The organism is Kitasatospora sp. NPDC101176 (assembly GCF_044768035.1).
GTDB lineage: Bacteria > Actinomycetota > Actinomycetes > Streptomycetales > Streptomycetaceae > Kitasatospora.
Map to the genome: position 1 here is coordinate 1 of NZ_JBIWPA010000019.1, position 54,274 is coordinate 54,274.

Consider the following 54,274-nt stretch of genomic DNA (forward strand, 5'->3'; position numbering starts at 1 on the left):
GACCTGCGCAATCTGGCACAACGACCACACTGGTCAGCCCGTCATGCGCTCGCTGACCGCCTACGACCACTAACCCTTCGCATCATTCATCTAGGCTGGGCCCCGAGATGAGACGCAAGAGCCGCCGCCCGGCCTCCCCCCTCCCGCAGCGCCGCGGCGTCGACCCGGTGCACCTGCGGCTGCCGCTCGAAGGCCCCTGGCCGACCGTCCGCGACTACCTGCTCGAACGGCTCGCCGCGGTCGGCGCCGAGCGGATCGACACGGCGCTGCGGGGCCGGGAGATCGTCGGCGCGGACGGACCGGTCGCCCCCGACGAGCCGTTCCGGCCCGGCACCCACCTGTGGTTCTACCGCGACCTCCCGGACGAGGCCCCGGTCCCGTTCGAGCTGGCCGTGCTGCACCGGGACGAGCACCTGGTCGTCGTCGACAAGCCGCACTTCCTGGCCACCACGCCGCGCGGCCGGCACGTCGTCGAGACCGCGCTGTCCCGGCTGCGGCACGACCTCGACCTGCCCGAGCTCAGCCCCGCGCACCGGCTCGACCGGCTCACCGCCGGCCTGACCGTGTTCGTGGTGCGGCCCGCCGACCGCGGCGCCTACCAGACGCTGTTCCGCGACCGGCAGGTCCGCAAGGAGTACCGGGCCGTCGCCCCGTACGACCCCGAGCTGGACCTGCCGCGCACCGTGCGCAGCCACATCCTCAAGGAGCGCGGCGTGATCGCGGCCCGCGAGCTCGACGCGCCCCCGAACAGCGAGAGCCGGATCGACCTGCCGGAGCACCGCGACGGCCTCGGCCACTACCGCCTGCGGCCGCTGAGCGGACGCACCCACCAGCTGCGACTGCACATGAGCGGGCTCGGGGTGCCGATCCTCGGGGACCCGGTCTACCCGGTGGTGCTGCCCGAACCGGCCCCGGACGACTTCCGCCGCCCGCTCCAACTGCTCGCCTCGGCCGTCGAGTTCACCGACCCGCTGACCGGCCGGGAGCACCGCTTCGAGACCCGCCGCACGCTCGCGGCCTGGACCGACCCGCAGCACTGGCAGGACGGCCCCCCGAGCGGGGCCTGAGACCCGGCCCCGGGCCGCGTCCGTCCGGCGGCCAGGGTCTAGGGCCAACGGAGGAGCGGGTCCCGGTTCCGGCGGCCGATCCGGCCGGGGCCCCGGCGGGGCGAGGGTGGGGGCATGAACGCAGCACAGCACACCGCTCCCGACCCCGCCCCCGCGTCCGCCCCCGTCGCCGTGGTCACCGGGGCCTCCCGCGGTCTCGGCCTCGCCCTCGCCCGGGCCCTCGCCGCGGACGGCTGGCAGCTGGTGGTCACCGCCCGCGGCGAGGCCGAACTCGCTGCCGCCGCGGCGGACCTGGCCGCCGTCACCGAGGTCGTCGCCCTCCCCGGCTCGGTCGTCGACGACGACCACCGCGCCCGCCTGGCCGAGGCCGCCGCGGGGCTCGGCGGCGCCGACCTCCTGATCAACAACGCCGGTACGCTCAACGGCGCGAGCACCCCCGGCGCCGACCCGCTGCCCCGGCTGGCCGACTTCCCGCTGCCCGACCTGCTGGAGGCCTTCGAGGTCAACGCGCTCGCCCCGATCGCCCTCACCCAGCTGCTCCTGCCGCAGCTGCGCGCCCGCGCCGGCGCCGTGCTCAACATCAGCTCGGACGCCGCCGTGGTGGCCTACCCCGGCTGGGGCGGTTACGGCGCCGGCAAGGCGGCACTCGACCTCGCCACCGCCGTACTCGCCCGGGAGGAGCCGCAGTTGCGGGTCTGGGCGGTGGATCCGGGCAGCATGCGCACCCGGATGCTCCAGGAGGCCAGCCCCGGCGAGGACATCTCCGGCGAGCCGCTGCCCGAGGACGTGGCGCCCGTGCTGCTCGGCCTGCTGCGCGACGGCGCCGCCTCCGGTCGCTACCGCGCCGCGGACCTGGCGGCCGCCCGGGGCGGGCGATGACCACCCTCGCGGAGGTGCGGCTCGACGTCGCCGTTCCGCCCGAACTCTCCGCCCGCGCACCGGCGGAGGCGCGCGGCGGGGCGCGGGACGAGGTGCGGATGCTGGTCGGCCGGCGCGACCGGGGGAGCGTCGAGCACCACCGCTTCACCGACCTGCCCGGGGTGCTGCGCCCCGGCGACCTGCTGGTGGTCAACAACTCGGCCACCGTCCCGGCGGCGCTGCCCGGCCGGCTGCCGGACGGCACGGCGGTCGCCCTGCACCTGTCCTCCGCGCAGCCCGACGAACGGGGCGGCCACCTGGTCGAGTTGCGCCGGGTGGTGCCGGGCCGGGCGGCCGCCTACTACCCGCCGGCGGAGACCCCGGCCCGCCCCGGACTGCGGATCACCCTGCCCGCGGGCGGCGTGGCCGAGCTGACCGGGCCCTTCACGGCCCGGCTCTGGTACGCCCGACTCGCGCTCCCCGCCCCGCTGCCGGACTTCCTCGACCGGCACGGCCGGGCGATCCGCTACGGCTACGTGGACCGCGACTGGCCGATCGAGGCCTACCAGACGGTCTTCGCCACCGTCCCCGGCAGCAGCGAGATGCCCAGTGCGGCACGGCCGTTCAGCGCCGAGGTGGTGGCCCGGCTGGCCGGGCGCGGGGTGCTGATCGCGCCCGTCACCCTGCACACCGGGGTGGCCTCGCCGGAGGCCCACGAGGCGCCGTACGCCGAGCGGTTCCACGTCCCGGCGGCCACCGCCGGCCTGGTGGGGCACGTCCGGTCGGGCGGCGGGCGGGTGATCGCGGTCGGGACCACGGTGGTGCGGGCCCTGGAGTCGGCCGCCGGGCCGGACGGCACCGTCCGGGAGGCCGACGGCTGGACGGAGCTGGTGATCACCCCGGAGCGCGGCGTCCGGGCCGTCGACGGCCTGCTCACCGGCTGGCACGAGCCCCGCGCGTCGCACCTGCTGATGCTGGCCGCCGTCGCCGGCCGCCCGCTGCTGGCCGCCTGCTACCGGGCGGCCGTCCGGGAGCGGTACCTGTGGCACGAGTTCGGCGACGTGAACCTGCTGCTGCCCGACTGACCGCTCAGGCGAGCAGGGTCTGCGTGACGTGGTGGGTGTCCAGGTACTCGCGGACCTCGGTGATCAGGCCGTCCTCCACGGTGAACACGCCCAGGCAGCGGTTCCGGTAGGCGGAGCCGTTGGCGGCGGTGCCTTCGGTGGTCCACTCGGCGACCGCCTGCGGGCCGTCGGCCAGCACGTTGGTCAGGGTGATCCGGGGCAGGCCGTCGGGGGCGAACAGGGTGCCGACCTGGCCGAGGAAGTCGCCGAAGATCTCCTTCTTGCCGCGCCAGACGCGGGACAGGGCGAGGCCGCCCGGGTAGGCCCAGGTGGCGTCCTCGGCGAACAGGGCGATGGCGGCCTCGCGCTCACCCGCGGCGATCAGGGTGACGTAGGCGGTGACGACGGTGCGGGCGTGGGTCTGCTGCACGGTGGCTCCTCGGGTCGGTCAGGTGGGTGCGGCGGGTCCGGTCGGTCCGGCGGGTGCGGCGGGTCCGGTCGGTCCGGCGGGTCCGGTCGGTTCGGCGGGTGCGGCGGGTCCGGCGGGTCCGGTCGGTTCGGTCGGGGGCTGTCCCGCCGTGGCACCAGGTAAGCCCTCCGGCGCCCGCACCGGCCAACAACCGCCCCGCCGGGGCGACAACCGGTGGTTGTCATCGCAGTCTGTCGGCCTGCCCGCCCGGACCGGCCCGAAAGACGCGCCCTAGCCCGACGCGCCGCCCGGGGGCAGCTCCAGCTCGAACCAGACCACCTTGCCGTCCCCGGTCCGGCGACTGCCCCAGCGGTGCGCGAGCTCGTTGACCAGGTGGATGCCCCGCCCGCCCTCGTCCTCAGCGCGGGCGCGGCGGATCCGGGGCCCCTCGCCCTCCTGGTCGGCGACCTCCACGGTGAGCGACCGGTTGCAGAACAGCCGCAGCTGGGTGGGTGATCCGGCGTGCACCAGGGCGTTGGTGATCAGCTCGCTGGTGAGCAGCTCCGCCCAGTCGGCCAGCGGGCCGAGGCCCCACTCGGTGAGCGTCTCGCGGGTGAAGCGACGCGAGTGCGCGACCATGGCGAGGTCCCCGGTGAGCTGGAGGGTGGCGATCCGGTCGGCACCGGTCGGCCGGACCTGCGCCATGAGGACGGCGATGTCGTCCTCGCTGGGGTGGCCGGTGAGTTCGGCCAGCACGGCGTCACAGGTCTGCTCCAGCGAACGGCGCCGGTTGGCGACGGTCCGACAGAGCAGCTGCACCCCCTCGTCGAGGTCGCGGCCCCGGCGTTCCACCAGCCCGTCGGTGTAGAGCGCCAGGATGGCCTCCTCGGGGAGGATGAACTCCACGCTCTCGAACGGGACTCCGCCCACGCCCAGCGGTACGCCCGGTGGCAGCTCGACCAGGTGCGCCCGCCCGTGCGCGTCGGCCACCACCGGTGGCAGGTGCCCGGCGCAGGCGGCCGTGCAGCGGCGGTCCACCGGGTCGTAGACCACGCAGACGCAGGTCGCGAACTGGCCCTCGCCGATCGCCGTGGTGGCCTCGTCCAACCGGTGCAGGACCCGTGACGGGTCCAGTTCGAGGGTGATCAGCGTCCGTGCCACCGTGCGGAGTTGGCCCATCGTGGCAGCGGCCCTGATGCCGTGGCCCATCACGTCGCCGACCACCAGCGCGACCCGCCCGGAGGACAGCGGGACGACGTCGAACCAGTCGCCGCCGACCTCGCTGACCACACTGCTTGGCAGGTAGCGGTAGGCGATCTCCAGGCCGAGGGTGCGGTGGATCTCCTGCGGCAGCAGGCTGCGCTGAAGGGTCAGCGCGGTGTCCCGCTCCCGGCGGTAGAGCCGCCCGTTGTCGATCGCCAGCGCGGTGCGGGCGACCAGCTCCTCGGCCAGCGAGCGGTCCGCCGGGCCGAACGGCAGCGGGTTGTGGGTCCGGACGAACTCCGCACCGCCCAGCACGAGTCCGCGCGCCACCAGCGGCACCATCAGGTACGAGTGCACCCCGGCGTCCAGCCCGGGCTGCACCCGGTCCGGGGCGGCCACGATCCGGCGCAGCTCCTCCTCGGTCACCTGGGAGACCAGGATCGAACGCCGGGAGCGCAGGCTCTGCGCGTACACCTGGGCGGACTGCGAGGTCCCGCCGACCTCGTCGGCCGCCGCCGTCATGGTGCCGTCCGGGGCCGACTCGCCGACCGCCACCGCCCGCATCAGCACCGAACCGTCCTCCGGGACGGGCCCCGGCTCGTCCCCGCCGAGCACCGCGTCGCGCAGGTCGACGGTGACGAAGTCGGCGAAGCGCGGGATCACCACCTCCACCAACTCCTGGGCGGTGCGGTGCAGATCGAGCGTGGTGCCGATCCGGTTGCTGGCCTCGTTGAGCAGCGACAGCCGCTGCTGCGCGGCCCACGCCTCGTCCAACGCCCGCTGCCGGGCGTCCGCTGCGTCGCGCTCCCGGGTGAACAGCAGCGCGTTGTCGATCGACACCGCGGCCCGCACCGCCAACTCCCCGGCCAGGGCCAGGTCGTCGTCCTCGTACGGGCGCTCCACCAGCGTCCGGTAGAACCCCGCCACGCCGACCGGAGTACCGCGCGCGATCAGCGGGACCACCATGAAGGAACGCACGTTCTGCTCCCGCACCGCGGCCGTGCGCACCGGGTCGTCGGCGAACCAGGCCAGCCCGTCCGCGTCCATCCGCGGCACCAGCACCGGCTTGCGGTGCGCCAGGCTCCACGCGTACGGCGAACTGGGCAGGAAGCGGTGCACCCCGCCGGTCCGGGCGATCGGCTGCAGCGTCGAACCGTGCACCGAGTGGAAGGCCATCCGGCGCAGCATCGCCGACCCGTCCGCCGGGGCGCGGGCCTCGCGCTCGCCGCGGACGAGGTCCTCCAGCACCTCCACCACCACCGTGTCGGCCAGCCGCGGCGTCGCCACCTCGGCCAGCTCCATCGCCGTCTGGGCGAGATCGAGCGTGGTCCCGATCCGGGTGGACGCCACGTTGACCAGCGCCAGGCGCTCCTGGGCGGCCTTCGCCTCGCGCAACGCCTGCTGCCGGGCCAGCACGGTCTGGTGCTGGCGCAGGTACAACCGGGCGTTGTCGATCGCCACCGCCGCCCGCGACGCCAACTCGTCGCCGAGGGTGATGTCCGCCTCCGCGAAGGACTCCCGTTCGCCGCGCCGCGAGTACACCACCATGCCGAGCGTGGTGCCGCGGGCCACCAGCGGGGTGATCCGCACCGAGCGCGGCCGGTCCCCCAGATAGGCCTGGCGGCGGCTCTCCGAGATGGCCTCGCTCAGCAGGGGCAGCTCCCAGGACGGCACCACCACGGTCCGGCCGGTGTCCATCGCCCGGGCGTACGGGGAGTCGGCCGGAAGCTCGTACAGGGCGTCCACCGGCAGCGCCTCCGCCGGGTACAGCGGGTCGGTGGTCGCCAGCGCCAGCCGGCGCACCAGCTTCGGCGCGTCCGGCTCGGGCGGCTCGACGTTGCGCCCCGCGACCAGCGCCTCCAGCGCGAACACCCCGCTGATGTCGGCGACCCTCGGCACCATCGCGTCGGCCAGCTCCCGGGCGGTCTGCCGCAGGTCCAGCGTGGTGCCGATGGAGGCCGTCGCGTCGACCAGCAGGGCCAGCCGCTCCTGGGCCCGCGCCGCCCGGGCGTCGGCGCGGAAGCGCTCGGTGATGTCGATGACGGTCGAGCTGACGCCCAGCACCCGCCCGCCCGGCTCCTCCAGCCGGAAGTACGAGGCCGACCACGCGTGGTCGTGCTGCGGGTCACCGGGCGTGCGACCGTGCGAGCGGGTGTCCACCACCGGCCGACCGGTCTCCAGGACCTTCCGCATCACCGCCTCGGCCTCCGCACCGTTGATCCCCGGCAGGATCTCGGTGAGCCGGTGGCCCAGGTGCTCGCCGGCGGGCAGACCGTTGGCCCTCGCCAGCGCCTCGTTCAGCCGGACGAACCGCAGTTCGGTGTCGTACACGCCCATGCCCACCGGGGACTGCGTGAAGAACCCGTCGAGCACGGCCAGGTCCGCCTGGATCCGGCGCAGCGTCGTCACGTCCGAGGCGACGGCCAGCACCAGCGGGCGGCCGTCCGGCCCGGTGATCGGATGGGTGCGGAACTCCAGGTTCACCGCGTGCCCGTCCCGGTGCCGGACCGGGAACACACCGGACCAGGCCCGGCCGTCCAGGATCTGCTGGAACAGCGCCAGGACCTCGGGCCGCTGGTCGTCGGAGGCCAGCAACTGCGCGGCCTTCTCGCCGATCGCCTGCGTGGGGGAGTAGCCGAGGAGTGCCTCGGCGTCGCCGCTCCAGTGCAGGATCCGCCCGTCGGCCTCGATCAGGGCCGTCGCGATCGGCACCATCAGCAGGGCGTCCTGCCGCGGATCCCCTCGGTGCTGCTCGTTCTCGTTCACCATGGCCAGAGAACCGTCCGGAGATCGTTTCAGCCAGCTCTGCCATCTTCGCACGCAGCCCCCGCGCCCCGCTCACCGTGCACCCGCCCGCCCGATGCGCTACCGCCCCCACGCCGTGACACGGAAAGTCGACCCAGCCGACGTCCCCCGCACCAGCCCACCACAGCCAGGCCCCCCGCCCCACCCCGCCGGGCGCGGCCGGCCGCGCCCGGCGCAGGAAGTCGAAGCAGCCGACTTCCTGTGCGCTGGCCCCGCGCGGTAGCCCACCGCAGCCAGGCCACCCCGCCCCCGCCGGGCGATCAGCCACACTGCGCCGGGCGCGGCCGGACGCGACGGCGCAGGAAGTCGACGTGGCCGACTTCCCGCGCGCTGCCCCCACCCGTAGCTGGCCCGCGCACCAGCGGCTAGGCCGGCTCCGTCCCCCTGCCGGGCGCCCAGCCACATCGCGCTGGGCGTGGTCGGGCGTGATGGCACGGGAAGTCGACATGGCCGACTTCCCCTGCGCTGCCCACCGCAGCCAGACCACCCCACCCCCGCCGGGTAGGGCCTGTCGATTCCACAGCCCCGAAGGCCCACGCCCGCCGGGCGCGGCGAGAAGCGGCGGCGCAGGAAGTCGACGTGGCCGACTTCCTGCGCGCTGGCCCCGCCGTTGCTGCTCCGTGGATCGGTGACTTGGCTCTCGCCCGGCTGCGCCGCCAACATGGCACCACCGATCAGGCGCCCCTTGCGCCCTGCGCGTCGCCACCTCGTCCCCCGCCGGGCGGCCACGCCGGGAGAGGCCAGGCGTGCGCACTGGAAGTCGACGTGGCCGACTTCCAGCGTGTTGGCCCGCCGCAGCCGACCCGCACCAGCGGCTCGGTCGGCCCCGCTCCGCGCCGGGCAGGGCCCGTCGATTCCGCGGCTTCGCCACGGTGTACCCCGTCAGTGATCAGCCGCAGCGTGCCGGGCGTGGCCGAGTGCGAGGCACTGGAAGTCGAGGTGGCCGACTTCTCGTGCGGCCGCGGGGGATCCCGGGGTTCATCCGGCAGGCGGCGGAAGTCGAGGTGGCCGACTTCCGGGCCACGTCCTTCTCTGTTCTGCGGTTGGTCCACTGGTACGAGCATTTCGGCATTCGCCAGCGGATTCGGTTCGGCCCGGTGCGGAGTGTCCGCCGGACGCTCCGCGCTGGCTTGTACCTGCCGCCCTGGCCGGGCACGGCCACCCGGGTCGGCGCGAGTTGGCTGCTGGGTGCGCGCAGGAAGTCGGTGCGGCCGACTTCCTGCGCGGTACTGAACTTGGTCGGGTGATGTCGGTGCCGTTCGCCTGACCGTTGGCTGCCGGCACCGGTAGCCGTGGGGGGGGTGAGGTGCGCGCAGTGGGGCGGACTCACCGATGCCGAGAGGACCACGCGGAGCGGTTGCGGCTGCAGGCCGTGGAGCGTTTCGAGGGCGGGCAGAAGAACACGGTGATTGTCGCTGCCCTGCGGATCGGCGTGCGGTCGGTCGAGGGGGGCCGGGCCGGTCGAGGGCACCTGGCGTTCACTGAAGCACCACGGCTGGAGCTGGCAGCAGGCCCACCAGACGCGCGATCGAGCGCGATGACGACGCGGTCGAGTCTGGAAGAAGGGGACCTGGCCGCGGGTAAGGCCACCGCGGCGGAGCGCAACACCTGGATCGTCTTCGAGGACGAGGCCGGGCAGTCGATTGCTCCGGACCGCAACCCGACCGAGGGGTGTCTGGTCGCTGGTCAAGCGTGACATCGGCAACCTCGCCGCGGCCGACCTCGGCCGGATCGTCCGCGCCGTGAAGCGCCAGCTGAAGATGCTGCAGTGCCGACCGGAGGTCATCGACGGCTGCCTCGCAGGCACCGGTCGAAGCCCGAAGGTGCTGGTCAGCTACGTTGGCGGCATGAGTGCCAGCCTGCCCGAGGACGTAGCTGACGTGCTGGACCTCGTCCTGAACCCGGACGAGCCCGTTCACGTCGCCCTCCGACGGCAGGTGCCCCACCTCAGGGTGCAATCCGGCTGTACGTGTGGGTGCGGCACTGCCTACTTCGAGCTCGACGCCGACGCGGTGGAGCCCGCGCCAACGGACCCTGGCACCGTCGTGGCTGCCGGCGCACAGCTGGTCACCGAAACCGGAGAGTGCCCCGGCGAGGTTCTGGTCTTCGCGCAAGGCGGCTACCTCTCATGGCTGGAGGTCTGCTCTTGGAGCGATGACGTCGAGGTGAATCTCGCCGCGGCGCGGCGCTGGCTACAGCCACCGTCCTGAACCCGGGCCGACAACAGTCGGCCGTCTCGGATCTGACCTGGGCGCTCAGCTGCATCCTGCCGGGGCAGGCCGGGTGTGGGTGCGCAGGAAGTCGACGTGGCCGACTTCCTGCGCGGTGGGTGTCATCGTCGGTGACCCAGGTGGGGAGCTTGCCGCCGACGAGGGCGGGTCAGGGGTGGAAGGTGACCTCGGGGGCGGAGGTGGTGGGGCCGTCGAGGAGGGGTTGCGGCTTGTCCTTCAGCTGCAGGTCGAAGAAGGCCGCCACGTAGGAGCGGGTGAGCTCGACGCCGCGTTGCGCGGACATCGTCGTGCCGGGCGGGACGGGCAGGTGGTAGGGCTCGGCGAACAGCGGGTTGTCGGTGAAGGTGCCGTGGTTGGAGCCCTCGAAGGTGAGCCAGCGCTTCCAGCCGTCGAGCCGGGCCCAGCTGGTCGTCCAGGTCGGGTCCTCGGTGCCGGGCAGCGGGTGGCCGATCATCAGGAAGGGCTTCCCGTTCAGCCCGGACTCGGGGACCGTGAGGTCCATGGTGCCGTCGAGGTTCACACCGGCCCGGATCCGGTCGTCGGTCAGCAGGGCCGGGACGGCTGCGGCGCCGCCGAGCGAGTGCCCGGCCATGCCGATGCGGTCCTCGTCGATCATGCGGGCGTAGCGCCAGGCCGGGTGGGGGTGGGAGGTCAGCTGGTCGACGACGAAGGAGACGTCCTTGGCGCGGCTCGCGGACACCGCCTCCGCGCCGCCGAAGTCGTCGAGGTGGCCGCAGACGACGCAGGTGGGCGTGCTGCCGTCGGGGAAGGTGGTCCCGGTGTTCTCGTAGGTGTGGTCGACGGAGGCGACGACGTACCCGCGGCTGGCCAGATCCTCGGCCAGGCTGGTCAGTTCGCTGCGCGGCATGGTGAAGCCGGGGGAGAGCACGACCAGCGGGAACCGGCCGTGCTGCGGGCGGGCGCCGGACTCCGCCCAGGTGCGGGCCCCGGTCACGGCCTCGACCGGGATGACGTTGCCCGGGACCTTCTCGGCCAGCAGCAGACGGGCGGCCTCCGGCGTCATGTACGGTGCGGCGCCGCCCGTCCCCGCCTTGGCGGGGTAGTACATCGACACCATCAGCTGGCGAAGCCCGGCGGACGGGACCCACGGGTCGGGCCGGTCCTGGTCCACCAGGTGCAGGACCTCCCGCCCGACGGCGTTGGGTCCGGTGGGCCGCGGCAGGTCGACCCGGATCGCGGGCGTGGTGGCGGAGGGGGAGGCGGTGGTGGGCGAGGGCGCGGCCAGGGCGGGCGCGGCGGCGGCGACGGAGAGCGGCAGGGCGAGCAGGAGGGCTGTCGCGGCGGCGGTTCGACGGAGTCGGCTCATGCCTTCGACCGTAGGCTTCCGGTACGGCATCTGACGTCGCCTCAGGGGCGTAGGGGTGGCTCCGGAGACGGTGGCGGTGGTCGCTCCGGGGCACCTCCGTGGGGACCCCTAGGGGGTACGGGCCTCGCACCGCACGACCTCCCACGATGGCACGGCCCCACGGCCCCACGGCCCCACGGCCCCACGACCGCAAGCCCGCAGGCCCCCATGCCCCCACGGCCTCACGCCGCCGCGAACTCGTTCTGCAGCGTGCGCAGCAGGGCCGTCCCGGCCGCGTCGACCGAGCGGCGGGTGTTGGCGAGGACCACCACGCCGACCTGCTTCTCCGGATCGAAGGCGACGAAGGAGCGGAAGCCGCCCGTCTCCCCGTTGTGCCAGATCTGCAGGTGTCCGCCCTGCTGGGTGTGCAGGCGGTGGCCGAGCCACCCCAGGTGCATCCAGGCGAACGGGTTGACGCGGTGTCGGGTCTCCCGGGTGAGGGTGATCGCGGGCGACAGCGGCGCGTCCGGCTCGTGTTCGGCGGCCAGCTGGGCCCGCAGGAGTATCGCGAGGTCGGCGGCGGTGGAGCGGAGTCCGCCCATGCCGGGGATGTCCGCGAGGTCCCAGTGGGGCACCGGACGGGCGCCGGCGGTGTGCCCGTGCGCCATCCGCTCCGCCTGGGCTGCGTCCGGGTGCAGGCAGGTGTCCACCAGGCCCAGCGGCGTGCAGACCTCACGCGTCACCAGCTCCTCGTAGCCGGTGCCGGCCCGGTGGGCGAGGGCGAGCCCGAGCAGTCCGGCGCCGAGGTTGGAGTAGCGGAAGGCGCGCCCCGGGTCGGCCCGCAGTCTCGTCCGGGCGAGGCCGTCGAGGACGTGCGCCGCGGTGCAGTGGGCGTACGGATCGGGCTTGTTGGGCCTGAGCAGAGCCGTCGCCGTCATGCCCCGGGGCAGGCGGGGGAGCCCCGAGGTGTGGGTCGCGAGGTGTCGGAGGGTGATGGGTGTGTCGCCCCTGCTCGGCACGGTGGCGCCGCCGGGCCGGGCGTCGGCGAGGACCTCCGCGAGCGGTGCGTCGAGTTCGACGGAGCCGTCGAGCACCAGCCGTGCGAGGACGATCGAGGTGAACACCTTGGTGACGGAACCGATTTCGAAGAGGGTGTGCGGCCCGGGCACGCCGCCGCCCGGGCTCGTCCGCCCGGCGCCGTGGATCTGCACGGCGCCGCCGGCCAGCCCGGCGACCACCGTGCCGACCTGCTGGCCGGCGAGCCGGTCGGCGGTCTGCTGGACGAGGCGGTCGAGGCGGGCGAGTTCGTTCATGGTGGTGAGCCTAGAGCGTCGCGACCAGCGAAATCGTCCGCCGGAACGACGATTTCCACCGGTCCCGACTGCTCCTCCAGGCGTACGCCCCACTACGCTCCGCACGGTACGCACCACGCAGGTCGGTACGCACCTCGAAGCACCGTCCAGTGCGACGAAGCGCAACGAAGCGCAACGCGGCATCCGGAAGCGCAACGCACCGCGACGCGGCACCCGGAAGCGCCGCGCCGCGCCACGGCACCCCGCCCGGGCGGAGCGGGACGCCCGCCCGGGCGACGGCCCGTCAGCAGCTCAGGTTGCCCCCGGGAACGGTGCCGAGGATCTGCGTGAAGCTCTGGTAGAGGCTGATCCGGTGCTGCATCTGCGCGGTGTTGTTGCCGTTGCACTCCAGCGAGCCGTTGATGCTGCGGATCGTCTCACCGAAGCCGGCGCCGTTGACCATGGCGTTGTGCGCGGTCATGGTGCCGGGCCCGTTCTGGGTGTTCCAGTACCAGAGGCCGGTCTTCCAGGCCACGGCCGGGTCGGTCTGCACCAGGTTCGGGTTGTGCAGCAGGTCGATCCCGAGCGCGTCGCCGGCGGCCTTGTAGTTGAAGTTCCAGCTCAGCTGGATCGGCCCGCGGCCGTAGTACGCGGCCTGCCCGGCCGGGCACCCGTAGGGCTGCGAGGTGTCGCAGTAGTGCGGGTAGTTGGCGGTGTTCTGCTCGACCACGTAGACCAGTCCGCCGGTCTCGTGACTGACGTTGGCGAGGAACGCGGCGGCTTCCTGCCGCCGGACGGTGTCGCTGCCGGTGGCCGCGAAGCCGGGGTAGGCGCCGAGCGCGTCGACCAGCCCCTGGTAGGTGTAGAAGGCGTTCCGGCTCGGGAACATCTGGTTGAACTGGGCCTGGCTGACGGGGAATCCGCCGGGGTTGGGGGTCGGGGTCGGGTCGGGCGTCGTGCCGCAGGCGTACGGCTCCCAGTACCAGGTGCTGATGACCGGGTCGTAGCCCGGGTTGTCGTGGGTCGCGCGGTAGTAACCGCCGTTGGTGTAGCGGACGATCGCGCCGGTGGTGTAGGTGCGGCCGGCGACCCAGTCGGGGTAGCTGCAGGTGCCGGGGGTGGGCGTCGGCGTGGGCGTCGGGTCGGTGGACCCGCCGCAGCCGCCCTGGTCGGCCCAGACGCCGGAGCCGCCGGCGCTCGGGGGCTCGTTCTGGGTCCACCACTTGGCGGTCCAGTTGTGCCCGTTGTACGAGACGGACGCGCCGCCGGTGTACACGGCGGTCGCGTTCCACGGCGTGCCGCAGGCGGCTGCGCTGGCGGAGGCGGGGAGGAGCACCGCGACCGCCAGCGCCGTGACCACGGCGGAGAGCAGTGCGAGCAGGCGTTTCGTTGACACGTCATCACCCCTTGTGCGGTGGGGGCCGCACGTCGTCGGGACAGGGACCTGAGCGGGGCTGGGAGCCTGGCCCCGGGTGGGGGCGCGTCGTGGGGGACGGCCGACCGGGGTGTGGGCCGGTACGGGGCCGACACCGACTCAAGCGGAGTGGTCTATACCTGTCAAGAGGGTCGGTGAAAGCGGCTCGGTACGGCGGGGAGCGGCACCGTCCGCGCCGCCCACGAACCACCCCGGCCCCGACCGCTCCGAACCCCCACCAGCTCCCCACCGGCTCCCCACTGGCGACCCACCGGCGACCCACCGGCGACCCACCGGTCTCCAACCCCCCCACCAACCCCCCCCACCACCCCTCCCCGACGCCCTACCGGCCCCCGCCCCTCACTCCTCGAGCGCCGCCCGCAGCCGGGCCGCGACCTCCGCCGCCGCCGCCTCGTCCGGGTACGTCCCGCGCGGCCAGAAGAACCCGCGCAGCCCGTCCTTCGGATTGCGCGGCACCACGTGGACGTGCAGGTGCGGCACGGACTGGCTGATCCGGTTGTTCGCCGCCACGAAGCTGCCCGCCGCGCCGAGCCCCCGCTCCACCGCGGCCGCGATCCGCTGGACCCGGAGGAAGAACGGCCCCACCTCGGCGGCCGGCAGGTCCGCGAGGGTGCCGTGGTGGGCGCGCGGCACCACCAGCACGTGGCCCGGGAAGAGCGGCCGCCGGTCCAGGAAGGCGACCGCCGCCTCGTCGTCCAGCACCAGGTGGGCGGGCGCCCCGCCCGCCACCACCGCGCAGAAGACGCAGTCCGTCCGTCCATCCGTCCATTCAAGCCAGCGGCGGCGGGACGGGCACCCCCGGGAACGGGCCCGTGCCCCGCGTCACCCGTCCGGCCCCGGACGGGGTGCGGCGGCCGGGCGGCGGGGCGCACCGTGCTGGAGGGGGCCGACCAACGTGCGCACTGCGCGCCCCAGGAGGAGGTGGCCCGGATGGCGGGCAAGTTCGAGGTCTACGAGGACGCCGGCGGCAAGTACCGGTTCCGGCTCAAGGCGGGCAACGGCGAGATCGTCGCCACCGGCCAGGGCTACTCCAGCAAGGAGGCCGCCCACAAGGGCGTGGAGGCCGTCCAGCGGGCGGCGGACGGGGCGCCGGTGGTGGACCTCCCCAGGGCAGCCTGAGCGGCCGCCCGAGCGGGGCCGGACCCACGGTCGTGCACGGCGCGGGTGAGCGCCGACCGCGCGCCCACCGTGCCGAACACGGCCGGGGGCCGGTCCTCCCGGACCGGCCCCCACCGTGCTGACTGCTCCCGGGCGCCACTCGTAACACCCGGCGCGGGTGGTCGGGCACTCACGTCCAGCGGGCCCACCGGCAGGGGGCGCCGAGCGGGAGCCCACCGACAGCGGGCGCTCACTCGTAGCGGTAGAGCAGCGCCTCCCGCTCGTTCTGCTCGATCATCTCGATGGTCAGCGAGTCGTCCCGCAGGTGCGAGAGCGTGACCTCGGCCGAGGTCGGCTGGGCGTCCTTGGCCAACCAGTTCTCCGGCTTCCAGGCCGAGCCGCGCAGGAGGGCCTTCGGGCAGTGCGCGTACACCTCCTCGACGGCGACCACGATCGCGCTGCGCGGGGGCTTGCCGACGGCGACCAGTCGGCTCAGCAGCTCCGGGTCGGTGGAGACGCAGGCCCGCCCGTTGACGCGCAGCGTGGTCTCCCGGCCGGGCACGACGAAGAGCAGCCCGACCCGGCCGTTCTCGAGGATGTTGTGCAGGGTGTCCAAGCGCTTGTTGCCGGTGGCGTCCGGAATGGCCAGGGTGTACTCGTCGAGGACGGAGACCAGGCCGGCCGGCCCGCCGCGCGGTGAGACGTCGCAGCGCCCGGCGGCGTCGGAGCTGGCCACGAACACCAGCGAGGAGCAGGCGATCAGCTGCCGAGCGACGTCGTGCAGCCGGTCCACCTGCTTGCGCCGGGCGTGGTCGCCGGGCTGCTCGTAGACCTCCCGCAACTGGTCCGGGTCGGTCAGGGCCGTGGCGCTCAGCGCGGCGAACAGGCTGCCCGGCGTGCCCGGGGCGGCGGTTGACGGACTGGCAGCTTCCGGTGTGGTGGTCATACCGCGAATCTAGTCCAGGCCCGAACGGTCACCTCGGGCCGGTCCTGGTGCCGGCTTTCGCAAATGCCGGCCGTCCACCCCTCCCGACCAGCGGTTCCACCCGGATAATGGGGGTCAGGGGCGCCCGCTCCCGGGGCGCCGGGGCTGCCGCTCGGAGGTGGTGGTCGTGATCGTCAGGATCTGGGCCGGGCAGGTCATGGCCGGCCACGCCGAGGAGTTCTGCGCGCTGCTGACCTCGCAGGTGATCCCGCAGCTCGGGCGGACCGACGGCTGCCTGGGCGGCGAGCTGTTGCGCTCGGTCACCGAGGACGGGCACCGGGTGCTCGTGGTGAGCCGCTGGCGCGACGAAGAGGCCCTGCGGGGCTACGCCGGGCCGATGTGGCGGATCCGGCCGGTGTGGGCGGAGGGCGAGCTGCGCTACCTCGCGCACCCGCCGGTGGTCAGCCACTTCACGCCGATCGCCGCACCCGCCGCGCCCTGAACCGCCGCACCCGCCATGCCCCGGATCACCGCAAGCGCAAAGCGCACCCGCCAGGCCAGGCCCTGCGCGATCACCGCGCCCGCCAGGCCAGGCCCTGCGCGGACCCCGGGGAGTCCCCCGAGCCCCCGGGAGCCACCAGGGCTCACGCCCCGGAGGCCACCCCGGGCGGCGCAGCCGTCACACCTCGAGCGGCACCGGGTGGATCTCGTCCGCCGGGTGCCCCGTGCGGGTGTGGATCCGCTGCACGGCTTCCCGGGACGGGGCCTCGGAGAGGCAGTACACCGTGCCCGATTCGGGATCGGCCCACGCCTGCTCGAACTGCACGCCCTCCTCGCCCTGGATCGCCAGGTCGGCCGCGTGCGCCTGCCTGAGCATGTCCGCGGTGATCCCGGACATCCCGTGGTGGACGTCCATGAACTTCGCCATCGCCCTCGCCTCCGTACCTTCGCTTCACGGGCGCGTGCCCGTCCGCGGCGTTCGCGTGCAGGACGTTCCCGTCGGCGGGCGGCCGGGCCCTACCACCAGCCTGGCCCCGGCCGCCCGGCTCCGCCACCAGACGGCCCCCACCCGCTGCAGCCCGTCGCCCCGCCCGAAGCAGCCGGCCGCCGGCAGCCCCGCCGGCCCGCCGCCGCCCGCCGCCGCCCGGCACCCCACCCCGCGCCGCCCCACCGCCGCCGCCACCGCGTAGCACCCCGGCGCACATTCCCCGCACCCGCGTGAAACAGACCACAGCGGACGGCTCTCCCTGGCCTTGCGCACGGCGTGGCACAATGACGGCATCAAGCAGTGACGTTCAGCGCACTCCGGGGTCGGTGAAAATCCGAACCGGCGGTTACAGTCCGCGACCCGTCCGCAGCCAGCGGCCGGTTGACCAGGTGAAATTCCTGGACCGACGGTTAAAGTCCGGATGGGAGGCGTGCGCGGGCGGACGTAGAGCGGTACCCGTGGTCCCCCGGTGGACCACGGTCAGGTGGACGGCGGGAGCGGTGTCTCCCGTGCCGGGCGAGCGATCTCCCGGCGGTCCCGGCACCCCCGGCGACGGGTCGTGCCGTCGGCCCGTGCGCCGCTGCCCGTCCGTGTCATCTCCCTCTGCCGCCCCGGAGTCCGCGCCCCAAGCGCGAGGAGAACCCGGGTGTTCACCGGCATCATCGAAGAGCTCGGCGAGGTCGTGTCGATCGAGGAGATCGGCGACTCCTCGCGGATCCGCCTGCGCGGCCCGGTGGTCTGTTCGGACGCGCACCACGGCGACTCCATCGCGGTCAACGGCGTCTGCCTGACCGTCGTCGACAGCCCCGAGGAACTGGCGGCCGCCGGCGGCGAGTTCAGCGCCGACGTGATGGCCGAGACGCTGCACCGCTCCAGCCTCGGCGAGCTGAAGCCCGGGTCCCGGGTGAACCTGGAGCGCGCCATGGCGCTCGGCGCCCGGCTCGGCGGACACCTCGTCCAGGGTCACGTCGACGCGACCGGGCGGCTGCTGTCCCGCGAGCCCGGTGAGCGCGACGCCGCGGGCGAGCTGCGCTGGGAGGTGCTGCGCTTCTCGCTCCCCGACAGCATCTCCCGCTACCTGGTCGAGAAGGGCTCGATCACGGTCGACGGCGTCAGCCTCACCGTGGTCGAGGCGGCCCGGGACAGCTTCACCGTCAGCCTGATCCCCGCCACCCTCGCGCTGACCACGCTGGGCGCCAAGGCCGTCGGCGAGAGCGTCAACCTCGAGGTGGACGTCCTCGCCAAGTACGTGGAGCGGTTGCTCGACTCCCGCACCCTCCCTCCGACCATCGCCGGGGAGTCCGAGTGAGCTGGCTCAGCGGAGAAGCGTTCACCGTCCTCGGCGAGCACGTGAAGTGGGCCGACATGTTCGGCAACCTGCTCGGGCTGTCCGCGCTCGCGCTCGGCTGGCGCCGTTCGGTGTGGAGCTGGCCGGTCCAGCTCCTGTCCGGCGCCGTGCTGATCACCGCCTACCTCGGGGGCCACGTCCCCGGTCTGATCGGCAAGCAGCTGATCGTGGTCGTCACCGCCGCCTGGGGCTGGACCCAGTGGCGGCGGGGGCGCCGGGACACCGGCACGATCGCCGTCCGGTTCGCCACCTGGCCCGAGCGGGCCGCCCTGGTGGCCGGCACGGCGGCCGGCACCGTCGGTCTGGCCCTGCTGTTCCAGTCCTACCCCAGCCTGTCCTGGAGCCCGTGGTCGGACGCCTACATCTTCGTCGGCACGCTGGCCGCGATGGTGGCCCAGGCCCGCGGCTGGCTGGAGTTCTGGTTCGCCTGGATCGCCGTCGACGTGGTCGGCGTCCCGCTCGCCTTCAACAGCGGCTACTCCTTCTCCGGACTCACCTACTCGATCTACTTCGTCCTGGTGCTGCTCGGCCTGCGCTCCTGGTGGCTGAGCACCCGTGAGCCGCGCGTCCAGTCCGCCACCGTCCCGCAGGGAGTCACGGCATGACCGAGAACCAGACCGACGGCCTCGAACTCGTCCTCGACCCGGTCGAGCGGGCGATCGCCGACATCGCGCTCGGCCGCGCCGTGATCGTGGTCGACGACGAGGACCGCGAGAACGAGGGCGACATCGTCTTCGCCGCCTCCGCGGCCACCCCCGAGCTGATGGCCTTCACCATCCGCTACAGCTCCGGCGTGATCTGCACCCCGATGACGGGGGAGGAGCTGGACCGCCTCAAGCTCCCGCCGATGACGCAGGTCAACGAGGACCGCAAGGGCACCGCGTACGCCGTCTCGGTGGACGCCCGGGACGGGGTGGACACCGGCATCTCCGCGGCCGACCGCGCCCGCACCGTCCGGCTGCTGGCCTCCTCCGGTACCGAGCCGGGCGACCTGACCCGCCCCGGGCACGTCTTCCCGCTGCGCGCGGTCGAGGGCGGCGTGCTGGTGCGGCCGGGCCACACCGAGGCCGCCGTCGACCTGGCCCGGATCGCCGGGCTGGCGCCGGCCGGCGCGATCGCCGAGGTGGTCAACGACGACGGCACGATGGCCCGGCTGCCCGAACTGGTGGCCTTCGCCCGCGAGCACGGCCTCGCGATCATCTCCATCGAGGACCTGATCGCCTACCGGCGCCGCACCGAGCTGCACGTCGACCGGGCCGCCACCACCGCCCTGCCCACCGTCCACGGCGAGTTCACCGCGGTCGGGTACCGGGGCACCATCGACGGCGTCGAGCACATCGCGCTGGTGGCCGGCGGCCTGGGCGCCGACGGCCGGCTGCCCGAGGACGAGGACGTCCTGGTCCGGGTCCACTCCGAGTGCCTGACGGGTGACGTCTTCGGCTCGCTGCGCTGCGACTGCGGCCCCCAGCTGGAGGCCTCCCTGGAGCGGGTCGCCGAGGCCGGCCGCGGCGTGGTGCTCTATCTGCGCGGCCACGAGGGCCGCGGCATCGGCCTGGCGCACAAGCTGCGCGCCTACGAGCTCCAGGAGCAGGGGCGCGACACCGTCGACGCCAACCTCGACCTCGGACTGCCGGCCGACGCCCGGGACTACAGCATCGCGGCGCAGATGCTGGTGGACCTCGGGGTCCGCTCGCTCACCCTGCTCACCAACAACCCGGACAAGCTGACTGCGCTCACCGAGCACGGCCTGAAGGTCAAGGGGCGCGAGGCGGTCGAGATCGCGCCGGGTGAGCACAACCTGCGCTACCTGCGCACCAAGCGCGACCGGATGGGCCACGACCTGCCCGGCCTCGGCTCCTGAACTCCCCCCGCCCCACAGCGACACCACGACACCACGAACCACGACGGACAGGAAGTACCCCCATGAGCGGCCACGGAGCCCCCGAGCTGACCATCGACGGCGTCGCCGACCTCAAGGTCGCGGTCATCGCCGCGCAGTGGCACGACCAGGTGATGAACGGCCTGCTGGACGGCGCCCACCGGGCGCTCAAGGAGCTGGGCATCGCCGAGCCGACCGTCCTGCGCGTCCCCGGCACCTTCGAACTGCCGGTCGCCGCCAAGCGCCTCGCCGACCGCGGCTACGACGCCGTGATCGCGCTCGGCGTCGTGATCCGCGGCGGCACCCCGCACTTCGACTACGTCTGCCAGGCGGCCACCGCCGGCCTCACCCAGGTCAGCGTCGACACCGGTGTCCCGGTCGGGTTCGGCGTGCTGACCTGCGACAACGAGGAGCAGGCGCTCGACCGCGCGGGCCTGCCGGGCTCCGCCGAGGACAAGGGGCACGAGGCCGTCACCGCGGCCGTCGCCACCGCCGCGGTGCTGCGCGCCGCGCTCTGACCGCCGCGCTCCGGCGGCCGCGCCGGAGCGACCGCGCCACCACCGGCGCCCCCGCACGACCCGCGCGCCGACCCCCCGGACCGTGGACGTCCACCGGACTGTCCACGGTCCGGGACCGTTTACCGCCCGTCAGCCCGCACGCCGTATGGTGAGTCCATCATGGCTTCGAAGACATTCGAGGAGCTCTTCGCCGAGCTCCAGCAGAAGGCCGCCACCGGCGACCCCTCGTCCTCCCGCACCGCGCAGCTCGTCCACCAGGGCGTCCATGCGATCGGCAAGAAGGTCGTCGAGGAGGCCGCCGAGGTCTGGATGGCCGCCGAGTTCCAGTCGGACGAGCAGACGGCCGAGGAGGTCTCCCAGCTGCTCTACCACCTTCAGGTGATGATGATCGCCCGTGGGCTGACGCTCGACGACGTCTACAAGTACCTCTGAGACCGGCCCGGAACCGCACACCCCTCCCAACAGGTAAGGAACCAACCTCCCATGCTGCGCATCGCCGTCCCCAACAAGGGTTCTCTCTCGGGTCCCGCGGCGGAGATGCTCCATGAGGCTGGCTACCGCCAGCGGAAGGACCCCAAGGAGCTCGTCCTCGTCGACCCGAACAACGAGGTGGAGTTCTTCTTCCTGCGCCCGCGCGACATCGCCGTCTACGTCGGCTCCGGCCGGCTGGACGTCGGCATCACCGGCCGCGACCTGCTGCTCGACTCGCACTCCAACGCCGAGGAGGTGCTCGCCCTCGGCTTCGCCGGGTCGACCTTCCGCTTCGCCCGCCCCGAGGGCGTCGACGTCGAGGACGTGAAGGGCCTGGAGGGCCTGCGGATCGCCACCTCCTACACCGGCCTGGTCGAGCAGCACCTGGCCGACCACGGCGTGAAGGCGACCGTCACCAAGCTGGACGGCGCGGTGGAGACCGCGGTGCAGCTCGGCGTCGCCGACGTGATCGCCGACGTCGTGGAGACCGGCACCAGCCTGCGCAACGCCGGCCTGGAGGTCTTCGGCGAGCCGATCCTGATCTCGGACGCCGTGGTGATCCGGCCCAAGGGCGCGGGCGACGACCCGGCCGTGGAGCAGTTCCTGCGCCGCCTCCAGGGCGTGCTGGTGGCCCGCCGCTACGTGCTGATGGACTACGACATCCGTGCCGAGAAGGTCGGCGCCGCCGTGGCGCTCACCCCGGGCCTGGAGTCGCCGACCGTCTCCCCGCTGCACACCGAGGGCTGGGTCGCGGTGCGGTCGATGGTGCTCCGCAAGGAGGCGCAGCAGATCATGGACGACCTCTGGGGCATCGGCGCCCGCGCCATCCTGGTCACCAACATCCACGCCTGCCGCCTCTGACCTGCCGGTCGTCACCGGGGTAAGACACGGTTGAATGGGGCGGGGGCGCCGAGCGGCGCCCCCGCCCCATCGCTGCGAGCACCCCGGAACGGCCGGACGGCCCGCCGCAGTCGAACCGCCCGAAGCACCCACCGGAGATCCCCCGTGTCCACGCCGCCCGTCGAGTTCCCCGTCACCTGGGCGCCGCGCCGCACCCGCGCCGTGCTGCTGCCGGTCTGCGTCCTGCTGGTGGTGCTGTTCGCCGCGATGGCCGTGCTGCTGCCCGCGAACTGGCAGCTCAACGACCGGATCATGATGGTGTCCAGCGGCGTGCTGTTCGCGGCCGTCGGCCTGATGCTGGCCCGCCCGCGGGTCCGCGCCGACGCGCAGGGCGTGACGGTGGTCAACTTCGTCCGCAGTCGCCGGCTCGCCTGGGCGGAGATCGTCCGGGTCAACTTCCGCCAGGGCGACCCGTGGGCCACCCTCGACCTCGCCGACGGCACCTCGCTGGCCGTGGTCGGCATCCAGTCCGGGGTCGGAAAGGCCCAGGCCATCGCGGACGCCCGCGCCCTGCGCGACCTGGTCGAGCAGCACGCCGCCTGAGCGACGTGAGGGGACGGGGGTCCGTCCGGCCCTCCACCCCGCCGTCCCTCCACCCCGATCGGCTCCCCTCCCAGCCGGCTCCCGGCCGGCTCCCGTCCGGCCCTCGACCGGAGCCCCACCCGGCCTGGGATTCCGGGGCAGGTGCGTCCGAACACCCTTCCTACCGTCGCCCGGGTATGGTCTACGCTGGTAAAAGCGGGGCAAAGTCCCCGCCCTTTCCGACCCGACCTGAGGAGTGACACCCCCCCTCGATGGACGATCCGTCCGGTAGTACCCGCGCCGTCGACCTTCCCCCGAGCGGAAGGCAGGCGGCACTGTGATCACCGCCTGGCTGCTGTTGCTCGCAGCCCTCCTGCTGATCCTCGCCAACGGCCTCTTCGTGGCGGCCGAGTTCGCCTTCGTGACCGTCGAACGCGGTGCGGTGGAACGTTCCGCCGGGAGCGGCGACGCCAAGTCCGCCCGCGTCTCCCGGGCCCTGCGGCACCTCTCCTTCGAGCTCTCCGGCGCCCAGCTCGGCATCACCGTCACCTCGCTGGTGGTCGGCATGCTCGCCGAGCCGGCGCTGTCGACCCTGCTCGGCCCGGTGATGACCGGCATCGGCGTGCCCGAGTCGGCCGCCCGCGGCACCGCCGTGATCGTCGGCATGGTGCTGGCCACCGTCGTGCAGATGGTGATCGGCGAGCTGGTCCCGAAGAACTGGGCGATCTCCCGCCCGCTCCAGGTGGCCCGCGCGGTCGCCGCCCCGCACATGGCCTTCTCCTTCGTCTGCCGCCCGCTGATCAGCTTCCTCAACGGGGCGGCCGACCGGACGGTGCGCGCCTTCGGCGTCGAGCCGCAGGAGGAGCTGGACCACGCCCGCACCCCGGCCGAACTGGTCTCGCTGGCCCGCCACTCGGCCAAGGCCGGCGCGATAGACGAGGAGTCGGCGACCCTGTTCGTCCGCACCCTCGGCCTGGGCGAGCTCACCGCGGAGTCCGTGATGACCCCGCGGGTCGACGTCGCCGCCCTGCAGCGCGACGCCACCGCCTCCGACGTGGTCAACCTGACCCGCGCCACCGGCCTGTCCCGCTTCCCGGTCTACGCCGACAGCCTGGACGAGGTCACCGGCATCGTGACGCTCAAGGACGCGCTGGCCGTCCCGGCCGCCCGGCGCGGCCTGGTCCGGGTGGCCGAGCTGGCCTCGGCGCCGCTGCTGGTGCCCGAGACGCTGCCCGCCGAGCGGCTGCTCGACCAGCTGCGCCGCCTCCAGCCGATGGCCATCGTGGTCGACGAGTACGGCGGCACCGCCGGTGTCGTCACCGTCGAGGACATCGTCGAGGAGATCGTCGGCGAGGTGCAGGACGAGCACGACCCCGCGGACCGCCCCGAGCTGTTCCCGTTGCCCCCGGTGGACGGCCTGCCGGTCTGGGAGGCCGACGGCCGCGCCCGGATCGACCAGCTGGAGGCCATCGGCCTGAACGCCCCCGACGGCCCGTACGAGACCCTGGCCGGCCTGGTCGCCGACCTGCTCGGCAAGCTGCCCGCGGTGGGTGAGCAGGCGGTGCTGCCGGGCTGGCGCTTCACCGTGACGGGTGTCGACCGGCACCGCACCAGCCAGGTCCGGGTGGAGCGCACCAGCGCTCCGTCCGTGTTCGACGACAACGACGGGGACGACCGATGACCGCGCTCCAACTGGCCGTCGCCCTCCTGCTGCTGCTGGGCAACGCCTTCTTCGTCGGCGCCGAGTTCGCCGTGGTGTCGGTGCGCCGCAGCCAGATCGAACCGCTCGCCGAGGCGGGCCACAAGCGCGCCCGCACAGTGCTGCACGCCCTGTCCAACGTGTCCGCGATGCTGGCCGCGGCCCAGCTCGGCATCACCGTCTGCTCGCTGGGCCTCGGTGCGCTCGCCGAGCCGACCATCGCGAGCCTGCTGGAGGGTCCGTTCCACGCGATCGGCGTCCCCTCCGGTCTGATGCACCCGCTCTCCTACGGGATCTCGCTCGCCGTCGTGGTCTTCCTCCACATGGTGATGGGCGAGATGGTGCCGAAGAACATGGCGATGGCCGGCCCGGAGAAGGCCGCGCTCTGGCTCGGTCCGCCGCTGGACCGGCTGGCGCGCTGGCTCGCCCCGGTCATCCGGATGCTGAACTCGCTGGCCAACGGCGTGCTGAAGCTGTTCCGGGTCGAGGCCAGGGACGAGGTCGAGTCGGTGTTCACCACCGAGCAGCTGATGTACCTGCTGGTCGACTCCCGGGACGCGGGCCTGCTCGACGAGGGCCGCCAGGAGCGCCTGGAGGACGCCCTGGAGCTCGGCCACCGCCCGGTCACCGAGGTGCTGCTCAAGCCCGAGCAGCTGGTCACGGTGGACACCAAGGTGACCGCCGCCGAGGTCGAGGAGCTGGCGCTGCGCACCGGCTTCTCGCGCTTCCCGGTCACCGACGGCGACCCGGCCGGCCACGGCTACCTGGGCTACCTGCACCTCAAGGACATCCTCGACGTGGACGACCCGTCCGCGCCGGTCCCGGCCCGCCTGTGGCGCCCGATCACGGTGCTGCGCGGCAGCCTCCCGCTGGACGACGCGCTGGGCGCGATGCGCAGGGCGACCTGCCACCTGGCCGCCGTGCTGGACCAGGACGGGCGCACGCTCGGCGTGGTCACGCTGGAGGACGTGCTGGAGGAGCTGGTGGGCGAGATGCACGACCCCGACCACCGCTCCGCCGCCTGAGGTTCCCGGTTCCGCCGACGGCGTGTCCGCCGTCGGCGATTCTGCCCAGAGCAGGGAGCCGTTCCCATGCCGGCCACCCCGGGGCAGGGTGGTCGGCATGAGGCTTCTGCTGCTGGGTGGAACGAAGTTCGTCGGACGGGCCGTCGCCGAGGAGGCGCTGGCCAGGGGCTGGGAGGTGACGGCCCTCAACCGCGGCACGCAGCCCGCGCCCGAGGGCGTGCGGGTGGTGCGGGGCGACCGCACCACCGAGGGCGGGCTCGCGGCGCTGGCCGCGGGGGAGTGGGACGCGGTGGTGGACACCTGGTCCTGGGCCCCGTCGGCGGTGCGCGACAGCGCCCGCCTGCTGAACGGCCGGGTGGGGCACTACGCCTACGTCTCCAGCCGCTCCGTGTACGCCTACCCGTCGGGGGTCGGGGCGGACGAGTCGGCGGGGGTCGTCGAGGCCTCCCCGGACGCCGGGGAGGGGACGCCGTACGCCGAGGCCAAGCGCGGCGCCGAGCTGGCCCTGGAGGCGGAGTTCGGCGGGAGCGCCCTGCTCGCCCGGGCCGGGCTGATCCTCGGCCCGTACGAGGACATCGGCCGGCTGCCCTGGTGGCTGAACCGGATCGCCCGCGGCGGCCCGGTGCTCGCCCCCGGTCCGCGTGACCTCGCCCTGCAGTACGTCGACGCCCGCGACCTGGCGAGCTGGACCCTGGACGCCGCGGCGGCCCGGCTCGGCGGGGCCTACAACGTGGTCAGCCCGGCCGGGCACACCACGATGGGCGGGCTGCTGGAGGCCTGCGTGCGGGCCACCGGCTCGGACGCGCGGCTGCGCTGGACCGACCCCGAGCGCATCCTGGCGGCCGGGGTGGAGCCGTGGAGGGAGCTGCCGGTCTGGCTGGCGCCCGGGGAGCTGTACGACTTCCTGCACGGCGCGTCGGTGGAGCGGGCGGTGGCGGCCGGGCTGCGCTGCCGCCCGGTGGCCGAGACGGTCGAGGACACCTGGGCCTGGCTGCGGTCGCTCGGCGGCGGTGCCCCGCAGCGCGCCGACCGCCCGAAGGTCGGGCTGGACCCGGAGCGTGAGGCGGCGCTGCTGCAGGGCTGAGCCCCGGCTCCGGGAGCCGGGCCCGGCCGCGGGGAACCCCTCTCGGCCCCGGGGCCGGTAGCACCCCCGGGATCCGGGGCCCGGCCGCGCGGAGCCGGTCTCAGCCGCGGCCGTCGATCAGCTCCCCGTAGGCCTGGACGAGGTCGGGCAGCCGCAGGGTCGCCAGGTCCTCGCGGCCCGGCGGCTCGCGCAGCAGCGAGAGCCGCAGGTCGCGGTAGGCGCAGGACTTCTCGTACAGGGTGCGGATGAACCGGCCGTTGCCCAGTTCGTCGATCCAGCCCTCGCGGACCACGTGGGTGCAGATGCTGGCGAGCTCCTCGGCCGCGTCCTCGTCCCAGCCGTCGCCGTCCCGGCCGGCCAGGGCCGCGCCGATCGCGGTCAGTTCGGTCGGGCGGTAGCTGGGGAAGTCCACCCGGGTGGTGAACCGGGAGTTGAGGCCGGGGTTGGTGGCCAGCAGCCGGTTCATGCCCTCGGGGTAGCCGGCCAGGATCACCACCAGCCGGTCGCGGTTGTCCTCGGCGCGCTTCAGCAGCACCTGGAGCGCCTCGTCGCCGTAGGCGTCGCCCTTGGTGTAGCCGGAGTTGGAGAGGCTGTAGGCCTCGTCGATGAACAGCACGCCGTCCAGGGCGGAGTCGATCAGCTCGTTCGCCTTGACCGCGGTCTGTCCGAGGAACTCGCCCACCAGGTCGGCCCGTTGGGCCTCGACCAGGTGGTCGCCGGAGAGCAGCCCGAGGGCGTGGAAGACCCGGCCGAGGATCCGGGCCACGGTGGTCTTGCCGGTGCCGGAGGGCCCGGAGAAGACGAAGTGGCGCTTGGGCGGCTGGACGGGCAGGCCCTGCGCGGCCCGGAGCCGGGACATCCGCAGCTGCGCGGACAGCGCCCGGACCTGGCGCTTGACCGGCTCCAGGCCCACCATCAGCGCGAGTTCGGCCAGTGCGGCGTCCAACTCGTTTTCTTCGTCGACGGGTTGGGCGGCCGTCGGAGAGGCCGCCCGGGGCTGGGCCTCGGCGTGGACCGGGAGCGGCGCCTGGGCGGCGGAGCCGGCCGGCGCCCCGGACCGCTCGCCGGCCGCCTGCGGTGCGGCGCCCGTCGGCGGGCCGTCGCTCCGGGGCGGGCCGTCCCCGAAGCCCGTCCCGCCGGTGAAGGCCGGCCCCTCGGTGTACGCGGTGGCCCCCTCGGGGTACCCGGCCGGGTCGGGGTACCCGGACTCCCCGGACTCCCCGGACTCCCCGGACTCCCCGGCGAGGTCGGCCGGGTCGGCGAAGCCCGTGAACCCGGTGGCGCCGTCGTCGAAGCCGCCGGCCCCGGCGTACCCCGTGCCGTCCTGGAACTCCGCCCCCTCCGGACCGAGTTCCTCGATCCCGGCGGATCTGCCGCCGGCCGGCGGGCCGCCGGTCAGCAGGCCGTCCGCGAGGCCGTCGGTGAGTCCGTCCGCGAGGCCGTCCTCCGCCGCGATCGCGGCCAGCCGGGCCGCGGTGTCCATGAACACCGGGTCGGCCCGGTGCACCGCCCGGTAGAGCGGTAGTGCGGCGGCACTGCGTCCGGCCCCCTCGTAGGCCCGGGCCAGCCAGTACCGCAGCTCCTTGCGCTGCGGCTGCTCCGAGCGGCAGCGGGCCAGCGAGGCGGCCAGCGGGGCCTGGGCCTGGGCGCACATGTCCAGCCGGACGCGGGCCATGCCGGCGAACAGGCCGGCCTCGATGCCGAGCAGCGGGTCGTCCAACAGCCGGTCGGTGTCCCGGATCAGCTGTTCCCAGTCCTTCAGCAGGTAGGAGCGGCACGCGTAGAGGAACTGGGCGGACGGGTCCTCGCTGGGGGCCGGGCACTGCTCCAGCGCGCGGTCCAGCTCGGCCAGGTGCCGGCCGTCCAGCCAGTGCGAGGCGTGGGCCAGGGCCAGGTCGCGGGCGTCCTCCAGGACGGGCTGCACCCACCAGCCGAGCCAGTACCAGGAGCTCAGTGAGCGTCGGTGCCGGCGGCGCTGTTCGCCGAACCGTTTCTGGTTGCGGTACATGGCCAGCAGTGCGGCCGAGGTGTCGCTGCGCAGGGCGTGCAGGCCGAGCCAGGCGTCGGCCATCCCCGGATCCAGCCGGACGGCCGCACGGAACTCCTCCTCGGCGCGCGCGTACGCGCCGGCCGTGTAGGCGTCCATGGCACGCAGCCAGGCGCGGTCGGCGAGCAGGTCCGGGCCGCCCGCGTTGCTGTCGGAACTGTCCACCGTCGTCACTCACGCCCCCCGCGGTGTGGCCCGGGGCTCGGTGGCGGTCGCCTTCGCGCTGCCGGGCCGGTGGTCGGATGCCCCCGGGCGCATATGCGCCTGCCAGGAATCGTACCGGGGCGGAGCTGATCCGGAAGGGTGCCGCACGGGGTCAAATGCGATCGCGCGCGCGGCCGTTGAGCGGGTGCGGGCTCGTTCCGGCGGTGGGGGAGCGGGATTCGGAAGGGGACCGGACGGCGCCCCCGACTCACGGGGGAACAAGCCGGGGGCGCCGGGTCCGAGGCGGCCGGAACATCCCGTTCCGGCAGCTGAGGAGAACCTAAGTCCTGGCGATACCGCAGGTCAAGGGCTTGTTGAAGGTTCACCGACGGTGCCCGGCGTGATTCGTCCGGTCACCCCGTCGACCCTCGTCGCCGCGTGCGGGCGGCTCGGGTCCGCGGCGAAATGCGCCGATTCGGCCCGGGCCCAGTCCGCCCAGAAATCGGCCAGTTCCGGACCGTCCCGCCGCTCGCCCCGGAGGCGGGCCGCACCGGCGTCCAGCTCCATCCAGATCACCCGGGCCAGCCACGGCCGCACCGCCCGCCGTCCGGCCCCGACGCCCTCCACCAGCACCACCGGGGCGGCCGGCACCGGGGCCGTCCCGTCGAAGCGGCGCAGCGTCCAGTCGTACACCCGGTACGCGGCGCCCCGGCCCGCCGCCAGCGGTTCCAGCACCTGCTCGCGCAGCCGCTCCGTCCAGCCGAACGGCTCGGCGTGGGTGGCCAGGTCGTCGAGGTGGACCACCGGCGCCCCGTCGAGCGCCGCGGACAGCCGTCCGGCGAAGGTGGTCTTGCCGGAGCCCGCGTGCCCGTCCACCGCGACCAGCCGCACCGGGCCGCAGGACGGCGGCAGTGCGCGCAGCTCCGCCGCGAGGGCGCGCAGGGCGGGGCCGTACTCGGGCGGGACGGCGGAGGCGGGGGTTCCGGAAGCAGCCACAACGGCAACCCTACGGTGCCGTAGCCAACCACTCCGGCCAGTTCCACCAGACCGATCGTGACGGAGCCGCCGGTTTCCGGCATACTTCGCAGCGCCCCGCCTGTGAACGGCCGTTCACCGCAATCCGGTGCCGGTCGGGCCGACCTGCCACACCCGCGCCGGACCCGCCACACCACGGTCCCGGCGCCCGATCGAGGAGGCGACCGCCGCCATGACCCCGTCCCCCGCGAAAGCCGTGGAGCGCCAGCTGCCCAGCGAGGAGGCCCGCGAGCTGCTGAGCCTCACCCGGGACCTGGTCCAGCGGGAGCTGCAGCCCCGCGCTGCCGAGGACGAGGCCGCCGGGCGCTTCCCGCGGGAGGTCTTCCGCACCCTCGGCGAGGCCGGCCTGCTCTCCCTCCCGTACGACGAGAAGTACGGCGGCGGCGAGCAGCCCTACGAGGTGTACCTGCAGGTGCTGGAGGAGCTCGCGGCCGGCTGGCTCGCCGTCGGCCTCGGCGTGAGCGTGCACACCCTCTCCTGCCACGCGCTGGCCGGCTTCGGCACCGAGGAGCAGCGCGCGCAGTGGCTGCCCGGCATGCTCTCCGGCGAACAGCTCGGGGCCTACTGCCTCTCCGAGCCGCAGTCCGGCTCGGACGCCGCCGCGCTGCGCACCCGCGCCGACCTCGACGGCGACGCCTACGTGGTCAACGGCACCAAGGCGTGGATCACGCACGGCGGTCAGGCGGACTTCTACAGCGCCCTGGTGCGCACCGGCGGCGAGGGCCCCAAGGGCATCAGCTGCCTGCTGCTCCCCGGCGACGTGCAGGGCCTGTCGGCCGCGCCGCCGGAGCACAAGATGGGCATGAAGTCCTCGCCCACCGCGCAGCTGCACTTCGACGGCGCCCGGGTGCCGCGCGAGCGGCTGATCGGCGAGGAGGGCCAGGGCTTCCAGATCGCCCTGGCCGCGCTCGACTCCGGCCGCCTCGGCATCGCCGCCTGTGCGGTCGGCGTCGCGCAGGCCGCGCTCGACCTCGCGGTGGACTACGCGCGCACCCGCCGCCAGTTCGGCCGCCCGATCGCGGACTTCCAGGGCCTGTCCTTCATGCTCGCCGACATGGCCACCCAGATCGAGGCCGGGCGCGCGCTCTACCTGTCCGCCGCCCGACTGCGGGACGCGGGCCGGCCGTTCTCCAAGGAGGCGGCGATGGCGAAGCTGTTCTGCACCGACGCCGCGATGCGGGTGACCACCGACGCCGTCCAGGTCCTCGGCGGCTACGGCTACACCCAGGACTTCCCGGCCGAGCGCTACATGCGCGAGGCGAAGGTGCTGCAGATCGTCGAGGGCACCAACCAGATCCAGCGCCTGGTGATCGGCCGCCACCTCACCAAGGGCTGACCTCGCCAAGGGCTGACCTCCCCGAGCCGCGGGCCTGCTCCCGAACCGCCGGCCGGCCCGCCGAACCGGGGCCGGCCCGGCGGAAGCGGGGGCTGACCTCCCGAACGGCCTCCGGCCGTCACTCCAGGGTGCGGAGTGACGGCCGGAGGCGTGTCCGGGCCGGGGCCGGGCCCCGGCGGGTCAGCGGCGGACGAGGCGGCGGCGCTGCTCGGGGATCACCGGGGTGACGGCGGCGGTGCGCACCGGCCGGTGCGCCACCGCGTGCGAGAACGGCTGGGTGCGCCAGTCGAGTTCGGTGGGGAGCGCGAACAGCGCGGCCAGGCCGGTCGGTTGGGCGTCGTCCGGGGTCTCCACCTCGGCCAGGTCGTCGGTCGGCGTGCCCGAACCCGGGCAGAGCGCGGGCGCGAAGGGGTTCCAGGCCGTCGGCAGCAGCGCGTGCTGCGGCAGCCGCTCCTCGTCGGCCACCAGGGCGATCGGGCGGCGGCACTCGGGGCAGTGCACCCGGAAGATGTCCCAGGTGTCGGCCTCGCCCGGGTCGACGCCCGGCGCGAGGTCGTGATCGACCGCGAGGTCGTCGCGGCCGGTCGTATCGTCGGTCTCGTCGGCGCCCAGGGCACGCTGGTCAGTCGGCATGAGGATCCCCCTCGGATCGGGCCCGGCGTGGTCGCCCGGGGCCACAACCAGCACTTCCCTGTGATCCGGGCTCATAACCCTGCGGTCCGGTGCACCGTGATGCACCGGGTGTGTCCTTGGCCACATCGGACGCCACATTCACCCGGCATGTGCCGTGCGGACACCCGCCGTCGCCCCGGCCGCCCACCGGATCGCCCCCGTGCGCCCTTGACCGGGAGCCGGGGGCGCGCCCCGGGCCGGGGCGTTGCGTGACGCCGCGTGCGCCCCCCGTGCCCCGACCGGGTAGGTTTGCGCACTGTGGAAGACCTCGACCAACGCATCGTCCAGCTGCTCCTCGAGGACGGCCGGATGAGCTACACGGACCTGGGCAAGGCCACCGGCCTGTCCACCTCGGCGGTGCACCAGCGGGTGCGCCGCCTGGAACAGCGCGGGGTGATCCGCGGGTACACCGCGATCATCGACCCGGACTCCGTCGACCTCGCGCTGACCGCGTTCATCTCGGTCAAGCCCTTCGACCCGAGCGCCCCGGACGACACCCCCGAACGGCTGGCCGGCCTCCCGGAGATCGAGGCCTGCCACAGCGTCGCCGGTGACGAGAACTACATCCTCAAGGTCCGCGTCGGCGCCCCCGGCGACCTGGAGGACCTGCTCGCCCGCATCCGCAGCGCGGCCGGCGTCTCCACCCGCACCACCGTCGTGCTCTCCACCCCCTACGAGGCCCGACCCCCGAAGCTCTGAGAGCGAACCCCGCGGGTGCAGACTTGGCGGCATGACCGAACGCACCCTCCCCCCGTGCCCGTCCTCGGGCCGGAGCGGCCCACGAACCGTCCTGCTGCGCGGCGGCGCCGTCTACAGCCCCGCCGACCCCTTCGCCACCGCGATGCTCGTCGAGGGCGAGCACGTCGCCTGGGTCGGCAGCGACGGCGCCGCCGAGGCGTACGCCGCGACGGCCGACGAGATCGTCGAGCTGGACGGCGCCCTGGTCACCCCCGCCTTCGTCGACGCCCACGTGCACGCCACCGCCACCGGCCTGGCGCTCACCGGCCTCGACCTCACCGGCAGCCCCTCGCTGGCCGCCGCCCTCGCCGCCGTCACCGCCTTCGTCGAGGAGCGGGGCGAAGCCGGCGGGGTGCTGCTCGGCCACGGCTGGGACGAGACCGGCTGGCCCGAGGGCCGCCCGCCCACGCTCGCCGAACTCGACGCGGCCGCCCGCGGCGCCGCGCTCTACCTCTCCCGCACCGACGTGCACTCCGCGCTCGCCACCACCGCACTGCGCGCGCTCACCACCGGCCTGGCCGAGTGCGCCGGGTACGCGGTGGAGGGCCCGCTCACCGAGGACGCCCACCACGCCGTGCGGCAGACCGCGCTGGCCCACCTGACCCCCGCGCAGCGGCGCCGGGCCCAGCGGGCCACCCTCGCCAGGGCCGCCGAACTCGGCATCGGCGCGCTGCACGAATGCGCCGGCCCGGAGATCTCCTCGGAGGCGGACCTGAGCGCCCTGCTGGCCCTGGCCGCCGAGGGCGACGGTCCCGAAGTATTCGGCTACTGGGGAGAGTTGGGCGGCGTCGAGACGGCCGCTCGGCTCGGCGCGGTGGGTGCCGGCGGAGACCTCTTCGTGGACGGCGCGCTCGGCTCGCACACCGCCTGCCTGCACACCCCGTACGCGGACGCCGAGCACACCGGCACCGCCTACCTGACCGCCGAGCAGGTCGCCGACCACGTGGCGGCCTGCACCGAGGCGGGGATCCAGGCCGGCTTCCACGCCATCGGCGACGCGGCCGTGGCCGCCGTCGTCGACGGCGTCCGGGCGGCCGGCGAGCGGGTCGGCGCGGCCCGGGTCAGGGCCCTGCGCCACCGGGTCGAGCACGCCGAGGCGCTGGACGACAAAAGCATCGCGGCCTTCGCCGAGCTCGGCCTGACCGCCTCCGTCCAGCCCGCCTTCGACGCCGCCTGGGGCGGCCCGGAGGGCATGTACGTCCGGCGCCTCGGCGCCGAGCGGGCCGCCGCGCTCAACCCGTTCGCCGCCCTGCTGCGGGCCGGCGTCCCGCTGGCGTTCGGCTCGGACGCGCCGGTCACCCCGCTCGACCCCTGGGGCACCGTCCGCGCCGCGGCCTTCCACCGCACCCCGGAGCACCGGATCTCCGTCCGCGCCGCCTTCACGGCGCACACCCGCGGCGGCTGGCGCGCGATCGGCCGCGACCAGGACGGCGTGCTCGTGCCCGGGGCCGTCGCCAGCTACGCGATCTGGGCCGCCGACGAGCTGGTCGTGCAGGCCCCGGACTCCCGGGTGGCCGGCTGGTCCACCGACCCGCGCTCCGGCACCCCCGGCCTGCCCGACCTCACCCCCGGGCGCCCGCTGCCGGCCTGCCTGCGCACGGTCGTCCGCGGCCGCACCGTCCACCGGGCCTGAAATCCCCCCGGGCCGGTGGTCCGGAAGCCGGCCCCTAGGTTGGCCGGTATGACGACCGACCCACTGGTGCCCGCCGACTTCACCGTCCCGCGCGAGCTGCTCGCCCCGGATTTCCGCCTGGAGCCCCTGGGCGAGCAGCACAACGCCTCCGACCACGCCGCCTGGACGGGCGGCATCGCGCACATCCGGGCCACCCCCGGCTTCGCCGGCCGCCGTTGGCCGCCCGTCGCCGGGATGACCCTCGAACGGAACCTCGCCGACCTGCGCCGGCACGCGGCCGACTTCGCCGCCCGGACCGGCTTCGCCTACACCGTCCTGGAGCCGGACCGGGACGAGGTGATCGGCTGCGTCTACGTCTGCCGGGACCGCGAGGACCCGGCGGTCGTGAACGTCAGTTCCTGGGTCCGGGCCGACCGGGCCCACCTGGACGCCCCGCTGCACCGCGCCGTGTCCGCCTGGCTCGCAGGCCGGTGGCCGCTCGGCCCGATCCGCTACGCCGCCCGCTGACCAGCGGGCCCGGGGCCCGGGGCAGGGGGCGCGGGGCCGCCCCTGGGCCGCCGGTCGCCCACCACCCTGACCTCACGCTTCCCTGGCGTTCCGGGGTACCTTCTTCGGACAGCGTCCGAACAGCAACACGCAGGAAGATGGTGCGCCGGTGGCCATGCCCGTCACCCAGGAGCGGTCCGGGGCCGCACCAGAGCCGGCCGAGCCGGCGCCCGCGCCCGGCCGGGTCACCCGCGTGCTCGCCCGGGTCCGCGCCGGGCTGCCCCGCACCGGCCTGGCCGCGCTGGCCGGACTGCTGCTGGCGCTCGCCTTCCCGCCCTTCGACCTGTGGCCGCTCTCGCTGCTGGGCGTCGCCGCGCTCTCGCTGCTCACCCGCGGCCGCACCGCCCGCCAGGCGGCCTGGACGGGCTTCGCCTTCGGCCTGCCGTTCTTCCTGATGCTGCTCAGCTGGCTGCGGGTGGTGGGCTGGGACGCGACGGTCGGCCTGTCGGTCGTGGAGGCGCTGTTCCTCGCCGTGCTCGGCAGCGGGCTGGCGCTGACCTCCCGGCTGCCGGCCTGGCCGCTGTGGGCGGCCTGCCTGTGGATCACCCAGGAGTGGGCCCGGGACCGGCTGCCGCTCGGCGGCTTCCCGTGGGGGCGGCTGGCCTTCGCGAACACGGCGACCCCGTACACCCCGCTGGCCGCGCTCGGCGGCGCCCCGCTGGTGACCTTCGCGGTCGCCCTCTCCGGCGCCCTGCTGGCCTGGGCGGCGCTGCGCCTGCGCGGGCCGGGCCGGGCCCCGAAGGCGGCCGCGCTGGCGGCGCTGGGCGCCGTGGCCGCGCTGCTGGCAGGCTACCTGGTGCCGGTGCCGACCGGGGCGGCCGACACCGTGAAGGTCGCCATCGTGCAGGGCAACGTGCCCAACCCGGGCATGGACTTCCTCGGCCGACCGATGATGGTCCTGAACAACCACGCGGTGGCCACCGAGCGCCTCGCCGCGGACATCAGGGCCGGCAGGGTCGAGCGCCCGGACATCGTGATCTGGCCGGAGAACTCCTCCGACCTGGACCCGTTCAGCGACCCGCTCGCCTACCAGCGGATCGACCAGGCGGTGAAGACCGTCGGCGTGCCCACCCTGGTCGGCACCCTGGTGGACGGCCCGGACGCCCAGCACGTCCAGAACGAGGGCATCGTGTGGGACCCGAAGACCGGCCCGGGCGCCTCCTACACCAAGCAGCACCCCGTCCCGTTCGGCGAGTACGTGCCGTTCCGCGCCCAGCTGATGAAGGTGATCACCCGCCTCCAGCGGGTCGCCCGGGACTTCTACCCCGGCGACCACAACGGCGTGATGCAGCTCGGCCCGGCCCGGATCGGCGACGTGATCTGCTTCGAGGTCGCCTACGACGAGATCGTCCGGGACACCGTGGACAGCGGCGCCCGGGTCCTCGTCGTCCAGACCAACAACGCGACCTACGCCAGGACCGGCCAGCCGGAGCAGCAGCTCGCGATGAGCCGGCTGCGCGCCGTCGAGCACGGGCGGGCCGTGCTGATCGCCGCGACCAGCGGCATCAGCGCGGTGATCTCCCCGGACGGCACGGTGCAGCAGCGCACCGAGGAGCTGACGCCGGCCGAGCTGTCGGCGACGGTCCCGCTGCGCGACGGCACCACGGTGGCGGACCGGGTGGGTGCCGCGCCGGAGTGGACGCTGGCCGTCGCGGGCCTGCTGGCCTGCGGCGCGGGCGTGCTGGTCGGCCGCCGCCGCAGGGCCGCCGCCGGAACACCGGCCGCGACGGATTCGTTGGACCGGGTGGTGCCGTAGCCGGCCCGGACCTCCCGTGCGGCGCGCAGAGCACCGCCTGGAGTGGATCCGTACCGTGACCGAGCAAGCCGCCCCCACCCGTCCGGCCCCGCGCGGAAGGCTCCGCCGGCTGCTGCCGTTGCTGATCACCGCCTGGCTGGTGCTGGAGATCTGGCTGCTGGTCCAAGTGGGCTCGTGGCTGGGCGGATTCGTCGTGCTGCTGCTGCTCGTCGCGGGCGCGCTGATCGGCGGCTCGCTGATCAAGCGGGCCGGGCTGAAGGCGCTGTCCGCGGCGATCGAGCAGAGCAAGGACCCGAAGTCCCAGCAGCCGCAGACCGGGACGAGCATGACGGTGCTGGCCGGCGTGCTGCTGATCGTCCCGGGCTTCCTGTCGGACGCGCTGGCGCTGACCCTGCTCTTCCCGCCGACCAGGGCGCTGTGGCGGGCGGCCGGCCGCCGGGTGGCCGACAAGGCCCTGCGCAGCACCGCCGCCGCCGGGTCCGCCCCGTTCGCGGACGCGATGCGGCTGCAGGAGCAGCTGCGCATCCACCGCCCGGACGGCAAGGTGATCCAGGGCGAGGTGGTGGAGCCGGGTGCGGCGCCGCGGGACCAGCAGGGCCCGGACACCACCTACCGCCCGCCGATCGCCGGCTGATCCTCCCCCTCCGCTCCTCCGGCCCGGACGGCCGCGCCCGGCGGGGCCGGAGAACGCGAAAGGGACCCTGGTGACCAGGGTCCCTTTTCGCGTCCTCCCGCCGTGGCGGGAGAGAGATCAGGCGCTCTTGCGGGTGTCCCGCGGATGCACCGCGAGGTTCATCCCGCCGGAGCGGAGCACGGCCAGCCGTTCGGCCAGCACCTCCTCCAACTCCTCGCGCGTCCGGCGCTCCATCAGCATGTCCCAATGGGTGCGCGTGGGTTTGACCTTCTTCTCCTCCGGCTCGTCGCCGTCGAGAAGTGCTGCCTCCTGGCCACAGAAGCGACATTCCCAGGTCGCGGGGATCTCCGCCTCGACCGAGAAAGGAACCTCGAATCGGTGTCCGTTCTGACATGCGTACTCGACGGTCTGGCGGGGAGCCAGATCGATACCGCGGTCGGTCTCGTAGCTAGTGGCCCCGAGTCGCGTGCCGCGGAGAGCTCGCTCGCTCATGAATCGTGCCTCCCGGGCTTATGGCCCACAGGACTAGTGGTCGCTGTTCTTCGTCGTTCGGTCAACGCTCGGCTTCCGACGAAGATTCCCGTCCCGGGACATGCGTCGTCTGTCGTGCCGCCCCTGTTTGTACCCACCGGCGCCCGATTTGTCACATCTGGCCGCGGATATCACCCCAGGTGTCACCTATTTCACATCTGGTGATCGGTCGGCCTTTCCACCACGAGCGTACCGGGACGGGATTCGACGCCCGTCGCCGCCCCCGTCCCCGGGCGGTTACGAGATCGGACGGGAACGGATCATCGGTTCGTCCTTGCCGAGGGTGATCGGGAGGGTGAGCGGCGATCCGTCGGCCCGCAGGGCCGTCGGCGGGTGCTCCGGCCGGGGCGGCAGGTCGGCGGCGGCCTCGGTCCGGGTGTCGCGGTGCGGCAGCAGGGCGATCACCGCGTCCCGCAGCGGGGCCGGGGCCTCGTCGTCGAGCGGGTCGACGGTGGTGGGCACCTGGAGCCGGACGGGTGCGCCGTTGCCGATCCGGGCGTAGCCGCGGCCGATCGGGGCGTGCGCGGCGGGCACGATGTCGAGCGGGGCGCCGAGCGCGGCGTGGCCCTGCTCGGGGCCGGCGGGGCCGAGCACCACCCGGGCCCGGGTGGTGGCCCGCACGGTCGGGGTGATCCGGTCCCGGGCCTCGAGGTCGTCGGCGATGACCACGGTGACCCGGGCGGCGCGGCCGTGCCGCAGCGGCAGTTCGAGCAGGTCCTGCGGGTCCGGCCTGCCCTCGGCGTGGGCGAGCTCGCTCAGCTCGGTCGGGTGGTCCAGCAGCAGCCAGAGTGGCCGGGTGACGTCCTCGGGCGGGGCGGTGCCGGCGTGCCGGGAGGCGTTCAGCGCGGCGAGCCGGCGGTCGGTCTCCTGCGCGGCCCACTCCAGGGCGGCGAGTGCGCCGTGCAGGCTGGTCTCCACGGTGTGCACGCCGGGCCGGTTGACCAGGCAGGCGTGCTCGCCGGTGCCCGCGCCGTCGACGACCACCAGGTCGGCGTAGGGCAGGGCCTGGAGGGCGACGGAGCGGATCAGGCTGGAGGTGCCGTAGCCGGTGACGCCGAGCGCCAGCAGGTGCGGCTCGGCCGAACGGGGGCCGGTGCGCCAGACCACCGGCGGCTGCTGGGCGATCGCGCCGCCCCGGGAGACCGGGATGGTGCGGGCGGTGCCGTCCTCGTCGGTGAAGCCGAGCACGATCTCGCCGGGGGCGGCCACGAAGCGCTGGGCGACGATGTCGGTGGGCAGCGGGGTGAGCGCGGCGATCCGCAGCCGGTTGGACTCCTCGTCCCAGTCGAAGCGGTACTCCCGGGCCCGGCCGGCCTTGCCCTGGACGACCTGCTCGATCCGGGCCCGGGCGGTGGGCTCGGTGTCGGTGAAGTACGCCGGGTAGCCCAGCTCCAGCCGGGAGAGCCGGCCCTCGGCGTCGAACTCCCAGGAGCCGAAGGCGTCCTTGTAGCTGCCCTCGAAGTGGTACAGCGGGTTGGCGTCCTCGGGGCCGCACAGGTAGGGGGTGAGCGCCGCGTAGAGCGCGCCGAGCTTGACGTCGGCGACGTCCGGGGCGGCCGGTGCCGGGGCCGCCTTGGGGGCCCGGCCGGCCCAGGCGGCGCTGGCCATCAGGGCGATCAGCGCGAACAGCAGGCCGTGCGGCAGCAGGTAGACGCCGACCGCCATGGCGGCGACCAGGAACAGCGTCGGGCCGCGGCGCTCCTTGGGGGTGGTCTGCCAGCGGTCCTTGGTCCAGCCGGCGTGGTGGCGCAGTCCGCGGCCGATCACGGAGAGCGGGGCGAACATGTCGGAGGCGTGGTCCCCGGCGGTCCGGGCGATCTCGCGACCCTTGCTGAGGTGGCGGTTGAGCGGCATTCCTTGACTCCCCGGGCGGGTGGGACGGGTGGGGTGGCGGGGGCGGGGCCGGTGGTACGACGGGGCCCGGGGCGGTGGGATCCGCGCCCGGGCCCGTACAGGGGAGTGACGCGCCCTAGAACCTCAGGCCGCCGAGCAGGCTCGCCAGGCTGGCGCCGCCCGCGGTGATGCTCGGGGCGATCGAGGAGCCGGCGATGTAGAAGCCGAGGAGGGCGCAGACGATGGCGTGGGAGACCTTTAGTCCGTCCCTGCGGAAGAACAGGAAGGCGATGGTGCCGAACAGGACGATGCCGGAAATCGAGAGGATCACGCTCTGCTCCTCGGGGAGGGGGACAGGGACGGTGTCACGGAAAGTGCCTTAATCGTGACAAAAAGTAATAGATGATGGAACGGGGCAAATGGGTGGTTTTCCGCCCCGATACCGTCCTGGAGTCCGGACGGAGGTATGCGAACCGGCCCGGGTGGGGCCGTATCCGCGCCGTTTCGGCGCGGCGAGGCATTCCCGCCGCGGGGGGCGGGGGTTTCCCGGCGGTCGGGGAAGTTCGCCCGAACGGCCCCGGAGCGTTCCGGCACACGTGTCGCACCGGCCGGGCGCCGTCCGGAATCCGGACGCACGCTGGCCCGCGCCGCCGCCCGGCCGCTACGGTGCGGTACGCGCAGCACCCTCCACCCGCAGACCGGAAAGGCCGCCGCCATGACCGACGCCCACCAGCAGCCCGCCGACGCCCCCGACGCCGAGGTGATCGCGCTCGCCGGGAAGCTCTTCGACGCGGCCCGGGCCGGCGAGACCGACACCCTGGCCGCCTACGTCGACGCCGGCGCGCCCGCCGACCTCACCAACGACCGCGGCGACACCCTGCTGATGCTCGCCGCCTACCACGGCCACGCCGCCACCGTGGAAGCCCTGCTGCAGCGCGGCGCCGACCCGAACCTCGCCAACGACCGCGGCCAGACCCCGCTCGCCGGCGCCGTCTTCAAGGGCGCCGAGGACGTGCTGACCGTCCTGCTCGCCGGCGGTGCCGACCCGGCCGCCGGCACTCCGAACGCGCTCGACACCGCCCGGATGTTCGGCAAGGACGACCTGGTCGCCCGGTTCGAGGCCCGCTGACTCCCCGCCGTAGGCTCTTTCCTCATGAAGAGCACCACCGCGGCGGCGGACACCGTCGAGTTCCGCGTCACCGGCTACGCCCACCCCGATGCCCAGGCCCTCTCGGCGGAGGTCCAGCAGGAGTACGTCCGCCGCTACGGCGACCCCGACGAGACCGTGATGCACGCCGAGGACTTCGAGGCGCCGTCCGGACTGTTCCTGATCGCCTACCTGGGGGGCCGGCCGGTCGCCTGCGGCGGCTGGCGGGCCAAGCAGGCCGGGCCGGACGGGGTGCGCGACGGTGACGCGGAGATCAAGCGGATGTTCGTGATCCCGGCCGCCCGCGGCCGCGGCCTGGCCCGGGCGGTGCTGCGCCACCTGGAGCGGACCGCCGTCGAGGCCGGGCTCACCCGGGCCATCCTGGAGACCGGTACCGAGCAGCCGGAGGCCGTGGCGCTGTACGAGTCCGAGGGGTACGCGGCGATCCGGAAGTTCGGTATCTACCGCGAACACCCGATGAGCATCTGCCTCGGCAAGGAACTGTTCGCGACGGCCTGATCCGCCCGCCCGCCGGGTAGGCTCCCCCGACACCTCCGAGGGGGACGGATGAGCCACCGAGCACCCGGAGCCGAGCGGCTCCCCGACCTGGCCGCGCCCGGCGGGGAGCTCGACCGGCTGGTCGCCGACGGCGCCCGCACCGTCGGCGCCGGCGCCGTGTGGGCCGTCGGCGACGCCCGCGGCCGGATCGGCGGCGGCGCCCACGGCGTGCTCGGCCGGGGCCGGCACGCCGGGCTCGCGGTCGGCCCGGACACCCGGTACGACCTCGCCAGCCTCACCAAGGTCGTCGCGCTCTGGCCCTGTGCCGGGGCGCTGTGGCAGGCCGGCCGGCTCCCGCTCGACGAGCCCCTCGGCCGGTGGTGGCCGCCTGCCGCCGGGCACCCCGTCGGCGTGGTGACGGTACGTCAACTCCTAGCCCACACAGCGGGAATGCTCCCGTACACCGGCTTCGAGCAGCGCTACGGACGCGACCTCGCGGCGATCCGGGCCGGGGTGGTCGCCGCCCCACTGCACCGCCCGCCCGGGACGGCCGTCGAGTACACCGACCGCGCCGCCGTGCTGCTCGGCCACCTCGTCGAGGACCTCGGCGGCGCCCCGCTCGACCGGCTCGCCGACCGCCAGGTCTGGCGGCCGCTCGGCATGACCGACACCCGGTACGGGCCGCTCGACCCCGCCGAGGCCGACCGCACCGCGCCCACCGAGTACGACGAGCGGACCGGGGCCCACCTGTGCGGCGTCGTCCACGACCCCTCCGCGCGGCTGCTCGGCGGGGTCTCGGGAAACGCCGGGGCCTTCTCCACCGCCCGCGACCTCGCCCGCTTCCTCACCGCGGTGCTCGCCCCGCCGGCCGGGCCGCCCTGGGGCGAACCCTGGATCGCCGAGTCGCTGCGCGAGCAGACCGGGGGCCTCGCGCCCGCCCGCGGCCTGTCCTGGCTGTACGCCCCCGGCACGGAGCCGGCCGAGGGCACCTTCGTCCACTACGGCTTCACCGGCACCGGCTTCTGGGTCTCCCGGAGGCTCGGCCGCTGGGCGCTGCTGCTCACCAACAAGGTGCACTACGACCGCGGGATCCAGCCGCTCACCGACCTGCGCAACGCCTACCGCCGGGCGGTGTTCGGCCAGGGTTCCCCGAGCACGCCCTGACCGGGCACCGCCCGGCGGCGCACCGTCAGAGGAGCGTGCTCCAGTAGTACCAGAAGCGGTTGAGGACCAGCAGCGCGATCACCGCCGCCCACAGCACCGGCAGCACCCAGTGGTAGCGCGCGGCCTCCCGCACCACCGGCCGCAGCCGGGGGCCGACCGGGATCACCCCGGTCCGCAGGTTGTGCAGCGTCGTGTACCAGAACAGCGTCACCACCGTCGCCCACACCACCATGCAGTACGGGCACAGCGCGCCGATCTCGTACAGCGCCTGGTCCACCAGCCAGTGCACGAACACCACGCCCAGCAGGGTGCCGGCGTGCAGGCCCAGCCAGAACCACCGCCGGTACGCGGCACCGGCCAGCAGCCCCGCTCCGATCGCCGCCAGCGCGCCGAATGCGGCCAGCCCCAGCAGCGGATTGGGGAAGCCGAGGACCTCCGCCTGTTCGGTGCGCATCACCGAGCCGCAGCTGATCACCGGATTGAGGTTGCAACTGGGGACGTAGGAGGGGTTCTCGAGGATGCGGAGCTTGTCGACGGTCAGGACGGCCGAGGCGGCCAGCCCGACCAGGGAACCGAGGAAAAGCAGCAGGGAGAACGCCCGGCCCGCGCCGACCGGGGCCCGGTCGGCGGCGGGGGCGGGGCGGGGCGGGTGCACGGGGGTCGCGGCGGTCATGGTGGCAGCACACTCCGGTGGCTGGGAGGAGCCGGCCCGACCGGGGTTCGGCCGGGCCGGTGGTGCCCTGCGTGGCAGATTCGCCTCAGAGGCCGGCGGCCTGCCGCACCTGCGCGGTGAACTGCTCCGGCGTGACGGTGGCCTTGCCGCTGAACAGGCTGATCGGCTTGCCGTCCACCGTCACCGTGGGGGTGCCGGTGACCCCGCTGTCGTTGAACGCGTCCGCGACCTTCGCCGCCCACGGCGCGTAGGTGCGGTCGGTGACCGCCTTCACGAAGGCGTCTGTCTTCAGGCCGGGCACCTTGCCGGCCAGGTCGAGGATGCGGCCGGCGTCACCGAAGCCGTCCTCGCGCTCGTCGGGCTGGTTGGCGTAGAGCACGTCGTGGAACTGCTTGAACTTGTCCACGCCCTCGTTCAGCGCGGCCCCGGCCGCGGCCAGCGCCGTGCGCGAGCCCTTGCCGCCGAGGTTCTTGTCCAGGAAGGCCGCCAGGTGGAACTCCACCTTGACCGAGCCGTCCTCGGTCAGCTTCTTGACCGTCTCGCCGTTCGCCGCCTCGAAGTGCTTGCACACCGGGCAGCGGAAGTCCTCGTACACCGCCATGGTGTGCGGGGCGTCGGCCTTGCCGTAGGCGATCACCGTGCCGTCCGGGCCGGAGGCGTTCGCCGGCACGACCAGCTCGGTCGGCGCGGGCGCACCGGCCGCGGCCGGCTTCTCGTCCTTGCCGGACGCCGAGCCGATCGCCAGCGCGGTACCGCCCGCGAGGGCCAGCACGACGACGGCCGAGACGGCCACCACGATCCGCTGGCGGCGCTTCGCGGCCAGCTGTTCGACGCGCTGCGCCTCCTGGATGCGCTCACGGGCACTGATGCGCTTGGCCTGCTGCTTGCTGGGGGCCTGAGCCATGGGAAGTCAACTCCTGTACGCGGCGCGCGAGGGCGCGCGGGAAGCCGCACCTGGTGCGGCGTGATCGATGGACGCGGGAGTCGTGCGCACTGCCTGCGGGCGTACCGGGGCCGGGGACCGGCCGGGGTGACGGAGGATCAGCAGGCAGGCGCGAGGACCGGCGGGCCACGCCGGGGAGCCGGGCTCAGGACCACGTCCTCGCGGCGCGGCCGCGGGCGGTCCGACACCGGCAGCGGCACCCGCAGCACCGGCCGGGCCGGGGCCGGGACCAGCAGCAGGACCAGGGCGCGCAACGGGCGGCCCAGCGACTGGCGCAGCGCACGCAGCGCCCGGACCAGCCCGGACAGGGCCGCGTCGCCCAGCCGCAGCCAGGCCGCGGCCGCCAGGGCGATCACCAGGTGCGCCAGCAGGAGCAGCAGTTGGGTCGCCGCCGGCGCCAACTGCCCGGCGTGGCCCAGCGGGCCGCCCAGCAGCGAGCCGTCCACCGACCCGCCGCCACAGACGATCAGGTTCACGCCGCGCGCGGGCACGTGCTCGGACAGGATCGGCCCACAGCCGGTCTGCCCGAGGTTGAAGGTCGTGTTCAGCAGCAGCTCGACCGGCACCATCACGACGGCGATGTGCAGCAGCCGCCGCTCCCCGCCGGCCAGTGCGGCCGCGACCAGGAAGACGACGGCGGTCGCGGCGGCCACCAGGGTGAGCGGCAGCGGGCGACCGGTGATGACGACCTGGCCCAGCGCGGACAGCGGCACGGCGAGCGCGGTGAACACCGCGGCCCGTAGGGCCCTGGTCGCACGGGTGGAGGTCGTCACGCCCGGAGTATGTCACGACGCTTACACCCGGCACGAGGGCGCGTACCCGGTCGGCGGGCGCCCGTTGCCCCTCGGAGGCCGCCCGTTCACCGACCTGAGGGCCCTTCAGCCCAGTTCCCGGGGGCGCACTCGGCGCGCGCGGGAGGGGCGTAGTGTCCCGCCGCGTGAACGAACTGGTCTTCCGGGGGACGGACCGGTTCCGCCCGTCCCGCTCGCACGTTCTCGCTTTACGGGGTTCCTGGACCGCTCCCGTGACCCCGCCCGCCGCGCCCCGCCCCGCCCGCCCCGCCGCGCCCCGCCCGCGCCGCCGCGCCCCGGCGGCCCCGCCCGGCCCGTGCGGCCCGGCACCGGGCCGTCGCGTTCAGTAGCCTGGAAGGCGTTCCCGAGTCCGGCGAGGGGGTGAGCGCGCATGGCCCGTTCCCAGGCCACCGCGGGCCAGGTCCTGCTGGCCCGCGTCGAGGCCCAGGCGGCGGTGCTGGCCGGCCTCGACGGCGCCGTCCGGGCGGACCGGCCCGACGCCGTGCACCGGATGCGGGTCGCCTGCCGGCGGCTGCGCAGCGCCCTGCGGACCTTCCGCCGGCTCCTCGCACCCGGCTCCGCCGACCACCTGGTCGCCGAACTGCGCTGGCTGGCGGCCGCCCTCGGCCGGGCGCGGGACCACGAGGTGCTCGTCGAGCGGCTGGCCGCCCAGGCCCGCGAACTGCCCGCCGAGTGCCGGCCCGAGCGGGTCGCGGCCGAGCTGGAACGGTGGGGGCGGGCCGAGTACCGGCGGATCCGGCCGGAGGTGGTCGCCGCGCTCGACGACCCGCGCCGCCGGGGCCTCGCCGACGCCCTCGACGCCTTCCTCGCCGACCCCCCGCTGCGGGGCCGGGCCGCACGCGCGGCGGTGCCCGAACTCGCCCGGATCGCCGGGCGCGAGCAGCGGCGGACCGGCCGGCGGGTCGAGGCGGCCCTCGCCGCCGGGTCGGCGCCCGCCGAGGAGCGCGACCGGGCCCTGCACGAGGCCCGCAAGGCCGCCAAGCGCGCCCGCTACGCCGGGGAGACCGCCGCCCCGGCCGTCGGGGCGGCGGCCGAGCGGTACACGGAGCGGATGAAGGCCGTCCAGGAGGTGCTCGGCGAGCACCAGGACGCGGCGGTGGCCGCCGCGGCCCTGGCCCGGCAGGCCGGGAGCAGCACCGAGCCCTTCGGGTACGGGGCGCTCTACGGGCGGCAGCTGTCGGCGGAGGCGAGCGCCCGGGGCCGGCTGCCGGAGGCGTGGGCGAGGGCCTCGCGCCGGCGGCTGGCCCGCTTCGGCTGACGGCGCCGCGCGCGGGCTGACACCGACCCGCTTCGGCCGGCGGTGCTCCGGCCACCGGTCACCGGTCCGACGGCAGGGCCGCGGGTTCCCGGCCCGGTTCAGGGCCCCGACGGCCCGGGCTCGTCCGCGTGCACGGCCGCGAAGGCGTCCCGGGCCCGGCTGCCCGGAGGGGCGAGGAAGGCGAAGACGTGGCGGCCCTCCTCGGGCAGCGGGAGCACCGTGTACTCGAGGACCTCGGTGTCCAGGGCGGGGTGGCGGACGTGCAGCCGGCCGGGCCCGGGCGCGCCCGCCCGGTGGCGGTCCCACAGGGCGGCGAAGGCCGGGCTGTCGGCCGACAGCCGCCGGACCAGGGTGTCGAGCCCCCGGTCGCCGGGGCGGTCCGCGTGGTGGGCGCGCAGCGAGGCCACCAGATCGGCGCCGATCGAGCCGCTCGCGGCCAGGTTGCCTGAGCGGTCCCCGTTCGGGCAGCAGAAGACCTGCCACAGCAGGTTGCGTTCGTGCGGCGGCCGCCGTTCCGGCCACGCCATCAGCAGCCCGGCCGGCCGGTTCCAGGCCAGTAGGTCGAAGGTGGGGCCGGTGACGAAGGCGGGAGCGGCGTCCAGGGTGTCCAGCAGCGCCAGCGTGGTGGCGGGCACGGCCGGCGGCTCGGCCGGGGCGGGGGCCGCCGCCCTGCGGTGGTGGCCGGCCAGCCGGTGCAGGTAGGCGCGTTCGGGTCCGGCCAGTTGCAGGGCGGCGGCGATGCCGTCCAGGACCGGGCCGGTCGGCACCCGCTGGCGGCCCTGCTCCAGCCGGGCGTAGTAGTCCGCCGAGATCCCGGCCCGGGCGGCCACCTCCTCGCGGCGCAGCCCGGGCGTCCGCCGCCGCCCGGCCGTGGTCGGCAGGCCGGCCTCGTCGGGCGCCAACCGGGAACGGCGGGCGCGCAGGAACGCGCCGAGCGGGGTCTCGGGCATGCGCGCCACGCTGCCACAGCCGCCGGCGGTTAACCAGGACCTGGCTGTCCCCTGCAGGCCGCTCCCGGGGAGCAGCCGGCCGCTGGTGCCCGGGCCGGGCGGCCGGGAGGCTCGCCGCATGGGACTCCTCGAGGACAAGGTCACGATCGTCACCGGTGCCGGCCGGGGCATCGGCGCGGCCGCCGCCCGGCTGTTCGCCCGGGAGGGTGCGCTGCTGGTGCTCGCCGCGCGCACCGGCGCGGAGGTGGCGGCGCTGGCCGCCGAACTGCGGGCCGAGGGCGGCCGGGCGGTGGCCGTGGCCGCGGACCTGACCACCGCCGAGGGCGCCGACCGGACCGTCCGGGTGGCGCTGGAGACGTACGGGCGGCTGGACGCGGCCTTCGACAACGCCGGGTCCGGGCTGGGGCCGGCCCCGCTCGCCGAACGCTCCGAGGCGGAGTGGGACGAGACCCATGCGCTCAACCTGCGCGGCAGCTGGCTCTGCCTGCGCGCCCAGCTGCGGGCGATGGCCGCGGGCGGCCGCGGCGGCTCGGTGGTGCTCAACACCGGGGTGGGCGCGCTGGTCGGCGGCTTCGGCGACGGCGCCCAGCAGGCCGCCAAGCACGGGCTGACCGGCCTGGTGAAGGCGGCCACCGCGGACTGCGCGGCGCAGGGCATCCGGGTCAACGCCGTCGCCCCCGGCGTCGTGCGCACGCCCGGGACGGAGCTCTACTTCGCCGCCGGGCCGGAGTTCGCCGGGCTGGTGGCCCGCTCCACCCCGCTCGGGCGCCCGGGGACGGCCGTCGAGGTGGCGGAGGCGGCGGCCTGGCTGCTGAGCGACCGCGCGTCGTACGTCGCCGGGGTGACGCTCCCGGTGGACGGCGGCATCACGGCCACCCGGCGGTTCGACTGAGGGCCGCCCCCGCGGTGCCGCACGGGGGTCGGCACCGCGGGGGCTCAGGGCTCCCGGGCTTGCGGGTCGAGCCCGGCGGACTCGGCGGCCGTGCGGAGCAGGGCGCGGAGCATCGGGGTGGTGAGCCGGCCGGTGTTCGTGTTGCGCGGGCTGACGTGGTAGCAGCCGAACAGCTGGAGGGCGGGGCCGCCGTCGGCGGCGGGCAGGGTGACGTGGGCGGCGTGGCCGAAGACCGGCCGGGGGCGGGGGACGAGCCAGCCGGCCGCGGCGAGGGCGGGCAGCAGGGCCTGCCAGGCGAAGCCGCCGAGTGCGACGACCGTCCGTACGGTGGGGCGCAGCAGTTCGAGTTCGCGGGTGATCCAGGGCCGGCAGGTGTCGCGCTCGCCGGTGCTGGGCTTGTTGTCGGGCGGGGCGCAGCGGACCGGGTCGGTGATCCGGACGCCGTGCAGGCGCAGCCCGTCGCCGTGCCGGACGGACTCGGCGCGGTTGGCGAGCCCGAGGTCGTGGAGGGCGGCGTAGAGGAGGTCGCCGGAGGGGTCTCCGGTGAAGATCCGGCCGGTGCGGTTGGCGCCGTGGGCGGCGGGGGCGAGGCCGACCAGGAGGAGCGGGGCGTCGGGCGGTCCGAAGCCGGGGATCGGGCGGGCCCAGTAGTCCCAGTCCTGGTAGGCGCGGCGTTTGGTGCGGGCGGTCTCCTCGCGCCAGGCGACCAGGCGCGGGCAGGCCCGGCAGTCGGTGACGACGCGGTCCAGCACGGTGAGGTCGGCGGCGCGGGCGGCCGCCTCGGCGGGGTGCCGGGGGTGGCCGGGGTCGTCGGCGGGGGACTGCGGCATGGACAGGATCCTAGGGAGTGGGGCCGGGGCGGAGGTTCGTTCCGGCCGTGACCGGGCAGGCGTAGCGTGGAACCAGCTGCTCCGGCGGCCTCCGGCCGGGCCGGGCGGGCCGGCGCGAGGAGGCCGCGGAGCCGCGAGGAGGCCGCGATGATCGTCGATGCGGTGCTGGGGGCGATCGGGGGGCTGGTGGGGCTGGGGGCGATCTGGGCTGCGTTCAGCATCCGCGTCGTCCAGCAGTTCCAGAAGGGTGTGGTGTTCCGGTTCGGCAAGGTGCGCCGGGAGGTCCGGGAGCCCGGGCTGGTGGCGCTGATGCCGATCGCGGACCGGCTGCGCAAGGTGAACGTGCAGATCGTGACGATGCCGATCCCGGCGCAGGAGGGCATCACCCGGGACAACGTGACCGTCCGGGTGGACGCGGTGGTCTACTTCCGGGTCGAGGACCCGGTGAAGGCGACCGTCAACGTGCAGGACTACAACTTCGCGATCTCCCAGGTCGCGCAGACCTCGCTGCGGTCGATCATCGGCAAGAGCGAGCTGGACGACCTGCTGGCCAACCGCGAGCCGATCAACCAGGGGTTGGAGTTGATGATCGACAGCCCTGCGCTCGGGTGGGGCATCCAGATCGACCGGGTGGAGATCAAGGACGTCGCCCTGCCGGAGTCGATGAAGCGCTCGATCGCCCGGCAGGCGGAGGCCGAGCGCGAGCGGCGGGCCCGGATCATCACCGCCGACGGCGAGTTCCAGGCCTCGGCCAGGCTGTCGGAGGCGGCGGCGGTGATGAGCGAGACCCCGGCGGCGCTGCAACTGCGTCTGCTGCAGACCGTGGTGGAGGTGGCGGCGGAGAAGAACTCGACGCTGGTGCTGCCGTTCCCGGTGGAGCTGCTGCGCTTCCTGGACAGCGCCGCGGAGAGCCAGCAGCTGGCGGTGCTGTCGGCCGCCGCGGCCGCGGCCGGGGCGAAGGCGGCGGAGGAGGTCGCCGAGGAGCGCGACCTGGGGCCGGACGCGGGCCTCGGCGGGAAGCTCGAACCGGAGCCCGAGCGTCACGAACTGCCGCCGCTGGAGGAGCTGTTGGAGCACTCGCCGCTGGAGGACGCGGAGTCCCCGGACGGGCACGGGGATCCGGACGCGCGGGTCTGACCGGTGCCCGGTGGCGTCCGTCGCGGGCCGGGACCACGATGGACGAGGGGCTGGAAGCCAGCCAGGAGGCGGACCATGACCAGAGCCAGCGACATCATGCACCCGGGCGCGGAGTGCATCCGCGAGCACGAGACGCTCGCCGCCGCCGCCCGGATCATGCGGGAACGGGACGTCGGTGCCCTGCCCATCTGCGGGGAGAAGGACAAGCTGCTGGGGATCGTGACCGACCGCGACATCGTGCTGCGCTGCATCGCGGAGGGCCGCGACCCGGAGCAGGTGACGGCCGGCGAGCTGGCCATGGGCCGGCCGATGACGGTGGAGGCGGACGAGGACACCGAGCAGGTGCTGCGGGTGATGGAGCAGTACCGGGTGCGCCGGCTGCCGGTGATCAACCACCCGGAGCACAAGCTGGTCGGCATGATCAGTGAGGCCGACATCGCCCGGGGGATGCCGCAGGCCCGGGTGGCGGAGTTCGTCTCGGCGGTCTGCGCGGAGGAGCCGCCGGTGGTGTCGCAGCTGTCCCAGGGCTGAACCGGCCAGGGCGCGGCCCGGCCCGGCCCGTGACCGGGGCCGGGCCGCTCAGGCCAGGGCGTACACCGCGGTGGCGTGCGCGGCCGGCTCCTCGGCGCCCTCGGCGGTGAGGGTGACGTCCAGGAAGGCGATCCGCCGGCCGAGTTTGGTCACCCGGGCGTGGACCAGGACGTCCTGCCCGGTGACGGCGCGCTGGAAGGTGGTGGACTGCTGGACGGTGGTCATCGGACCGAAGCCGCCGCGGGCCGCCGACACCGCGATCACGCTCGCCGTGTCCGCGGCGGCCATCAGCGCCTGACCGGACATCCCGCCGCCCTCCCGCGCGAGCTGCTCGGACCAGGGCAGCCGCAGCACGGCGTGCCGTTCCCCGGCGCCGGCGACCGACAGTCCGAGGGCCTGGACCCAGGGGGCGAAGTTGTCGGCCACGATCTTGTCCGCCTCGGCGGTGGTGAGGGTCATCCCGCCATTGTGGCAAGCCCGGTGGCGCCGTGTCAGGCCTCTGCGCGTGCGCGGTCAGCGCGGCGCCCCGCCGGTCTGCTCCCGCAGGGCCCGGGCGATCAGCTCGGCCAGGTGCAGGGCCTGCCGGCCCTGGGCGAGCTGGGCGATCTGGGTGCGGCAGCTGAAGCCGTCCGCCAGTACCACCGTGTCGGGGCCGGCGGCCCGCAGCTCGGGGAGCAGGACGCGTTCGGCGATCGCCTCGGACACCTCGAAGTGGCCCTGTTCGAAGCCGAAGTTACCGGCCAGGCCGCAGCAGCCGGAGTCCAGCACGCGGTTGTGCAGGCCGAGCCGGGCCTCGACCCGGCGGTCGGCGGCGCTGCCGAGGACGGCGTGCTGGTGGCAGTGGGTCTGGGTGACGGCCTCCAGCGGGACGCGGGGGAGCGGGGCGTCGGGGGCGTGTTCGTCGAGGAACTCGGCGAAGGTGCGGGTGCGTCCGGCGAGCGGCCGGCCGTCCGGGCCGAGCAGTCGGGGCAGGTCCTCGCGCAGGGTGGCGGTGCAGCTCGGGTCCAGGCCGACCACCGGGGTGTCGGCGGGCAGCCCGGCGGCGTCTAGGGCCCGCAGGCTGCGCCGCAGCACCCGGCGGGCGGTGCCGAGCTGGCCGGTGGAGTACCAGGTGAGCCCGCAGCAGACCGGGCCGGCGGGCAGCCGGACGTCGAAGCCGAGGTGCTCCAGCACCTCGACGGCGGAGCGTGCCACGCCCGGCTGCAGGTGGTCGGAGAAGGTGTCGGGCCAGAGCAGCACGGGCCGGGCGCCGGCCGGGGCCGGGTGGGCGGCGCGGTGGCGGCGGTACCAGCGGGTGAAGGTCTCCGGCGGGAGGACGGGCAGCACCCGGCGCCGGTCGATCCCGGCGAGCCGCTTGAGCGCTCCGGCGACGGGGGAGCGGGCGAGGGTGTTGGCGGCGCCGGGGGCGAGAGCGGCGGCCCGCAGCCAGAGCGGCAGCCACCCCATGGAGTAGTGGGCGAGCGGGCGCGGCCGGTGCCGGTAGTGCTGGTACAGGAACTCCGTCCGGTAGGTCGCCATGTCGACGTGGACCGGGCAGTCGCTCGCGCAGCCCTTGCAGCCGAGGCAGAGGTCGAGTGCCTCGCGGACCTCGGCGGAGCGCCAGCCGTCGCGGATCGCCGCGTCCGCCCGCTCGGTGCCGCGCAGGAGTTCGGCGAGCAGCCGGGCCCGGCCGCGGGTGGAGTGCCGCTCCTCGCCGGTGGCCATGTAGCTGGGGCACATGACGCCGGTGGTCGGGTCCACGCACTTGGCGACGCCGACGCAGCGGTGCACGGCGGTGGTGAGGCTGCCGCCGTCCTGCTCGTACGGGAGGGCGAGGGGGAGCGGGCGGTGCGGGGCGGCGACGAAGCGCAGGTCGGCGTCGAGCGGCCGCGGGTCGACCAGGGCGCCCGGGTTGAGCAGGTTCTCCGGGTCCCAGATCCGTTTGAACGCGCGGAACAGGTCGATGATCCTGGGCGGGTACATCCGGGGCAGCAGTTCGGCGCGGGCCTGGCCGTCGCCGTGCTCGCCGGAGAGCGAGCCGCCGAAGGAGACCGCGAGGTCGGCGGCCTGCTCCAGGAACTCGCGGAAGACCAGGACGCCGGTCGGTTCGGTGAGCGGGAAGTCGATCCGCAGGTGCACGCAGCCGTCGCCGAAGTGCCCGTACGGGACGCCGCGCAGGCCGTGCCGGCGGAGCAGGGCGCGCAGCCCGCGCAGGTAGTCGCCGAGCCGTTCGGGCGGGACGGCGGAGTCCTCCCAGCCGGGCCAGGCCTCGCCGCCGCCGGGCAGCCGGGTGACGATGCCGGCGCCGGCCTCCCGGACGGCCCAGAGCTGGCGCTGTTCGACGGGGTCGGTGACCAGGGCGACGGCGGCGGTGCGTTCGCGGCGCACCGCGTCGGCGAGCCGGCGGGCGGCCCGGTAGGCCTCGACCGGGGTGTCGCCGCCGGTCTCCAGGAACAGCCAGCACTCGCCGGCGGGTAGCCGGTCCAGGGCGGGCGGCCGGGGGCCGGCGGCGAGCAGTGCGGCGATCAGGTCGGCGGACATGCCCTCGGCGGTCAGCGGGCCGAGCGGCAGCAGTGCGGGGACGGCGTCGGCGGCGGCCCCCTCGTCGGGGTAGCCGGCCACCACGAGGGCACGGGCGGGCGGCTCCTCGACCAACCTGACGGTGGCGCCGAGCAGCAGTGCGCAGGTGCCCTCGGTGCCGGTGAGCGCGCGGGCCAGGTCGTGGCCGCGTTCGGGCAGCAGGGCGTCGAGCGGGTACCCGGAGGTGCGGCGGGGCAGCTCGGGCATCCCCCGGCGGATGGTGGCGAGGTTGGCGTCGGTGAAGTCCTGGAGCTCCCGGTGGAGTTCGCCGGCCCGCCCGGGCAGCTCGCGCAGTGCGGCGCGCTCCCGTGGGCCGAGCGGGCCGCCGACGCTCAGCTCGGTGCCGTCCGCGAGGAGCAGGTCCAGCCGTTCGACGTTGTCCGCGGTGCGTCCCCAGGCGAGCGAGTGCGCGCCGCAGGAGTCGTTGCCGATCATGCCGCCGAGGGTGCAGCGGCTGTGCGTGGACGGGTCGGGGCCGAAGCGCAGCCCGTGCGGCCGGGCGGCGCGCTGCAGGTCGTCCAGGACGGTGCCCGGCTGGACGCGCGCGGTGCGGGCGTCCGGGTCGACGTCGAGCACCGCGCCGAGGTGGCGGCGGAAGTCCAGTACGACCGCGCCCGGCCCGATCGCCTGCCCGCCGATGCTGGTGCCCGCGCCGCGCGGCACCACCGGCACGCCGTGGCGGCGGCAGAGCGCGAGGGCGGTGCGGACGTCGTCGAGATCGGCGGGTTTGACCACGCCGAGCGGCAGGTGCCGGTAGTTCGAGGCGTCGTGGCTGTAGACGGTCCGTTCGGCGGCGCCGAAGCGGACCTCGCCGCGCAGGACGGCGGCCAGCTCGCGGGCCAGCTCCGCCCCGGGGGCGGTGGACGGACGGCTCACCAGGGACCTCCCGGGCGGGTGCGGCGACGGCTCCGCCGATCATGGCAGCCGCGCGGCCGCAGGGACACCGGCCACCCCGGCCTTCCGCCGACGGGGTGTCATGTGGCAGGCTCGGCGGCCATGATCACCGAACCCGCGGGCGGCGGCTCCGGCGCCGACGAGTACCTCGCCCGGCTGCCGATCGGCGAGCGCCCGCCGCTGCCGGTGGACGGCGCGCAGACCTGGGACATCTTCCCGTTCGAGGGCGAGCTGCAGGTCCGCACCCTGGCGGCGCCGGAACGGCCCGAGCCGCCCCGGCACGGCGAGGAGGGGCCGGAGACCTGCCGCGAGTGCGCCCGCCCGGACTCGGAGTTCCTCTGGACGGACGAGCACTGGCGGCTGGGCACCACCGAGTCGCCCTCCGGGCTGCCCGCCGTGGTGCTGCTGTGGCCGCGCGCCCATCACGACCTGTTCGACCTGCCCGCCGAGCAGGCGGCGCAGCTGGGCCCGCTGCTCCAGCGGGTCGAACGGGCCCTGCGCTCGCTGGACGGGGTCGCCCGGGTGCACGTCAACCGCTGGGGCGACGGCGCCGCGCACCTGCACCTGTGGCTGATCGCCCGCCCCGAGGGACTGCTGCAGCTGCGCGGCTCGACGCTCTCGCTCTGGATGGACGTGCTGCCGCCGCTCCCGGAGCGGATGTGGGCCGCGAACGCCCACCGGATCGCCGCCGCGATGGCCGCGGACGGCGGCACCGCCCACGTCTGAGCCCGCCGGCGTCCGGGCCCGGCCGCGTCCGGGCCTGCCCGTCCCGGGCCCGGCCGTCCCGGGCCCGGCTGCCCCGGCGCCGGCCCCGGTGGCCGGGTCAGGAGCGGCGGCCGGAGCCGGTGAGCGTGCCGCGGGCGATGTGGGAGAGCTTGGCCACCTCGAACGCCGGGTAGGCGCCGCCGGCCAGCAGCGAGAACTTGATGCCCTCGCGGCCGCCCGGGCGGCGGT

Annotated in this window: 52 protein-coding genes, 1 pseudogene and 1 riboswitch (1 of these 54 cut by a window edge); of the genes and pseudogenes, 31 read left to right on the forward strand and 22 right to left on the reverse strand. The window is 74.9% G+C overall.

Annotated elements, in window-relative coordinates; genetic code table 11:
• Positions 1 to 107: 107 nt before the first annotated feature.
• From ACIRS1_RS24035 to ACIRS1_RS24045, 3 genes are all read left to right on the forward strand, one after another.
• Positions 108 to 1,067, forward strand: a complete 960-nt coding sequence (locus tag ACIRS1_RS24035; protein WP_402843133.1) for a pseudouridine synthase — start codon at positions 108 to 110, stop codon at positions 1,065 to 1,067.
• Positions 1,068 to 1,181: 114 nt separating this feature from the next.
• The gene (locus ACIRS1_RS24040) at positions 1,182 to 1,946 is read left to right on the forward strand and encodes an SDR family NAD(P)-dependent oxidoreductase (protein WP_402843136.1); all 765 of its coding nucleotides are present in this window, start codon (positions 1,182 to 1,184) and stop codon (positions 1,944 to 1,946) included.
• Positions 1,943 to 3,010, forward strand: a complete 1,068-nt coding sequence (locus ACIRS1_RS24045) for an S-adenosylmethionine:tRNA ribosyltransferase-isomerase (protein ID WP_402843138.1) — start codon at positions 1,943 to 1,945, stop codon at positions 3,008 to 3,010. The genes ACIRS1_RS24040 and ACIRS1_RS24045 overlap by 4 nt, the downstream gene beginning before the upstream one ends.
• Positions 3,011 to 3,014: 4 nt before the next feature.
• Here the strand turns inward: ACIRS1_RS24045 and ACIRS1_RS24050 are convergent, their stop codons facing one another.
• Both ACIRS1_RS24050 and ACIRS1_RS24055 read right to left on the reverse strand, forming a co-directional pair.
• Positions 3,015 to 3,419 (reverse strand): nuclear transport factor 2 family protein, encoded by a 405-nt coding sequence (locus ACIRS1_RS24050; protein ID WP_402843140.1) that lies wholly within the window; start codon positions 3,417 to 3,419, stop codon positions 3,015 to 3,017.
• A 270-nt stretch (positions 3,420 to 3,689) separates the two neighbouring features.
• Positions 3,690 to 7,370, reverse strand: a complete 3,681-nt coding sequence (locus tag ACIRS1_RS24055) for a SpoIIE family protein phosphatase (protein WP_402843143.1) — start codon at positions 7,368 to 7,370, stop codon at positions 3,690 to 3,692.
• 1,408 nt (positions 7,371 to 8,778) lie between these two features.
• Between ACIRS1_RS24055 and ACIRS1_RS24060 the strand changes: the two genes are divergently transcribed.
• Together ACIRS1_RS24060 and ACIRS1_RS24065 are read left to right on the forward strand one after the other, a co-directional pair.
• Positions 8,779 to 9,102 (forward strand): hypothetical protein, encoded by a 324-nt coding sequence (locus tag ACIRS1_RS24060; protein WP_402843144.1) that lies wholly within the window; start codon positions 8,779 to 8,781, stop codon positions 9,100 to 9,102.
• A gap of 46 nt (positions 9,103 to 9,148) precedes the next feature.
• Positions 9,149 to 9,616, forward strand: a complete 468-nt coding sequence (locus ACIRS1_RS24065; protein ID WP_402843147.1) for a hypothetical protein — start codon at positions 9,149 to 9,151, stop codon at positions 9,614 to 9,616.
• 169 nt (positions 9,617 to 9,785) lie between these two features.
• Here ACIRS1_RS24065 and ACIRS1_RS24070 read toward each other — a convergent pair whose 3' ends face one another.
• The 4 genes and pseudogenes from ACIRS1_RS24070 to ACIRS1_RS24085 form a co-directional block, all read right to left on the reverse strand.
• The gene (locus ACIRS1_RS24070; protein ID WP_402843150.1) at positions 9,786 to 10,964 is read right to left on the reverse strand and encodes an alpha/beta hydrolase family protein; all 1,179 of its coding nucleotides are present in this window, start codon (positions 10,962 to 10,964) and stop codon (positions 9,786 to 9,788) included.
• A 221-nt stretch (positions 10,965 to 11,185) separates the two neighbouring features.
• Positions 11,186 to 12,256 (reverse strand): serine hydrolase domain-containing protein, encoded by a 1,071-nt coding sequence (locus ACIRS1_RS24075; protein ID WP_402843153.1) that lies wholly within the window; start codon positions 12,254 to 12,256, stop codon positions 11,186 to 11,188.
• Positions 12,257 to 12,539: 283 nt separating this feature from the next.
• A complete protein-coding gene (locus ACIRS1_RS24080) occupies positions 12,540 to 13,631 on the reverse strand; it encodes a glycoside hydrolase family 19 protein (RefSeq protein WP_402843155.1) in 1,092 nt (363 codons plus the stop codon).
• A gap of 378 nt (positions 13,632 to 14,009) precedes the next feature.
• Positions 14,010 to 14,420, reverse strand: a pseudogene (locus ACIRS1_RS24085) (HIT family protein); the annotation flags it as partial.
• Between the two features lie 180 nt (positions 14,421 to 14,600).
• Here ACIRS1_RS24085 and ACIRS1_RS24090 point away from each other — a divergent pair.
• Positions 14,601 to 14,789, forward strand: a complete 189-nt coding sequence (locus tag ACIRS1_RS24090; protein ID WP_360208089.1) for a DUF1508 domain-containing protein — start codon at positions 14,601 to 14,603, stop codon at positions 14,787 to 14,789.
• A 229-nt stretch (positions 14,790 to 15,018) separates the two neighbouring features.
• On the opposite strand, the gene ACIRS1_RS24095 is transcribed toward ACIRS1_RS24090, so the two are convergent.
• The gene (locus ACIRS1_RS24095) at positions 15,019 to 15,714 is read right to left on the reverse strand and encodes an MSMEG_1061 family FMN-dependent PPOX-type flavoprotein (RefSeq protein ID WP_360208086.1); all 696 of its coding nucleotides are present in this window, start codon (positions 15,712 to 15,714) and stop codon (positions 15,019 to 15,021) included.
• Between the two features lie 166 nt (positions 15,715 to 15,880).
• Between ACIRS1_RS24095 and ACIRS1_RS24100 the strand changes: the two genes are divergently transcribed.
• On the forward strand, positions 15,881 to 16,195 hold the full coding sequence (locus tag ACIRS1_RS24100) for an antibiotic biosynthesis monooxygenase family protein (RefSeq protein WP_402843158.1): 315 nt from the start codon (positions 15,881 to 15,883) through the stop codon (positions 16,193 to 16,195).
• 177 nt (positions 16,196 to 16,372) lie between these two features.
• On the opposite strand, the gene ACIRS1_RS24105 is transcribed toward ACIRS1_RS24100, so the two are convergent.
• Positions 16,373 to 16,621 carry an SCO4226 family nickel-binding protein gene (locus tag ACIRS1_RS24105; RefSeq protein ID WP_360208080.1) on the reverse strand — a complete coding sequence of 83 codons (249 nt, stop codon included), beginning with the start codon at positions 16,619 to 16,621 and terminating at the stop codon, positions 16,373 to 16,375.
• A gap of 369 nt (positions 16,622 to 16,990) precedes the next feature.
• Positions 16,991 to 17,118: riboswitch (FMN riboswitch) on the forward strand.
• A gap of 209 nt (positions 17,119 to 17,327) precedes the next feature.
• On the opposite strand from ACIRS1_RS24105, the gene ACIRS1_RS24110 reads away from it, so the two are divergent.
• From ACIRS1_RS24110 to ACIRS1_RS24155, 10 genes are all read left to right on the forward strand, one after another.
• A complete protein-coding gene (locus ACIRS1_RS24110) occupies positions 17,328 to 17,990 on the forward strand; it encodes a riboflavin synthase (RefSeq protein WP_360208077.1) in 663 nt (220 codons plus the stop codon).
• 56 nt (positions 17,991 to 18,046) lie between these two features.
• Positions 18,047 to 18,634: a nicotinamide mononucleotide transporter family protein gene (locus tag ACIRS1_RS24115; RefSeq protein ID WP_360208150.1), complete on the forward strand. Its 588-nt coding sequence runs from the start codon at positions 18,047 to 18,049 to the stop codon at positions 18,632 to 18,634.
• A complete protein-coding gene (locus tag ACIRS1_RS24120; protein ID WP_402843161.1) occupies positions 18,631 to 19,890 on the forward strand; it encodes a bifunctional 3,4-dihydroxy-2-butanone-4-phosphate synthase/GTP cyclohydrolase II in 1,260 nt (419 codons plus the stop codon). The genes ACIRS1_RS24115 and ACIRS1_RS24120 overlap by 4 nt, the downstream gene beginning before the upstream one ends.
• Before the next feature lie 62 nt (positions 19,891 to 19,952).
• Positions 19,953 to 20,426 (forward strand): 6,7-dimethyl-8-ribityllumazine synthase, encoded by a 474-nt coding sequence (ribH, locus tag ACIRS1_RS24125; RefSeq protein WP_360208072.1) that lies wholly within the window; start codon positions 19,953 to 19,955, stop codon positions 20,424 to 20,426.
• Between the two features lie 159 nt (positions 20,427 to 20,585).
• Positions 20,586 to 20,858 carry a phosphoribosyl-ATP diphosphatase gene (locus tag ACIRS1_RS24130; protein WP_402843165.1) on the forward strand — a complete coding sequence of 91 codons (273 nt, stop codon included), beginning with the start codon at positions 20,586 to 20,588 and terminating at the stop codon, positions 20,856 to 20,858.
• Between the two features lie 51 nt (positions 20,859 to 20,909).
• Positions 20,910 to 21,758, forward strand: coding sequence for an ATP phosphoribosyltransferase (gene hisG / locus ACIRS1_RS24135; RefSeq protein WP_360208070.1), 849 nt, complete (start codon positions 20,910 to 20,912; stop codon positions 21,756 to 21,758).
• Between the two features lie 144 nt (positions 21,759 to 21,902).
• The gene (locus tag ACIRS1_RS24140) at positions 21,903 to 22,340 is read left to right on the forward strand and encodes a PH domain-containing protein (protein ID WP_387899819.1); all 438 of its coding nucleotides are present in this window, start codon (positions 21,903 to 21,905) and stop codon (positions 22,338 to 22,340) included.
• A 316-nt stretch (positions 22,341 to 22,656) separates the two neighbouring features.
• Entirely contained in the window at positions 22,657 to 24,000 is a 1,344-nt protein-coding gene (locus tag ACIRS1_RS24145) for a hemolysin family protein (protein ID WP_402843170.1), read from the forward strand.
• Positions 23,997 to 25,043 (forward strand): hemolysin family protein, encoded by a 1,047-nt coding sequence (locus ACIRS1_RS24150; protein WP_402843173.1) that lies wholly within the window; start codon positions 23,997 to 23,999, stop codon positions 25,041 to 25,043. Before ACIRS1_RS24145 ends, ACIRS1_RS24150 begins: the two co-directional genes overlap by 4 nt.
• A gap of 97 nt (positions 25,044 to 25,140) precedes the next feature.
• The gene (locus ACIRS1_RS24155) at positions 25,141 to 26,127 is read left to right on the forward strand and encodes an NAD-dependent epimerase/dehydratase family protein (RefSeq protein WP_402843176.1); all 987 of its coding nucleotides are present in this window, start codon (positions 25,141 to 25,143) and stop codon (positions 26,125 to 26,127) included.
• A 100-nt stretch (positions 26,128 to 26,227) separates the two neighbouring features.
• Here ACIRS1_RS24155 and ACIRS1_RS24160 read toward each other — a convergent pair whose 3' ends face one another.
• Both ACIRS1_RS24160 and ACIRS1_RS24165 read right to left on the reverse strand, forming a co-directional pair.
• A complete protein-coding gene (locus tag ACIRS1_RS24160; protein WP_402843435.1) occupies positions 26,228 to 28,273 on the reverse strand; it encodes an AAA family ATPase in 2,046 nt (681 codons plus the stop codon).
• Positions 28,274 to 28,681: 408 nt separating this feature from the next.
• Positions 28,682 to 29,314 (reverse strand): uridine kinase, encoded by a 633-nt coding sequence (locus ACIRS1_RS24165; protein WP_402843179.1) that lies wholly within the window; start codon positions 29,312 to 29,314, stop codon positions 28,682 to 28,684.
• A 211-nt stretch (positions 29,315 to 29,525) separates the two neighbouring features.
• Here ACIRS1_RS24165 and ACIRS1_RS24170 point away from each other — a divergent pair, with 211 nt between their 5' ends.
• A complete protein-coding gene (locus ACIRS1_RS24170) occupies positions 29,526 to 30,689 on the forward strand; it encodes an acyl-CoA dehydrogenase family protein (protein ID WP_402843182.1) in 1,164 nt (387 codons plus the stop codon).
• Positions 30,690 to 30,869: 180 nt separating this feature from the next.
• On the opposite strand, the gene ACIRS1_RS24175 is transcribed toward ACIRS1_RS24170, so the two are convergent.
• Entirely contained in the window at positions 30,870 to 31,322 is a 453-nt protein-coding gene (locus ACIRS1_RS24175) for a hypothetical protein (protein ID WP_360208054.1), read from the reverse strand.
• A gap of 297 nt (positions 31,323 to 31,619) precedes the next feature.
• Here ACIRS1_RS24175 and ACIRS1_RS24180 point away from each other — a divergent pair, with 297 nt between their 5' ends.
• The 5 genes from ACIRS1_RS24180 to fxsA all read left to right on the forward strand — a co-directional run bounded on the left by ACIRS1_RS24180 (position 31,620) and on the right by fxsA (position 36,668).
• Positions 31,620 to 32,060, forward strand: a complete 441-nt coding sequence (locus ACIRS1_RS24180; protein ID WP_030243361.1) for an Lrp/AsnC family transcriptional regulator — start codon at positions 31,620 to 31,622, stop codon at positions 32,058 to 32,060.
• Positions 32,061 to 32,091: 31 nt separating this feature from the next.
• Entirely contained in the window at positions 32,092 to 33,732 is a 1,641-nt protein-coding gene (locus ACIRS1_RS24185; protein ID WP_402843186.1) for an amidohydrolase, read from the forward strand.
• A gap of 48 nt (positions 33,733 to 33,780) precedes the next feature.
• Complete coding sequence (locus ACIRS1_RS24190; RefSeq protein ID WP_402843189.1) at positions 33,781 to 34,239, forward strand: N-acetyltransferase; 459 nt, start codon at positions 33,781 to 33,783, stop codon at positions 34,237 to 34,239.
• A gap of 154 nt (positions 34,240 to 34,393) precedes the next feature.
• On the forward strand, positions 34,394 to 36,034 hold the full coding sequence (gene lnt / locus ACIRS1_RS24195; RefSeq protein ID WP_402843192.1) for an apolipoprotein N-acyltransferase: 1,641 nt from the start codon (positions 34,394 to 34,396) through the stop codon (positions 36,032 to 36,034).
• A gap of 55 nt (positions 36,035 to 36,089) precedes the next feature.
• Positions 36,090 to 36,668 (forward strand): FxsA family membrane protein, encoded by a 579-nt coding sequence (gene fxsA, locus ACIRS1_RS24200; RefSeq protein WP_360208045.1) that lies wholly within the window; start codon positions 36,090 to 36,092, stop codon positions 36,666 to 36,668.
• 117 nt (positions 36,669 to 36,785) lie between these two features.
• On the opposite strand, the gene ACIRS1_RS24205 is transcribed toward fxsA, so the two are convergent.
• The 3 genes from ACIRS1_RS24205 to ACIRS1_RS24215 all read right to left on the reverse strand — a co-directional run bounded on the left by ACIRS1_RS24205 (position 36,786) and on the right by ACIRS1_RS24215 (position 39,363).
• Positions 36,786 to 37,160, reverse strand: a complete 375-nt coding sequence (locus ACIRS1_RS24205) for an RNA polymerase-binding protein RbpA (RefSeq protein WP_355365562.1) — start codon at positions 37,158 to 37,160, stop codon at positions 36,786 to 36,788.
• A gap of 276 nt (positions 37,161 to 37,436) precedes the next feature.
• Positions 37,437 to 39,053: a hypothetical protein gene (locus ACIRS1_RS24210; RefSeq protein WP_402843196.1), complete on the reverse strand. Its 1,617-nt coding sequence runs from the start codon at positions 39,051 to 39,053 to the stop codon at positions 37,437 to 37,439.
• Between the two features lie 115 nt (positions 39,054 to 39,168).
• The gene (locus tag ACIRS1_RS24215; RefSeq protein WP_360208039.1) at positions 39,169 to 39,363 is read right to left on the reverse strand and encodes a hypothetical protein; all 195 of its coding nucleotides are present in this window, start codon (positions 39,361 to 39,363) and stop codon (positions 39,169 to 39,171) included.
• Positions 39,364 to 39,747: 384 nt separating this feature from the next.
• Here ACIRS1_RS24215 and ACIRS1_RS24220 point away from each other — a divergent pair, with 384 nt between their 5' ends.
• From ACIRS1_RS24220 to ACIRS1_RS24230, 3 genes are read left to right on the forward strand one after another with little or no spacing between them, the layout of a single operon-like run.
• Complete coding sequence (locus tag ACIRS1_RS24220) at positions 39,748 to 40,161, forward strand: ankyrin repeat domain-containing protein (RefSeq protein ID WP_360208036.1); 414 nt, start codon at positions 39,748 to 39,750, stop codon at positions 40,159 to 40,161.
• A gap of 24 nt (positions 40,162 to 40,185) precedes the next feature.
• Positions 40,186 to 40,698 (forward strand): GNAT family N-acetyltransferase, encoded by a 513-nt coding sequence (locus tag ACIRS1_RS24225; protein WP_402843199.1) that lies wholly within the window; start codon positions 40,186 to 40,188, stop codon positions 40,696 to 40,698.
• Positions 40,699 to 40,746: 48 nt separating this feature from the next.
• On the forward strand, positions 40,747 to 41,841 hold the full coding sequence (locus tag ACIRS1_RS24230; protein WP_402843201.1) for a serine hydrolase domain-containing protein: 1,095 nt from the start codon (positions 40,747 to 40,749) through the stop codon (positions 41,839 to 41,841).
• A gap of 25 nt (positions 41,842 to 41,866) precedes the next feature.
• Here the strand turns inward: ACIRS1_RS24230 and ACIRS1_RS24235 are convergent, their stop codons facing one another.
• The 3 genes from ACIRS1_RS24235 to ACIRS1_RS24245 form a co-directional block, all read right to left on the reverse strand.
• Positions 41,867 to 42,514 (reverse strand): vitamin K epoxide reductase family protein, encoded by a 648-nt coding sequence (locus tag ACIRS1_RS24235; RefSeq protein WP_402843203.1) that lies wholly within the window; start codon positions 42,512 to 42,514, stop codon positions 41,867 to 41,869.
• Positions 42,515 to 42,599: 85 nt separating this feature from the next.
• Positions 42,600 to 43,418, reverse strand: coding sequence for a DsbA family protein (locus tag ACIRS1_RS24240; protein WP_402843206.1), 819 nt, complete (start codon positions 43,416 to 43,418; stop codon positions 42,600 to 42,602).
• Between the two features lie 137 nt (positions 43,419 to 43,555).
• Complete coding sequence (locus ACIRS1_RS24245) at positions 43,556 to 44,230, reverse strand: hypothetical protein (RefSeq protein ID WP_402843209.1); 675 nt, start codon at positions 44,228 to 44,230, stop codon at positions 43,556 to 43,558.
• A gap of 409 nt (positions 44,231 to 44,639) precedes the next feature.
• Here ACIRS1_RS24245 and ACIRS1_RS24250 point away from each other — a divergent pair, with 409 nt between their 5' ends.
• Positions 44,640 to 45,527, forward strand: a complete 888-nt coding sequence (locus tag ACIRS1_RS24250; protein WP_402843212.1) for a CHAD domain-containing protein — start codon at positions 44,640 to 44,642, stop codon at positions 45,525 to 45,527.
• A 98-nt stretch (positions 45,528 to 45,625) separates the two neighbouring features.
• On the opposite strand, the gene ACIRS1_RS24255 is transcribed toward ACIRS1_RS24250, so the two are convergent.
• Positions 45,626 to 46,477 (reverse strand): helix-turn-helix transcriptional regulator, encoded by an 852-nt coding sequence (locus ACIRS1_RS24255; RefSeq protein ID WP_402843214.1) that lies wholly within the window; start codon positions 46,475 to 46,477, stop codon positions 45,626 to 45,628.
• Between the two features lie 118 nt (positions 46,478 to 46,595).
• On the opposite strand from ACIRS1_RS24255, the gene ACIRS1_RS24260 reads away from it, so the two are divergent.
• Entirely contained in the window at positions 46,596 to 47,369 is a 774-nt protein-coding gene (locus ACIRS1_RS24260) for an SDR family NAD(P)-dependent oxidoreductase (RefSeq protein ID WP_402843217.1), read from the forward strand.
• A gap of 44 nt (positions 47,370 to 47,413) precedes the next feature.
• Here the strand turns inward: ACIRS1_RS24260 and ACIRS1_RS24265 are convergent, their stop codons facing one another.
• A complete protein-coding gene (locus tag ACIRS1_RS24265; protein ID WP_402843220.1) occupies positions 47,414 to 48,199 on the reverse strand; it encodes a uracil-DNA glycosylase in 786 nt (261 codons plus the stop codon).
• Positions 48,200 to 48,346: 147 nt separating this feature from the next.
• Between ACIRS1_RS24265 and ACIRS1_RS24270 the strand changes: the two genes are divergently transcribed.
• Both ACIRS1_RS24270 and ACIRS1_RS24275 read left to right on the forward strand, forming a co-directional pair.
• Positions 48,347 to 49,336 carry a slipin family protein gene (locus ACIRS1_RS24270; RefSeq protein WP_402843223.1) on the forward strand — a complete coding sequence of 330 codons (990 nt, stop codon included), beginning with the start codon at positions 48,347 to 48,349 and terminating at the stop codon, positions 49,334 to 49,336.
• Between the two features lie 75 nt (positions 49,337 to 49,411).
• Positions 49,412 to 49,867: a CBS domain-containing protein gene (locus ACIRS1_RS24275; RefSeq protein ID WP_402843226.1), complete on the forward strand. Its 456-nt coding sequence runs from the start codon at positions 49,412 to 49,414 to the stop codon at positions 49,865 to 49,867.
• Between the two features lie 48 nt (positions 49,868 to 49,915).
• Here ACIRS1_RS24275 and ACIRS1_RS24280 read toward each other — a convergent pair whose 3' ends face one another.
• Together ACIRS1_RS24280 and ACIRS1_RS24285 are read right to left on the reverse strand one after the other, a co-directional pair.
• The gene (locus ACIRS1_RS24280) at positions 49,916 to 50,326 is read right to left on the reverse strand and encodes a PaaI family thioesterase (RefSeq protein WP_402843228.1); all 411 of its coding nucleotides are present in this window, start codon (positions 50,324 to 50,326) and stop codon (positions 49,916 to 49,918) included.
• Between the two features lie 54 nt (positions 50,327 to 50,380).
• A complete protein-coding gene (locus ACIRS1_RS24285; RefSeq protein ID WP_402843231.1) occupies positions 50,381 to 53,302 on the reverse strand; it encodes an FAD-binding and (Fe-S)-binding domain-containing protein in 2,922 nt (973 codons plus the stop codon).
• A gap of 120 nt (positions 53,303 to 53,422) precedes the next feature.
• Here ACIRS1_RS24285 and ACIRS1_RS24290 point away from each other — a divergent pair, with 120 nt between their 5' ends.
• Positions 53,423 to 54,046 (forward strand): HIT family protein, encoded by a 624-nt coding sequence (locus ACIRS1_RS24290; RefSeq protein WP_402843234.1) that lies wholly within the window; start codon positions 53,423 to 53,425, stop codon positions 54,044 to 54,046.
• A 97-nt stretch (positions 54,047 to 54,143) separates the two neighbouring features.
• On the opposite strand, the gene ACIRS1_RS24295 is transcribed toward ACIRS1_RS24290, so the two are convergent.
• On the reverse strand, positions 54,144 to 54,274 hold the final stretch of the coding sequence (locus tag ACIRS1_RS24295; protein WP_402843236.1) for a glycosyltransferase family 2 protein. It continues 883 nt past the right edge of the window; 131 of the gene's 1,014 nt are visible here — the last part of the coding sequence; its start codon lies beyond the right edge, outside the window — the gene reads right to left on this strand; it ends in the stop codon at positions 54,144 to 54,146.

Bases quoted from the DNA above. Each gene is read 5' to 3' on its own strand.
- ACIRS1_RS24035 (WP_402843133.1), top strand. From the start codon at position 108: ATGAGACGCAAGAGCCGCCGCCCGGCCTCCCCCCTCCCGCAGCGCCGC.
- ACIRS1_RS24040 (WP_402843136.1), top strand. From the start codon at position 1,182: ATGAACGCAGCACAGCACACCGCTCCCGACCCCGCCCCCGCGTCCGCC.
- ACIRS1_RS24045 (WP_402843138.1), top strand. From the start codon at position 1,943: ATGACCACCCTCGCGGAGGTGCGGCTCGACGTCGCCGTTCCGCCCGAA.
- ACIRS1_RS24055 (WP_402843143.1), bottom strand. From the start codon at position 7,370: ATGGTGAACGAGAACGAGCAGCACCGAGGGGATCCGCGGCAGGACGCC.
- ACIRS1_RS24070 (WP_402843150.1), bottom strand. From the start codon at position 10,964: ATGAGCCGACTCCGTCGAACCGCCGCCGCGACAGCCCTCCTGCTCGCC.
- ACIRS1_RS24075 (WP_402843153.1), bottom strand. From the start codon at position 12,256: ATGAACGAACTCGCCCGCCTCGACCGCCTCGTCCAGCAGACCGCCGAC.
- ACIRS1_RS24090 (WP_360208089.1), top strand. From the start codon at position 14,601: ATGGCGGGCAAGTTCGAGGTCTACGAGGACGCCGGCGGCAAGTACCGG.
- ACIRS1_RS24095 (WP_360208086.1), bottom strand. From the start codon at position 15,714: ATGACCACCACACCGGAAGCTGCCAGTCCGTCAACCGCCGCCCCGGGC.
- ACIRS1_RS24105 (WP_360208080.1), bottom strand. From the start codon at position 16,621: ATGGCGAAGTTCATGGACGTCCACCACGGGATGTCCGGGATCACCGCG.
- ACIRS1_RS24115 (WP_360208150.1), top strand. From the start codon at position 18,047: ATGTTCGGCAACCTGCTCGGGCTGTCCGCGCTCGCGCTCGGCTGGCGC.
- ACIRS1_RS24120 (WP_402843161.1), top strand. From the start codon at position 18,631: ATGACCGAGAACCAGACCGACGGCCTCGAACTCGTCCTCGACCCGGTC.
- ribH (WP_360208072.1), top strand. From the start codon at position 19,953: ATGAGCGGCCACGGAGCCCCCGAGCTGACCATCGACGGCGTCGCCGAC.
- ACIRS1_RS24130 (WP_402843165.1), top strand. From the start codon at position 20,586: ATGGCTTCGAAGACATTCGAGGAGCTCTTCGCCGAGCTCCAGCAGAAG.
- hisG (WP_360208070.1), top strand. From the start codon at position 20,910: ATGCTGCGCATCGCCGTCCCCAACAAGGGTTCTCTCTCGGGTCCCGCG.
- ACIRS1_RS24150 (WP_402843173.1), top strand. From the start codon at position 23,997: ATGACCGCGCTCCAACTGGCCGTCGCCCTCCTGCTGCTGCTGGGCAAC.
- ACIRS1_RS24155 (WP_402843176.1), top strand. From the start codon at position 25,141: ATGAGGCTTCTGCTGCTGGGTGGAACGAAGTTCGTCGGACGGGCCGTC.
- ACIRS1_RS24160 (WP_402843435.1), bottom strand. From the start codon at position 28,273: ATGGACGCCTACACGGCCGGCGCGTACGCGCGCGCCGAGGAGGAGTTC.
- ACIRS1_RS24170 (WP_402843182.1), top strand. From the start codon at position 29,526: ATGACCCCGTCCCCCGCGAAAGCCGTGGAGCGCCAGCTGCCCAGCGAG.
- ACIRS1_RS24175 (WP_360208054.1), bottom strand. From the start codon at position 31,322: ATGCCGACTGACCAGCGTGCCCTGGGCGCCGACGAGACCGACGATACG.
- ACIRS1_RS24185 (WP_402843186.1), top strand. From the start codon at position 32,092: ATGACCGAACGCACCCTCCCCCCGTGCCCGTCCTCGGGCCGGAGCGGC.
- ACIRS1_RS24190 (WP_402843189.1), top strand. From the start codon at position 33,781: ATGACGACCGACCCACTGGTGCCCGCCGACTTCACCGTCCCGCGCGAG.
- lnt (WP_402843192.1), top strand. From the start codon at position 34,394: ATGCCCGTCACCCAGGAGCGGTCCGGGGCCGCACCAGAGCCGGCCGAG.
- ACIRS1_RS24205 (WP_355365562.1), bottom strand. From the start codon at position 37,160: ATGAGCGAGCGAGCTCTCCGCGGCACGCGACTCGGGGCCACTAGCTAC.
- ACIRS1_RS24210 (WP_402843196.1), bottom strand. From the start codon at position 39,053: ATGCCGCTCAACCGCCACCTCAGCAAGGGTCGCGAGATCGCCCGGACC.
- ACIRS1_RS24220 (WP_360208036.1), top strand. From the start codon at position 39,748: ATGACCGACGCCCACCAGCAGCCCGCCGACGCCCCCGACGCCGAGGTG.
- ACIRS1_RS24225 (WP_402843199.1), top strand. From the start codon at position 40,186: ATGAAGAGCACCACCGCGGCGGCGGACACCGTCGAGTTCCGCGTCACC.
- ACIRS1_RS24230 (WP_402843201.1), top strand. From the start codon at position 40,747: ATGAGCCACCGAGCACCCGGAGCCGAGCGGCTCCCCGACCTGGCCGCG.
- ACIRS1_RS24235 (WP_402843203.1), bottom strand. From the start codon at position 42,514: ATGACCGCCGCGACCCCCGTGCACCCGCCCCGCCCCGCCCCCGCCGCC.
- ACIRS1_RS24240 (WP_402843206.1), bottom strand. From the start codon at position 43,418: ATGGCTCAGGCCCCCAGCAAGCAGCAGGCCAAGCGCATCAGTGCCCGT.
- ACIRS1_RS24250 (WP_402843212.1), top strand. From the start codon at position 44,640: ATGGCCCGTTCCCAGGCCACCGCGGGCCAGGTCCTGCTGGCCCGCGTC.
- ACIRS1_RS24255 (WP_402843214.1), bottom strand. From the start codon at position 46,477: ATGCCCGAGACCCCGCTCGGCGCGTTCCTGCGCGCCCGCCGTTCCCGG.
- ACIRS1_RS24260 (WP_402843217.1), top strand. From the start codon at position 46,596: ATGGGACTCCTCGAGGACAAGGTCACGATCGTCACCGGTGCCGGCCGG.
- ACIRS1_RS24265 (WP_402843220.1), bottom strand. From the start codon at position 48,199: ATGCCGCAGTCCCCCGCCGACGACCCCGGCCACCCCCGGCACCCCGCC.
- ACIRS1_RS24270 (WP_402843223.1), top strand. From the start codon at position 48,347: ATGATCGTCGATGCGGTGCTGGGGGCGATCGGGGGGCTGGTGGGGCTG.
- ACIRS1_RS24275 (WP_402843226.1), top strand. From the start codon at position 49,412: ATGACCAGAGCCAGCGACATCATGCACCCGGGCGCGGAGTGCATCCGC.
- ACIRS1_RS24280 (WP_402843228.1), bottom strand. From the start codon at position 50,326: ATGACCCTCACCACCGCCGAGGCGGACAAGATCGTGGCCGACAACTTC.
- ACIRS1_RS24290 (WP_402843234.1), top strand. From the start codon at position 53,423: ATGATCACCGAACCCGCGGGCGGCGGCTCCGGCGCCGACGAGTACCTC.